This window comes from Gluconobacter potus (assembly GCF_015244705.1).
Classification (GTDB): domain Bacteria; phylum Pseudomonadota; class Alphaproteobacteria; order Acetobacterales; family Acetobacteraceae; genus Gluconobacter; species Gluconobacter potus.
The window spans coordinates 689,646-746,512 of record NZ_JABCQF010000001.1; the positions used below are offsets into that span (position 1 = coordinate 689,646).

55 protein-coding genes (2 of these 55 cut by a window edge) are annotated in these 56,867 nt (G+C 58.9%); 35 read left to right on the top strand and 20 right to left on the bottom strand.

The annotated features are described in order from the left end of the window. Positions 1-1,004, top strand: the 3' portion of a protein-coding gene (locus tag HKD31_RS02975) for a branched-chain amino acid aminotransferase (protein WP_194263655.1). The gene continues 76 nt to the left of window position 1, outside the view; only the last 1,004 of its 1,080 coding nucleotides appear in the window; the start codon falls outside the window, past its left edge; it ends in the stop codon at positions 1,002-1,004. Positions 1,005-1,038: 34 nt separating this feature from the next. On the opposite strand, the gene HKD31_RS02980 is transcribed toward HKD31_RS02975, so the two are convergent. Then, on the bottom strand, positions 1,039-1,635 hold the full coding sequence (locus tag HKD31_RS02980; RefSeq protein WP_194263654.1) for a nucleotidyltransferase family protein: 597 nt from the start codon (positions 1,633-1,635) through the stop codon (positions 1,039-1,041). Further along, positions 1,632-2,603, bottom strand: a complete 972-nt coding sequence (locus HKD31_RS02985; RefSeq protein ID WP_194263653.1) for an XdhC family protein — start codon at positions 2,601-2,603, stop codon at positions 1,632-1,634. Before HKD31_RS02985 ends, HKD31_RS02980 begins: the two co-directional genes overlap by 4 nt. Positions 2,604-2,771: 168 nt before the next feature. On the opposite strand from HKD31_RS02985, the gene HKD31_RS02990 reads away from it, so the two are divergent. The 7 genes from HKD31_RS02990 to HKD31_RS03020 all read left to right on the top strand — a co-directional run bounded on the left by HKD31_RS02990 (position 2,772) and on the right by HKD31_RS03020 (position 7,783). Continuing rightward, positions 2,772-3,968 (top strand): molybdopterin molybdotransferase MoeA, encoded by a 1,197-nt coding sequence (locus HKD31_RS02990; RefSeq protein ID WP_194263652.1) that lies wholly within the window; start codon positions 2,772-2,774, stop codon positions 3,966-3,968. Continuing rightward, entirely contained in the window at positions 3,958-4,992 is a 1,035-nt protein-coding gene (moaA, locus tag HKD31_RS02995) for a GTP 3',8-cyclase MoaA (RefSeq protein ID WP_194263651.1), read from the top strand. The genes HKD31_RS02990 and moaA overlap by 11 nt, the downstream gene beginning before the upstream one ends. A gap of 45 nt (positions 4,993-5,037) precedes the next feature. Beyond that, entirely contained in the window at positions 5,038-5,520 is a 483-nt protein-coding gene (moaC, locus tag HKD31_RS03000; protein WP_194263650.1) for a cyclic pyranopterin monophosphate synthase MoaC, read from the top strand. Next, a complete protein-coding gene (locus tag HKD31_RS03005) occupies positions 5,517-6,356 on the top strand; it encodes an NTP transferase domain-containing protein (RefSeq protein ID WP_194263649.1) in 840 nt (279 codons plus the stop codon). Before moaC ends, HKD31_RS03005 begins: the two co-directional genes overlap by 4 nt. Further along, the gene (locus HKD31_RS03010; protein WP_194263648.1) at positions 6,353-6,865 is read left to right on the top strand and encodes a molybdenum cofactor biosynthesis protein MoaE; all 513 of its coding nucleotides are present in this window, start codon (positions 6,353-6,355) and stop codon (positions 6,863-6,865) included. Before HKD31_RS03005 ends, HKD31_RS03010 begins: the two co-directional genes overlap by 4 nt. A 112-nt stretch (positions 6,866-6,977) precedes the next feature. After that, the gene (locus HKD31_RS03015; RefSeq protein ID WP_196757777.1) at positions 6,978-7,568 is read left to right on the top strand and encodes a hypothetical protein; all 591 of its coding nucleotides are present in this window, start codon (positions 6,978-6,980) and stop codon (positions 7,566-7,568) included. Continuing rightward, positions 7,568-7,783, top strand: coding sequence for a hypothetical protein (locus HKD31_RS03020; protein ID WP_062496023.1), 216 nt, complete (start codon positions 7,568-7,570; stop codon positions 7,781-7,783). The genes HKD31_RS03015 and HKD31_RS03020 overlap by 1 nt, the downstream gene beginning before the upstream one ends. 26 nt (positions 7,784-7,809) lie before the next feature. On the opposite strand, the gene HKD31_RS03025 is transcribed toward HKD31_RS03020, so the two are convergent. Then, on the bottom strand, positions 7,810-8,016 hold the full coding sequence (locus HKD31_RS03025) for a TOBE domain-containing protein (protein WP_041112564.1): 207 nt from the start codon (positions 8,014-8,016) through the stop codon (positions 7,810-7,812). A 131-nt stretch (positions 8,017-8,147) separates the two neighbouring features. Next, a complete protein-coding gene (locus HKD31_RS03030; RefSeq protein ID WP_194263646.1) occupies positions 8,148-9,287 on the bottom strand; it encodes a type III PLP-dependent enzyme in 1,140 nt (379 codons plus the stop codon). Positions 9,288-9,746: 459 nt separating this feature from the next. Between HKD31_RS03030 and HKD31_RS03035 the strand changes: the two genes are divergently transcribed. Further along, positions 9,747-10,748 carry a YihY/virulence factor BrkB family protein gene (locus tag HKD31_RS03035; RefSeq protein ID WP_338085529.1) on the top strand — a complete coding sequence of 334 codons (1,002 nt, stop codon included), beginning with the start codon at positions 9,747-9,749 and terminating at the stop codon, positions 10,746-10,748. 25 nt (positions 10,749-10,773) lie between these two features. Here the strand turns inward: HKD31_RS03035 and HKD31_RS03040 are convergent, their stop codons facing one another. After that, positions 10,774-11,424 carry a septal ring lytic transglycosylase RlpA family protein gene (locus HKD31_RS03040; RefSeq protein WP_194263644.1) on the bottom strand — a complete coding sequence of 217 codons (651 nt, stop codon included), beginning with the start codon at positions 11,422-11,424 and terminating at the stop codon, positions 10,774-10,776. Between the two features lie 153 nt (positions 11,425-11,577). On the opposite strand from HKD31_RS03040, the gene aroQ reads away from it, so the two are divergent. Genes aroQ through HKD31_RS03060 form a run of 4 tightly spaced genes read left to right on the top strand, consistent with a single transcriptional unit; the run spans position 11,578 to position 14,415 of the window. Next, positions 11,578-12,027, top strand: coding sequence for a type II 3-dehydroquinate dehydratase (gene aroQ / locus HKD31_RS03045; protein ID WP_041112562.1), 450 nt, complete (start codon positions 11,578-11,580; stop codon positions 12,025-12,027). Next, positions 12,024-12,479, top strand: a complete 456-nt coding sequence (locus HKD31_RS03050; protein ID WP_194263643.1) for an acetyl-CoA carboxylase biotin carboxyl carrier protein — start codon at positions 12,024-12,026, stop codon at positions 12,477-12,479. Before aroQ ends, HKD31_RS03050 begins: the two co-directional genes overlap by 4 nt. Next, the gene (accC, locus tag HKD31_RS03055; protein ID WP_062509723.1) at positions 12,479-13,831 is read left to right on the top strand and encodes an acetyl-CoA carboxylase biotin carboxylase subunit; all 1,353 of its coding nucleotides are present in this window, start codon (positions 12,479-12,481) and stop codon (positions 13,829-13,831) included. The genes HKD31_RS03050 and accC overlap by 1 nt, the downstream gene beginning before the upstream one ends. 14 nt (positions 13,832-13,845) lie before the next feature. Then, entirely contained in the window at positions 13,846-14,415 is a 570-nt protein-coding gene (locus HKD31_RS03060) for an NIPSNAP family protein (RefSeq protein ID WP_062457514.1), read from the top strand. Between the two features lie 85 nt (positions 14,416-14,500). Here the strand turns inward: HKD31_RS03060 and HKD31_RS03065 are convergent, their stop codons facing one another. Beyond that, a complete protein-coding gene (locus tag HKD31_RS03065) occupies positions 14,501-15,190 on the bottom strand; it encodes a YfdX family protein (RefSeq protein WP_062496035.1) in 690 nt (229 codons plus the stop codon). Between the two features lie 413 nt (positions 15,191-15,603). On the opposite strand from HKD31_RS03065, the gene edd reads away from it, so the two are divergent. The 13 genes from edd (at position 15,604) to HKD31_RS03130 (ending at position 30,121) form a co-directional block, all read left to right on the top strand. After that, positions 15,604-17,451, top strand: coding sequence for a phosphogluconate dehydratase (gene edd / locus HKD31_RS03070; RefSeq protein WP_194263642.1), 1,848 nt, complete (start codon positions 15,604-15,606; stop codon positions 17,449-17,451). 12 nt (positions 17,452-17,463) lie between these two features. Then, a complete protein-coding gene (gene eda, locus HKD31_RS03075) occupies positions 17,464-18,087 on the top strand; it encodes a bifunctional 4-hydroxy-2-oxoglutarate aldolase/2-dehydro-3-deoxy-phosphogluconate aldolase (RefSeq protein ID WP_194263641.1) in 624 nt (207 codons plus the stop codon). Positions 18,088-18,210: 123 nt separating this feature from the next. Continuing rightward, entirely contained in the window at positions 18,211-18,774 is a 564-nt protein-coding gene (locus tag HKD31_RS03080) for a metal-dependent hydrolase (RefSeq protein ID WP_194263640.1), read from the top strand. Beyond that, positions 18,771-20,348 carry a bifunctional phosphoribosylaminoimidazolecarboxamide formyltransferase/IMP cyclohydrolase gene (gene purH / locus HKD31_RS03085; protein ID WP_194263639.1) on the top strand — a complete coding sequence of 526 codons (1,578 nt, stop codon included), beginning with the start codon at positions 18,771-18,773 and terminating at the stop codon, positions 20,346-20,348. The genes HKD31_RS03080 and purH overlap by 4 nt, the downstream gene beginning before the upstream one ends. Continuing rightward, on the top strand, positions 20,345-20,695 hold the full coding sequence (locus HKD31_RS03090) for a hypothetical protein (RefSeq protein WP_194263638.1): 351 nt from the start codon (positions 20,345-20,347) through the stop codon (positions 20,693-20,695). The genes purH and HKD31_RS03090 overlap by 4 nt, the downstream gene beginning before the upstream one ends. 212 nt (positions 20,696-20,907) lie before the next feature. Continuing rightward, positions 20,908-22,233, top strand: a complete 1,326-nt coding sequence (locus tag HKD31_RS03095) for a flagellar hook-length control protein FliK (RefSeq protein ID WP_194263637.1) — start codon at positions 20,908-20,910, stop codon at positions 22,231-22,233. Between the two features lie 15 nt (positions 22,234-22,248). Then, on the top strand, positions 22,249-22,989 hold the full coding sequence (locus tag HKD31_RS03100; RefSeq protein ID WP_062496045.1) for a flagellar hook assembly protein FlgD: 741 nt from the start codon (positions 22,249-22,251) through the stop codon (positions 22,987-22,989). 174 nt (positions 22,990-23,163) lie between these two features. Further along, the gene (fliF, locus tag HKD31_RS03105) at positions 23,164-24,843 is read left to right on the top strand and encodes a flagellar basal-body MS-ring/collar protein FliF (RefSeq protein WP_194263636.1); all 1,680 of its coding nucleotides are present in this window, start codon (positions 23,164-23,166) and stop codon (positions 24,841-24,843) included. Continuing rightward, complete coding sequence (locus tag HKD31_RS03110) at positions 24,840-25,853, top strand: flagellar motor switch protein FliG (protein WP_194263635.1); 1,014 nt, start codon at positions 24,840-24,842, stop codon at positions 25,851-25,853. Before fliF ends, HKD31_RS03110 begins: the two co-directional genes overlap by 4 nt. Next, positions 25,853-26,503, top strand: a complete 651-nt coding sequence (locus HKD31_RS03115; protein ID WP_194263634.1) for a hypothetical protein — start codon at positions 25,853-25,855, stop codon at positions 26,501-26,503. Before HKD31_RS03110 ends, HKD31_RS03115 begins: the two co-directional genes overlap by 1 nt. Positions 26,504-26,542: 39 nt before the next feature. Then, the gene (gene fliN / locus HKD31_RS03120; RefSeq protein ID WP_228120177.1) at positions 26,543-26,836 is read left to right on the top strand and encodes a flagellar motor switch protein FliN; all 294 of its coding nucleotides are present in this window, start codon (positions 26,543-26,545) and stop codon (positions 26,834-26,836) included. Between the two features lie 53 nt (positions 26,837-26,889). Further along, the gene (gene flhA, locus HKD31_RS03125) at positions 26,890-28,989 is read left to right on the top strand and encodes a flagellar biosynthesis protein FlhA (protein ID WP_194264073.1); all 2,100 of its coding nucleotides are present in this window, start codon (positions 26,890-26,892) and stop codon (positions 28,987-28,989) included. Between the two features lie 373 nt (positions 28,990-29,362). After that, positions 29,363-30,121 (top strand): NAD kinase, encoded by a 759-nt coding sequence (locus tag HKD31_RS03130; protein ID WP_062496143.1) that lies wholly within the window; start codon positions 29,363-29,365, stop codon positions 30,119-30,121. 3 nt (positions 30,122-30,124) lie between these two features. On the opposite strand, the gene HKD31_RS03135 is transcribed toward HKD31_RS03130, so the two are convergent. From HKD31_RS03135 to HKD31_RS03145, 3 genes are read right to left on the bottom strand one after another with little or no spacing between them, the layout of a single operon-like run. Then, the gene (locus HKD31_RS03135; protein WP_062496144.1) at positions 30,125-31,057 is read right to left on the bottom strand and encodes a 2-hydroxyacid dehydrogenase; all 933 of its coding nucleotides are present in this window, start codon (positions 31,055-31,057) and stop codon (positions 30,125-30,127) included. A 37-nt stretch (positions 31,058-31,094) separates the two neighbouring features. Then, positions 31,095-31,562: a low molecular weight protein-tyrosine-phosphatase gene (locus HKD31_RS03140; protein ID WP_194263632.1), complete on the bottom strand. Its 468-nt coding sequence runs from the start codon at positions 31,560-31,562 to the stop codon at positions 31,095-31,097. Beyond that, positions 31,559-32,539 (bottom strand): AEC family transporter, encoded by a 981-nt coding sequence (locus HKD31_RS03145; protein WP_062496058.1) that lies wholly within the window; start codon positions 32,537-32,539, stop codon positions 31,559-31,561. The genes HKD31_RS03140 and HKD31_RS03145 overlap by 4 nt, the downstream gene beginning before the upstream one ends. A 160-nt stretch (positions 32,540-32,699) precedes the next feature. On the opposite strand from HKD31_RS03145, the gene HKD31_RS03150 reads away from it, so the two are divergent. Then, complete coding sequence (locus HKD31_RS03150; protein WP_062496060.1) at positions 32,700-33,011, top strand: hypothetical protein; 312 nt, start codon at positions 32,700-32,702, stop codon at positions 33,009-33,011. A gap of 20 nt (positions 33,012-33,031) precedes the next feature. Here the strand turns inward: HKD31_RS03150 and acs are convergent, their stop codons facing one another. The 7 genes from acs to HKD31_RS03185 form a co-directional block, all read right to left on the bottom strand. Further along, the gene (acs, locus tag HKD31_RS03155; protein WP_194263631.1) at positions 33,032-34,939 is read right to left on the bottom strand and encodes an acetate--CoA ligase; all 1,908 of its coding nucleotides are present in this window, start codon (positions 34,937-34,939) and stop codon (positions 33,032-33,034) included. A gap of 116 nt (positions 34,940-35,055) precedes the next feature. Continuing rightward, positions 35,056-36,057 (bottom strand): DNA polymerase III subunit delta, encoded by a 1,002-nt coding sequence (gene holA / locus HKD31_RS03160; protein WP_194263630.1) that lies wholly within the window; start codon positions 36,055-36,057, stop codon positions 35,056-35,058. A 3-nt stretch (positions 36,058-36,060) separates the two neighbouring features. Then, on the bottom strand, positions 36,061-36,732 hold the full coding sequence (locus HKD31_RS03165) for a hypothetical protein (protein ID WP_062496065.1): 672 nt from the start codon (positions 36,730-36,732) through the stop codon (positions 36,061-36,063). Beyond that, positions 36,732-39,329: a leucine--tRNA ligase gene (gene leuS, locus HKD31_RS03170; RefSeq protein WP_194263629.1), complete on the bottom strand. Its 2,598-nt coding sequence runs from the start codon at positions 39,327-39,329 to the stop codon at positions 36,732-36,734. Before leuS ends, HKD31_RS03165 begins: the two co-directional genes overlap by 1 nt. Before the next feature lie 7 nt (positions 39,330-39,336). Continuing rightward, positions 39,337-39,855 carry a DUF3576 domain-containing protein gene (locus HKD31_RS03175; protein WP_228120134.1) on the bottom strand — a complete coding sequence of 173 codons (519 nt, stop codon included), beginning with the start codon at positions 39,853-39,855 and terminating at the stop codon, positions 39,337-39,339. Positions 39,856-39,990: 135 nt separating this feature from the next. Further along, positions 39,991-42,099: an AfsR/SARP family transcriptional regulator gene (locus HKD31_RS03180; protein ID WP_194263628.1), complete on the bottom strand. Its 2,109-nt coding sequence runs from the start codon at positions 42,097-42,099 to the stop codon at positions 39,991-39,993. Between the two features lie 927 nt (positions 42,100-43,026). After that, entirely contained in the window at positions 43,027-45,450 is a 2,424-nt protein-coding gene (locus HKD31_RS03185) for a TonB-dependent receptor plug domain-containing protein (protein WP_228120135.1), read from the bottom strand. Between the two features lie 259 nt (positions 45,451-45,709). Between HKD31_RS03185 and HKD31_RS03190 the strand changes: the two genes are divergently transcribed. Beyond that, on the top strand, positions 45,710-46,906 hold the full coding sequence (locus HKD31_RS03190) for an SMP-30/gluconolactonase/LRE family protein (RefSeq protein ID WP_194263626.1): 1,197 nt from the start codon (positions 45,710-45,712) through the stop codon (positions 46,904-46,906). Positions 46,907-46,985: 79 nt separating this feature from the next. Here HKD31_RS03190 and HKD31_RS03195 read toward each other — a convergent pair whose 3' ends face one another. From HKD31_RS03195 to minC, 4 genes are all read right to left on the bottom strand, one after another. Beyond that, positions 46,986-47,525, bottom strand: a complete 540-nt coding sequence (locus HKD31_RS03195; RefSeq protein ID WP_408872072.1) for a YidB family protein — start codon at positions 47,523-47,525, stop codon at positions 46,986-46,988. After that, positions 47,410-47,688: a cell division topological specificity factor MinE gene (gene minE / locus HKD31_RS03200; RefSeq protein ID WP_062496080.1), complete on the bottom strand. Its 279-nt coding sequence runs from the start codon at positions 47,686-47,688 to the stop codon at positions 47,410-47,412. The genes HKD31_RS03195 and minE overlap by 116 nt, the downstream gene beginning before the upstream one ends. 4 nt (positions 47,689-47,692) lie before the next feature. Continuing rightward, entirely contained in the window at positions 47,693-48,505 is an 813-nt protein-coding gene (minD, locus tag HKD31_RS03205) for a septum site-determining protein MinD (RefSeq protein WP_041110869.1), read from the bottom strand. A gap of 148 nt (positions 48,506-48,653) precedes the next feature. Next, positions 48,654-49,382, bottom strand: coding sequence for a septum site-determining protein MinC (gene minC, locus HKD31_RS03210; protein ID WP_194263625.1), 729 nt, complete (start codon positions 49,380-49,382; stop codon positions 48,654-48,656). A 77-nt stretch (positions 49,383-49,459) separates the two neighbouring features. Between minC and fzlA the strand changes: the two genes are divergently transcribed. From fzlA to HKD31_RS03245, 7 genes are all read left to right on the top strand, one after another. Further along, complete coding sequence (fzlA, locus tag HKD31_RS03215; protein WP_041110865.1) at positions 49,460-50,128, top strand: FtsZ-binding protein FzlA; 669 nt, start codon at positions 49,460-49,462, stop codon at positions 50,126-50,128. 11 nt (positions 50,129-50,139) lie between these two features. Further along, complete coding sequence (locus HKD31_RS03220; protein ID WP_194264072.1) at positions 50,140-51,315, top strand: BaiN/RdsA family NAD(P)/FAD-dependent oxidoreductase; 1,176 nt, start codon at positions 50,140-50,142, stop codon at positions 51,313-51,315. Positions 51,316-51,461: 146 nt separating this feature from the next. Continuing rightward, positions 51,462-51,707, top strand: coding sequence for a hypothetical protein (locus HKD31_RS03225; protein ID WP_024717246.1), 246 nt, complete (start codon positions 51,462-51,464; stop codon positions 51,705-51,707). Positions 51,708-51,753: 46 nt separating this feature from the next. Then, positions 51,754-52,986, top strand: coding sequence for a DNA recombination protein RmuC (locus HKD31_RS03230; RefSeq protein ID WP_194263624.1), 1,233 nt, complete (start codon positions 51,754-51,756; stop codon positions 52,984-52,986). A gap of 63 nt (positions 52,987-53,049) precedes the next feature. Continuing rightward, positions 53,050-53,781: a response regulator transcription factor gene (locus HKD31_RS03235; RefSeq protein ID WP_370543913.1), complete on the top strand. Its 732-nt coding sequence runs from the start codon at positions 53,050-53,052 to the stop codon at positions 53,779-53,781. Beyond that, entirely contained in the window at positions 53,768-55,198 is a 1,431-nt protein-coding gene (locus HKD31_RS03240; RefSeq protein ID WP_370543914.1) for a sensor histidine kinase, read from the top strand. The genes HKD31_RS03235 and HKD31_RS03240 overlap by 14 nt, the downstream gene beginning before the upstream one ends. Positions 55,199-55,368: 170 nt before the next feature. Beyond that, on the top strand, positions 55,369-56,867 hold the 5' end (the start) of the coding sequence (locus tag HKD31_RS03245; protein WP_194263622.1) for an efflux RND transporter permease subunit. It continues 1,669 nt past the right edge of the window; the window shows 1,499 of its 3,168 coding nt (coding positions 1-1,499); it begins with the start codon at positions 55,369-55,371; its stop codon lies off the right edge, out of view.

The window sequence follows — 56,867 nt, forward strand, 5'->3', positions numbered from 1 at the left end:
CTTTCGGGCGTGTTTTCACCGATCACATGGCTCTCATCAGCTACTCCGCTGACAAGGGCTGGCATGATGCGAAGATTACGCCGCGTCGCCCGCTGAGCATTGATCCGGCATCGACGGTCCTGCATTACGGGCAGGAGATCTTCGAAGGCATGAAGGCCTATCGTGAGAAGGACGGCCATGTCGCCACCTTCCGCCCCGAAGCCAATGCGTCTCGCTTTGCCGCCTCTGCCCGTCGCATGGGCATGGCCGAGCTGCCGGAAGATCTGTTTGTTCAGGCCGTGGATGAACTGGTACGCGTGGATCAGGATTGGGTGCCGTCCGGTGAGGGACAGAGCCTTTATCTGCGTCCGTTCATGATCTCCAACGAAGTGTTCCTGGGCGTGAAGCCGGCGACGGAATACCTGTTCATCGTCATCGCCTGCCCGGTCGGCGCCTATTTCAGCTCTGGCTGTGTATCCGTCTGGGTGTCCGAACACTACACGCGCGCTGCCATCGGTGGCACGGGTGAAGCCAAGTGTGGCGGTAACTATGCCGGCAGCCTGATTGCCCAGGCCGAAGCCAAGGACAAGGGCTGCGACCAGGTTCTGTTCCTTGATGCGCGCGAGCGTCGCTTCGTTGAGGAAATGGGCGGCATGAACGTGATGTTCGTGCGCAAGGACGGCAAGATCGTCACCCCGCCGCTGGGTGGCACCATCCTGCGTGGCATCACCCGCAACAGCCTGATCCAGCTTGCCGCCGATCAGGGGATCGAGGTGCTTGAAGAGCCAGTCGATATCGACGAGCTTTTCTCGGGTGCGGCTTCGGGCAAATACACGGAAGCCTTCGCCTGCGGCACGGCGGCGGTTCTTTCGCCGATCGGAAAATTCGTGCGTCCGACGGGTGAAGCCGTGTTCGGTGACGGCAAGACGCCTGGCCCGGTCTCGCAGCAGCTTAAGAAGGCCCTGACGGATGTGCAGGGCGGCCGGACGAACGACGTCCATGGCTGGATCCACCGTATTTCCTGACGCCTGCCAGCCGGGTTCGTAAGGACCCGGCTTTTCAGTCCCGGTCGATCCAGCCGGCACGAACCGCAGCATCAAGCTGCTCCGGCGTGTCGATATCGAAGCCGAGTTCGGGCGCGCAGACGCAGATCGGCGCAGTTTGCGTGTTCTTCCAGAGTTGCCGCAGGCCGGTATCGCCCTGCAGGCCCTGGATACGCTGCTGTGTTGCCGGGCTCAGCAGCACCGGAATGCCCCGCCCGTCTTCGCCATAAGACGTGATGACATCTTTCCCGTCGGCGTCCTGTTCCAGAAGACCATGAAGATGCCGTTCGGTCAGGCAGGGCTGATCAGTTCCGGCGATCAGGAGCGGGAGGCTGCTCCCGGCGAGCGCCTGATGACCGCATCTGAGCGATGATGCCATGCCGGTCTGCCAGTCTTCATTCCGAACCAGAACGACATCGAGCCCTGCAAGGGCCTGCCGTATCGCGGCTTCAGCACCGCCCGTCACGACAACAAGATGCTCCGGTCGTGTTGCCAGCAGGAGCCGGGCGACATATCGCACCAGAGGGACACCGCCGATGCTCAGAAGCTGTTTGGGGCGGCCGAGACGGGTGCTTCCCCCCGCGGCCAGAAGAAGGGCGGAATGGCGTTTCATCGGGGCCGTGTCGCGATCATCTGGGTCAGGATGGAGAGCGCGATTTCCATCGGGGTCCGGGCGCCGATTTCCAGTCCCGCTGGCAGGTGCAGGCGGCTGAATGCCTCTTCCGGGACCCCGGCTGCCCTGAGGGCTTCAAGCCGGCCCGGAATCTTGCGCCTGCTTCCGAGAATGCTGACGCAGAATGCTTCGGATTTCAGGGCATGGGCTGTGAGAGTCAGGTCGGAAAGAGCGTCGTGCGTCAGGCTGTAGACGGCCGTCCACCGATCGAGTGAGAGCGTGGGAAGGGCGGCGTCCAGACTCCCGCGGATATAGCGTGCTGGCGAGAGGCCGGGCGGCGGTTCGGGGGGGCCGTAGGGCCGGAGCAGGATAGTCTCGAGTCCCATGAGGCCGGACAGGCTCAGGAGCGCAAGCGTAATGGGATCCCCGCCAGAGAGGATCAGGCGCAGGGGCGGCAGATACTGACGAAAGAAGCGACCGGCCTCGTTTCCGGTGGGGTGTGCCTCCTCGCAGAACCGCATGTTGCCCGTGTTGAGATCAGTCAGGAGCGTGACCGGCCTGCGGTTCTCCCGGGCCGCTCTGAGGGCTGCGACATGGGCAGGAAGGTCCGGTACGGGCCGCACGAAAATCCCGATGCGGCCGCCGCAGGTGAGCTGGATGTCCAGAACCGGACTGCCCGCGCCATAATCCAGCATCCGTGGCTGTCCGTCTTTCAGGCACTCCAGGGCCTCTGCGCGCACGGCAGCTTCCACGCAGCCGCCGGACACATAGCCCTGAACTTCACCGTCCTCGCAGATCGCCATTTCGCTCCCCAGCGGACGCGGGGAAGAGCCGGTGATACTGACCAGCGTTGCGAGGGCGGCGCGTTTCCCCTCAGCGGACCAGCGTTCCAGTGTGGGAAACAAATCGTCTGTCAGGCCATAAAGCGGCCACTGGGGAAGGGGAGAAAACTGTGCCGCGGCCGTCATGGAGGGGTCCTGATGCTCTTTGGTGGCATAAGGGTAACGCCAAAGACGATTATGACATACCCTTTCACCCTCAGACTGTTGATCCGTAGGCCATGAGGTCTATATCGGCAGGGAATACAGCGTCGGCATTCAGCCAGCGGAACAGACACGGCAGCGACCGGAGCGGAAATGAGTGAACTCCTGAGCGTTACACGGGCCATGGAGCTTGTGCTGGATTATGCCGGCAGCTTCGGGACCGAGACGGTTGATCTGACGATGGCGGCCGGGCGTATCCTCCAGCAGCCAATCCGCGCCGAACGCGCCCAGCCGCCTTATGACCGGGTAATGATGGACGGCATTGCCTTCCGCCACGGGAGCGGTCCAACGCTGGTGTCGCACGGAATCCAGCGTGCCGGGGCGCCGGGGCAGCCGCTTCCGGAAGGACATGTCTGTCTTGAAGTCATGACAGGGGCCGTTCTGCCTGAGGGGGCGGATACGGTTCTTCCGGTGGAGCGTCTCGTCCGGGAAGGTCGGCTGATCCGCTTTGAAGAGGGTTATGAGCCGCGCAAGGGGCAGTTCATTCATCGCCGGGGTTCCGACTGTGCGGCGGGAACGGAGCTTCTCGCGCCAGGTCAGCGTCTTGATGGCCCCGCCCTCGCTGTTCTGGCGGGAAATGGTCATGCCCAGGTTAGCGTATCGCGGATTCCGTCCATCGGGATTGTGGCCACGGGCGATGAACTTGTGGATGTCAGCGCACCGGTACGGGACTGGGAGATCCGGCGTTCCAATGAATACGCCCTGACGGGTGCTCTGCTGTCATGCGGCTTCAACTGCATCGAACGGTCCGTCGTACCCGATGATCTCGCGGAGACGATCGTGGCCCTGCGCGAACAGCTCTCGCGTCATGACGTCCTGATCCTGAGCGGCGGCGTGTCGATGGGAGCGTTCGATCATGTCCCTAAGGCGCTGTCGAAAATCGGGGTGGAGCGGGTCTTCCATAAGGTGGCACAGCGTCCGGGCAAGCCGCTTTGGTTCGGCGTTGGCCCCGAAGGGCAGCGGGTGTTCGGTCTGCCGGGCAATCCGGTGTCTGCCACGACCTGCGGCGTGCGTTACGTCATGCCGATGCTTCTGGCCGGGCAGGGGCTGTGTCGTCCCGAGCCTTACACGGTCATGCTCGATGCAGAGGCCGATCTGATCCCGACGCTGACCCGTTTCCTGCCGGTCAAAGTCCGCCATGACGCTACGGGACAGGCTCTCGCAACACCGTGCCCCATGCCGACCTCTGGCGATTTCAGCTTCCTGGCATCTACGGACGGATTTGTGGAACTGCCGCGCGGTGAAGGTGTGGCCCCCCGTGGAACAGCTGCGATGTTTCATGGCTGGTAACCAGACGCCTGTTCTGACCGATCGCTTCAGCCGTCCGCTCCATGACCTGCGGATTTCCGTCATGGACCGCTGCAATTTCCGCTGCCCCTACTGCATGCCGGAAGCGACCTATCACGAGCATTTCCGCTTTCTGGAACCGAAAGAGCGCCTGAGCTTCGACGAGATCGAGCGTGTGGCGCGTGTGGCGGTTTCGCTCGGCGTCCGCAAGCTGCGGCTGACGGGTGGGGAGCCGCTTCTGCGTCCGAAACTGCCGGAACTCGTGGCGCGTCTGGCCGCCATTGAAGGCGTGGAAGATATTGCCCTGACCACCAATGGCGTCCTGCTGGAACGGCATGTCCGGGATCTGAAAGAGGCCGGGCTGAACCGCGTGACGGTCAGCCTCGACAGTCTGGATCCGGCCGTTTTTGCACGGATGAGTGGTGGCCGGGCGCAGCTTGAGCCGGTTCTGGATGCGATTGACAGCGCCGCGCAGGCCGGATTTTCAGGCGGCGTGAAGCTTAATACCGTCATCCAGCGTGGACTGAACGATGCGGGTGTCGAGGCTCTGGCCGAACGCTTCCGTCATAGCGGCGTCGTGCTGCGCTTCATTGAATATATGGATGTCGGGACGCGCAATCACTGGGAGCGCTCGGAGGTTGTCCCGTCGCGTGAACTGCGCGAACGGATTGACGCCTGTTGGCCGCTCGAACCCGTGGATGCGCATTATCGTGGGGAAGTGGCCCAGCGGTACCGCTATTGCGACGGGGCTGGGGAAGTCGGCTTCATTTCTTCCGTCACGGCACCATTCTGCGGAGACTGCTCCCGTGCGCGTCTGTCGTCGGAAGGGCAGCTTTATACCTGTCTGTTTGCTTCGGAAGGAACGGATCTGCGCACGCTTTTACGCAGCGATGCGGACGACGCAGCCCTGCGCGACCTACTGGCCGGGGTGTGGCGCCGCCGGACGGACAGGTATAGTGAGGAACGGGCTGCCTCTTCGGATGCGCCCGCACGACGCCGCATCGAGATGAACTATATCGGCGGCTAGAATCGGTGGCCAGAATTCGGTGACCAGACCGGGAGATCGAAGACGATGAAGACGCTCACCCATGTCAACGAGCGCGGCGAGGATCCGCGCATGGTCGATATCAGCGGCAAGGATGTGACGGAACGCAGCGCTCATGCCCAGGCGCGTCTGGTTTTCCCGTCCGAGATGGCGCGGACCCTGTCTGAAGCCGGTTTCATGACGGCCAAGGGTGCGGTGCTGACCGTGGCGCAGATTGCGGGCGTGATGGGCGTGAAATCGACGTCGCAACTGATCCCGCTGTGTCATCCGCTCTCGCTCAGTGGTTGTCGGGTGGACATCACGATCGAAGGTGATGAAGCGGTGATCGACTGCCGGGTTTCGTGCAAGGGGCGCACGGGCGTGGAAATGGAAGCGCTGACAGGCGCGTCCGTGGCCGCGCTCACGATCTACGACATGTGCAAGGCCATGTCCCATGACATGGTCATCCGCGAGGTCAGGCTGATGGGCAAGGCCGGCGGTAAGCGCGACTTCCAGCGGATTGAATCATGACACCACTTTACGGCCTGATCCTTGCGGGCGGTGCCAGCAAACGCATGGGAACGGACAAGGCCGCGCTCGACTATCACGGCAAACCGCAGCTTCAGGCGGCGTTCGAGGTTCTGACACCTGTTGTGGACCGGTGTTTTGTTTCAGTGAGGCCGGATCAGGCGTCCGACCCACTGCGGTCCAGCTTTCCACAGATCGTTGATACGGTAGACGTTGACGGACCGGCAGCGGGTCTGCTGTCGGCCCATCGGGCTTATCCGGATGTGGCCTGGCTGGTTCTGGCCTGTGATCTGCCGATGCTGGATCGCGGCACGCTCGACACCCTGATTGCCGCGCGGGATGGAGAGCATGTCGCCGTGTCCTATCGCAGCGAGCATGACGGTCTGCCCGAACCGCTCTGTGCCATCTGGGAGCCGGAAGCGCTTGATCGTCTGGAAAAGCAGGTTGCGGGTGGGCGCATCTGTCCGCGCAAGCTGTTGATCAACAGTCCGACGAAGCTGCTGGAACCGCATAGCCGCGGTGCGCTCGATAACATCAATACGCCGGAGGAACGCGACGATGCGGCCCGGCGCCTGAAGGATCTGCCGGGAGGGCCGATGATTCGCCTGACACTGGAATATTTCGCACAGCTCCGGGAGCTTGCCGGAACGCGGGAGCAGTCGCTCGAGACCGCCTTCGCGACCGTGGGGCCGCTTTACGAGGAACTGCGTGAGAAATACGCTTTTCCGTTCGAAGCCTCGAAGCTTCGTGTAGCGATCAATGGCGATTTTGCGCCCTGGACACAGACTCTGAAGGACGGGGACCATATCGTGTTCATTCCGCCGGTGACGGGCGGATGAGCCGCTTTCGCATGGCGTCCGCGCCCGTGGATCTGAACGTGCTGCGTGAGGATCTTCATCTGGCCGAGGCAGGCGGGTTCTGTACGTTTGAAGGCTGGGTCCGCAACAGGAACGAGGGCCGTCCGGTGGATGGTCTGGAATATGAATCCTATGAGGCGCTGGCCCAGCTCGAAGGCGAGCGGATCGTGGCCGAGGCTCTGGAGCGTTTCGAGATCAGCCAGGCCGTGGCGATGCACCGCACGGGAAGCCTGAAAGTCGGGGATGTCGCGGTCTGGATCGGGGTCTCGGCGCCTCACCGGGATGCGGCGTTCCGGGCCTGTCGCTACATCATCGACGAGATCAAGCACCGGGTGCCTGTCTGGAAGAAGGAACATTATCTGGACGGGGATGCCGAATGGGTGGCCTGCCATCACTGCCAGACTGCTCCGCGTGCCTCGGAGACGGGGACGCATGATCACGATCATGACCACGGCCACGATCATGGAAGCTGCGGCCACCATCATCACTGACTGAGCGTTTCCGCGGGACCATATCTTTATGCCCTGCGGAGCGTTTTTAAGTTGTAATTGCAAATCATTCTCAATTAGGGTGACTCCGGTTCTGCTGATTCGGAGTTTTCCCATGACACGGCTGTCGCTTTCCCTGTCCGACCTCTGCTGCTGTGAACGCCTCGCGCTGTGGAGTATCCGCTGCCTCATCAGCCATTACCGCTTGCCAAGCTGCCCCGAGACAAAAACGACCGACGGTCTGTTTCCCGCCTGTTTCCGCCCGGCCCTTGATGCTGCGGAAGGGGCCTTTGCGGACGCCACCCACCTTCTGAAAGTTGCGGATCAGCCGCGTCTTGCGGTGAACGCACCGGGCATGCAGTCTCTCACGGCACTGGAGGAACGGTTCCTGCGCGGGATCATCGCGGCCCAGAACGAGGGCCAGCGCGAGGTTTTCGTGCTTCTGGCCGAAGTCTTCCCTGACAGGTTCGTCCAGGGCTGCCTGGCCACCGCGCTGACCCTTCTGGCGGACTGTCTGGCAGGGGCCGGGCACTGGCTGCCGAAGAAACTGCTGAAAGACGAGACCACGATTTCGGGGGGAGGGGCGCTGTCCTCGATCAGCCGCTGGCGATCGGTCAGTCCGTCGCGGATGCGGGTTCTCTGGCCGCAGGATAGTGGGCCCTTACATGCTGGCATGTCGCATGACGCCAGCCGGGTGATGCACTGATGATGTCGCTGAGTGGGCGCCCCGTCCGGAACGGGGCAGAACCGCAGCGTCCGGGACTTGAGGAACTGGAACACATGACGGTCTGTCTGCTGCTATTGGCTGTCGGAGCAGTCGGGTTCTGCTGGCTGGCGTGCCTGAACCTTGAGATTTCCGTGGAAGATCTTCTTTCCGCGCTCGGATACCAGTCCGGACTGGAAGCGTCATTCAGGAACTGAGGCTCCCGAAGGCGCTTCCTTGACGATCAGTCCACGCCGACCATGACGCTGGACGCCTTGATGACGGCGTAGGCCTCTTTGCCGACTTCGAGGCCCAGATCCGCGACGGCTTCATTGGTGATGGCGCTGGTAATGACCGTGCCGTTGACGTCGATCGTGATGTGAGACGTCGTCGCACCCTTGAGGATGTTCGTGATCCGGCCCTTGAGCTGGTTACGTGCGCTGAGCTTCATGAAAAAACCTTCCATAAGGATGGCAGACAGGAATGCCTGTCTGTTCCATATCGGAAGACTTTACGCCCGCGTCCAGAGAGACGGATCTGGAAAATGCTTCCGGACCCCGATTGATCCGGAGAGGGCCGTTTTCAAATGTAATATTCGGTCAGCGGCGGGAAGCCGTTGAAGCCCACGGAGGCGTAGGTCGAGACATACGCGCCCGTGGCGAGGATCTCGACCCGGTCCCCACATTCCAGAGAGTCCGGCAGGGGGATGCGGTTCTTCTCGTACATGATATCCACGCCGTCGCAGCTTGGGCCGGCGACCACGCAGGGGGAGCGGGTGGCGTCGTCTGAATCGCGGGATGTGCGGAAAGTGTAGCGGATGGCTTCACCTTCCGTCTCGGCCAGGCCACCGAAGCGCCCGATATCAAGATAGACCCAGCGCGGATCGGTTACGGCACCGCCGCGACGGCTGACGAGAATGACCTCGCTCGACACCACGCCGGACTGCCCGACCATGTAGCGGCCTGGCTCCAGCAGGATTTCAGGCGCACCGTCCGGAAAATGCGTCCTGAGGGACGCATGGATCGTGTCGGCGAAATCCTGAACGGAGGGCACGTTCTCGCGGTAATGCGTCGGGAAGCCGCCACCCAGATTAAGCATCTGAAGGTCCACGCCCTGCGCGCGCAGATCATGATACAGGCCGGCCGCCTTGGCGATCGCATGATCATAAGCGGCAACGCCCGTCTGCTGGCTGCCGACATGGAAGGACAGGCCGTAAGGCTTCAGGCCCAGTTCACGGGCACGCAGCATCAGCGCGTGCGCGTTGCTCAGCGTGGTGCCGAACTTGCGCGACAGGGGCCAGTCCGCGCCTTCGTTCTCGACGGCCAGGCGGCAGAAAACGCGCGCGCCGGGAGCGTGCTTTGCAAGCTTTTCCAGTTCTTCGATGCTGTCGAAAACGAACAGGCTGATGCCCAGATCATGCGCTTCGCGGATCCATTCGGCTTTCTTCAGCGTGTTGCCGTAGGAAATCCGGTCAGGCGTCGCGCCGGCGTCCAGGCACATCCGGATTTCCGCAGGGGATGCGACATCGAAGGACGAGCCCAGGGCCACAAGGCGGTCGAGGATGGCCGGGGCCGGGTTGGCCTTGATGGCGTAATAGATTTTCGCTTCCGGGAGCGCATCGTGCAGGGCACGGTAATGCGCCCCGACGACGTCGAGATCGACGACGAGGCAAGGGGTTGCCGGCTGCTGCTCGGCAAGGAAGCGGGTGATTTTGGGAGTCATGACACTCAATTCCCAGAACCGGACTCGTCAGGGAACGATATCGCCCTGCGAGTATGTTGCGAAACGGTCGAACGGACCGGCGAATAGCGGGAATCCGTAAAGGGTGGATTCCTGAAGGCCAGAACGCTTGACGTCGTTGCGTAACCTCGAGTGGGCCAGTGGCACGTGCGTTGCTGCGTGAGGGCGGGATATGAGACTAAATCCCCCGCCACGCAACCGATAATTTTGCATTGTGATGGTTTTGCCAATATTGGTGAGCTGAATCAGGGCGAATTCGGAACGCTGAAGGCATCTTCCGCGTCTGTACTGGCTCATGTCGTTCAATCCGGACTGTTCGTTACGGATATTCCGGTACGGAACGGCAAAGACGCCAAGACTGCTGCCCCCAACAGGACACTGCCGAGGACACCCTGCGTGAGTTTGACCCCCGAATCTGCGACCCTCTCCGGCTCCCGAACCGTGCCGGGACATGCCGTACCTTCGGACGCCGGACACTCACCTGCTGCGGCAGGCACAACGGATTCGGAACCCGTGTCCTCTCCGGACAGGCTGCACCATGCGGCCTGGCGCGTCATCGCAAAGCATCTGTTTGCCGAAGTCGGCTCAAGCCAGACATCCCTGTCGGCAGCGGGTTGCGCCTTCTACGCCACACTTTCCCTCTTTCCTGCCATTTCCAGCCTGATTTCCCTTTATGGCCTGGCATTTGATTTGCAGACGGTCGAGCCGCAGCTCGAAGTCCTCCGGCATCTCCTACCTCCCTCGGCTTACGATCTGATCGGGGACCGGATTCACGAACTGATTTCCCAGCCTCATTCGTCCCTGACGATCGGGCTGATCTTCTCGCTCGCGGTCGCCCTCTGGTCGGCTTCGGCGAGCACGAAGTCGATCCTGTCTGCGCTCAACATGGCCTATAATGCGCAGGAAACCCGGAGCTTCCTGAAATTTCAGGCCATCGCGCTGTCCACCACGCTGACGGCCATTCTGGGGGCCGCGCTGACCCTGGCCCTGATGGTGGCCGCGCCGGCACTTGTGGATTACCTGCCGCGTCACGTCAGTTTCCTGAGCGATCCGCCGTTTCCGGTTGATCTGCTACTCTCTTACGGCGCGCCGATGGTCGTGCACACGCTCGCGCCGCTTCTGATGCTGCTGTTCGTCTTCATCGCAGTGACGCTGCTCTACCGGTTTGCGCCCTGCCGCGTGCATACGCAGTGGCGCTGGATTTTTCCGGGTTCGGCGCTGGCAACCGTCCTGTGGGTCATCACGTCGCTCGGCTTTTCATGGTATGTCGCGCATTTCGCAAGCTACGGTGCAACCTACGGACCGCTCGGTGCCGTAGCTGCCATCATGATGTGGTTTTTCGTGAGTGCGTATGTGGTGCTGTTCGGGGCGGAACTGAATGCCAGCCTCGAGGCCCGGGCCGGTCAGAGGCAAGAAGTACCCCCTCAGACAGGAGCAGCCTGACAGTCAGGTCAGGCCACCGTAAAGATCAGTGATGGTGGTGCGGCGTACGATGTGTGCCGCTGCCCTGCCGTGAGGCAGGGGCGATGCTGGTTCCCGCTGCCTGAATGGCCTGTGCGCTCGTGTCCGACGGATCGGCCTCGGCCACTTCCGGCTCTGTGGCGGGATGCACGGACGGCGCAATATCCGTCATTTTCGCAATCGTGACATGGGCCGTGCCCGCACCGAGCATGCCGATCTTTGCGGCGGCGGCATGAGACAGATCGATGATGCGGCTGTTGAAAGGCCCACGGTCATTGACCGTTACCACGACGGAGCGTCCCGTATCCTGCGACGTCACGAGAAGCTTCGTGCCGAGGGGCAGGGAAGGATGCGCTGCTGTCAGATCGTTGGTGTTGAATGTCGTCCCGCTGGCCGTGCGGTGTCCATGAAAGTGCCGTCCATACCAGCTTGCCATTCCATGCTGGGACCATGCGTGCGCGGCCTGGTGGGCACGGTTTGCAAGTGCAGCCCGAACGGAGTCTGCCCAGCTCGTCTTCGGCGTCCCATCAGCAGCAGAATCGTCGCTCGCGTGAGCGGCGTGATGACTGGCCAGCCCGGCAAGCGCCACGGCGAACGTCATGTTGCGCAGGGGGATGCAACGGAAGGGATTGCGAAGGACAGACAGATCAAAGCGCACTATATCAGGTTCTTCTCCAGTGGACGGGACGGGCTCAGATCGTACCAGATAGCACAAAAATGCGGCCCTGTCCCCTTTTGGACACCCTGAAGACGGCAGCAATAGGGCAATGACGCTTTCATGACAGCTCCGAAAGTGCTATCGCGCGGCCAGATGAAACGCCCTCTGATCACCGTTCTCAACGGTCCGAATCTCAACATGCTGGGTCTTCGCCAGCCCGGAATCTATGGTCACGCCACGCTCGATGATGTCGAGCAGGTGTGCATTCAGGCTGCCGAACGGCTTGATGTCGCCATTGATTTCCGCCAGACGAACGGAGAGGGTGAACTCGTGTCCTGGGTGCAGGAATGTCGCGGCCGTGCAGACGGAATCGTGATCAATCCTGCCGCTTACGGGCATACCTCGATCGCCCTGCTCGATGCGCTTCTGGCGGTCGAGCTTCCCGTGGTTGAGGTTCATATTTCCAATATCCATCGCAGGGAGCCGTTCCGTCATCACACCTACGTCTCGCAGGCCGCCATCGGCGTGATCTGTGGCCTCGGCGTCAGGGGATACGCGCACGCGCTTCAGGCAATAACCGACATGATCGAAGACGAAGGATGAGCCGTATGCTCGTGGACAAGGATGCCATTCGGGCATTGGCCGATATTCTGACGGAAACCGGCCTGACCGAAATCGAGATCTCCGAAGCTGACAGCCGGATCCGTGTGGCCCGCAATGTCAGCGTGGTCCAGGCTGCTGCTCCGGCCGCCGCGCCTGTGGCACCTGTTGCCCCGGTCGCCGCAGTGCCCGTTACCGCTCCGGCAGATCCGGCCAAGCATCCGGGCATGGTTCCGAGCCCGATGGTCGGCGTGGCCTATCTGACGCCGGATCCGGCATCCCCGCCATTTGCGGTTGAAGGTCAGCTGGTTGCTGCCGGTCAGACGATCATGCTCATCGAAGCCATGAAGACCTTCAACCAGATCAAGGCGCCCCGCGCCGGTACGCTGACGAAGTTCCTGGTCGAGTCCGGTCAGCCGGTCGAGTTCGGCGAAGCCCTGGCGATCATCGAGTAATGATTTCCAAGGTCCTCATTGCCAACCGGGGCGAGATCGCGCTGCGTATCCAGCGCGCCTGCCGCGAGATGGGCATCAAAACCGTTGCCGTGCATTCGACGGCAGACGCCGATGCGATGCATGTGCGTCTTGCCGATGAAGCCGTCTGCATCGGTCCGCCGAGCGCACGCGACTCCTATCTGAACGTGGCTGCTATTCTTTCGGCTGCGACGATCACGGGAGCGGACGCCATTCATCCGGGCTATGGCTTTCTGTCGGAAAATGCCGAATTTGCCGAGACCGTGGAAGAACACGGCCTCGCGTTCATCGGCCCGACAGCCGAGCATATCCGCACGATGGGCGACAAGATCACGGCCAAGACGACCATGCGCGCGCTCGGCGTGCCGCTGGTTCCGGGCTCTGATGGCGCCCTGCCGGATCTTCAGGCCGCTCGTGAAGTGGCTGAGAAGGTCGGTTATCCGGTCCTGATCAAGGCTGCCGCCGGTGGCGGTGGACGCGGGATGAAGGTCGCCCAGACCGCGGATGATATCGAGGAAGCCTGGTCAGTGGCTCGTGCGGAAGCCCGTGCAGCCTTCGGCAATGACGAGGTCTATCTCGAGAAGTACATGAACCGTCCGCGTCATATCGAGCTTCAGGTTCTCGGTGATGCGCATGGCAACGTCGTACATTTCGGTGAGCGTGACTGTTCGCTCCAGCGCCGTCACCAGAAGCTTCTGGAAGAAGCCGGTTCGCCGGCCCTGACGGATGCCGAGCGTGAGGAGATCGGCCGCACCGCGACCGAGGCCCTGTCACGCATGGGCTATCGCAATGCCGGAACGCTTGAGTTCCTGTATCAGGACGGTCAGTTCTGCTTCATCGAGATGAACACGCGTCTTCAGGTCGAGCATCCGGTGACGGAGATGGTCTGCAATGTGGATCTCGTGCGCGAGCAGATCCGCATCGCATCCGGTGAACCGCTCGGTTACACGCAGGCTGACGTCAAGATGTCCGGCCATGCGATCGAGTGCCGCATCAATGCGGAAGATCCGGAAACCTTCATGCCGAGTCCCGGCACGATCAAGGTGTTCCATGCGCCGGGTGGGCTGGGTGTCCGCATGGACAGCGCTATTTACGCTGGCTATCGCATCCCGCCTTACTACGACAGCATGATCGCCAAGCTGATTGTTCACGCCCCGACCCGCGCCGAAGCTATTGCCCGCATGCAGCGTGCCCTGGACGAATGCGTGGTTGACGGTGTGAAGACGGTTATTCCGCTGCATCAGAAGATTCTGGCGGACCCGTCTTTCCAGAAGGGGGATTATACGATCCACTGGCTGGAGAATTTTGTCGCTGCCCAGCAGGCAGGGAAATAAACCGGAGACAGCCCATGAGTTACGCAGAAACCATCGTTCTCGATGTCCGTATCGGACAGATGCCGCAGGTGGTTTCTGCTCTCACAGGGCGTGACGGGCTCGCCGTCTGGGTGAGCGAGATCGGTGTTCTGAACCGGGTTGTCCTCTTCCGGACGGCAGACACCTATGACGCCCTTCTGGAAGGGCGTCCGGATGTGCTTGCAGCCATTCCGGAAGAACCTGTGCAGAATGTCGAGGTGACAAGCTGGCGCGTCATTTCCCCGCTGCTTCCGGCCGGGGAGCACGGCAGCCTCTATGAATGGCGCTGCTACGATCTGAAGCTTGGACAGGTCGGGAACGTGGAAGAGGCTTTTGCCGCTGCGGTTCCGGCACGTCTGGAACTGTCTCCGCTGCTTTGCGGGATGATCTCGATCGAGGGAACGCCCCGGCTGGCGCATATCTGGCCGTATGCGGACATGAATGCCCGTCTGGAGATCCGGGCGCAGGCTGTGGCCAGCGGTGTGTGGCCGCCGAAAATCGGTGGCGGTCTGGTTGCTATGGAAAATGCGATCCTGCTTCCGGCACAGGGCTCCGCCTGGAGCTGAGATATCCTGAAAGACAGGCACAAAAAAAGCGCTGCAGGTCAGACCTGCAGCGCTTTTTTTTATCTGAGGGCAGGGCCTTTGAAGATTACTTCGTGGCAGCTGCCGGAGCCGCGGTGGCCGGGGCCTGTGATTCAACGGCGTTTTCAGACACGAAGATCACCGAATCCAGAGCCTGGTTCAGCGCATCAACGGCGTCCTGCGGGTGATGGCCTTCCGTGAACACGGTCGCACGATAGACTGCGCCCTGAACCGGCGTGATGGGAGCAAGGGCCAGGATGAAGTCTGCATCTTCGCCGACGACCTTCATGGTCTCAGCGGCCTGATCCGTATTGCCGGATTTCAGTTGTGCATTTGCCGAGGCAACAGCCGTCTTCTTTTCGGGAGCAAGCGTTTCGTTCACGATGAACTCACCGCCAACCGGGAGCCAGTCGGTCTGGCCCACGACAGGCTGATGGTTGGCTGCAACGGGATGCTGAGGGGCAGGGTGCAGATCGTTCTCGGCGGCCTGAAACTTCTTGTCTGCCTTTTCAGCGGCGGCGAGACGCTTCTGGGCGTCATAAAGCGCCGGGATGGCGGCTTCGGTCTTGCCGCCCGTCTGGAGGATGTCGCGGGCGTTCATGATGTCCTGGAAAGCGCGCTGTCCATCAGCGGAAAGGTGATGAAAAGCCCGGTGTGCCTTGAACTGCTCCCAGTGTGAGTGAAGTGAAGCGGCACCGGCCAGAGGTGTTGCGCAGAGAAGGGCTGAAATCGCAGCCATGGCGGGAATGAATTTCATGATATCGTCTCCGTGAATATTCGGTTCTGACTCTCATGGATATTTCATGGGGACAGATCGGGCAAATTACCGATCATTTAGTGACTGTGGGCGTGGCTGATTTCTTTTGCAGCCGTGCCCCGCACTGCGCGTCAGCCTTCGTGCGGAGGCATCCGGGATTTATGAAAATCGGTATTAACACATCTTATTCACATTGTTGCTCTGATGGTGTTATTTTTGGAACTAAGAGACCATATGGCGTGATGTCTTGAAATAAAAATGAGAATATCAAGGTTTTCATTTGCGGATGGCTTGCTCTGGGAAGGGGCTTTCCGTATGTACGATGCCTCAATCACGATACCGTGCCTTGCGCCGGAAAGTCGGCCTTTCCGCAAGCGCATTGCAGGTATCAGCCGAGTAGCGAGTATTTCCAGATGTCTCTGAATCCCGTCGTCGAGAGCGTGACTGCCCGTATCATCGAGCGTTCCAAGGTCTCCCGGCGTCGGTACCTCGCCCTGATGGAACGAAACCGGGCCAAGGGTGTGCTCCGGCCCAAGCTAGCCTGCGGCAATCTGGCCCATGCCATCGCGGCATCCAGCCCCGACAAGCCTGATCTGATGCGTCCCACCGGGACCAATATCGGCGTGATCACGACCTATAACGACATGCTCTCGGCGCATCAGCCTTATGGCCGCTATCCCGAGCAGATCAAGCTGTTCGCCCGTGAAGTCGGTGCCACGGCCCAGGTTGCGGGCGGTGCGCCTGCCATGTGTGACGGTGTGACGCAGGGGCAGGAGGGCATGGAGCTTTCCCTGTTCTCCCGTGACGTGATTGCCATGTCCACGGCGGTCGGGCTGAGCCACGGCATGTTCGAGGGCGTGGCGCTGCTGGGCATCTGCGACAAGATCGTACCTGGGCTGCTGATGGGCGCGCTGCGCTTCGGTCATCTCCCGGCCATGCTGATCCCGGCAGGCCCGATGCCGTCCGGTCTTCCCAACAAGGAAAAGCAGCGCATCCGTCAGCTTTATGTGCAGGGCAAGGTCGGTCAGGACGAGCTGATGGAAGCAGAAAACGCCTCCTATCACAGCCCGGGTACCTGCACGTTCTATGGCACGGCCAATACGAACCAGATGATGGTCGAGATCATGGGCCTGATGATGCCGGACTCGGCCTTCATCAATCCCAACACGAAGCTGCGTCAGGCGATGACCCGCTCGGGCATCCATCGTCTGGCCGAAATCGGTCTGAACGGCGAGGATGTGCGTCCGCTTGCCCATTGCGTGGATGAAAAGGCCATCGTGAATGCGGCAGTGGGACTGCTGGCGACGGGTGGTTCGACTAACCATTCGATCCATCTTCCGGCCATTGCCCGGGCCGCCGGTATCCTGATCGACTGGGAAGACATCAGCCGCCTGTCCTCTGCAGTTCCGCTGATCACCCGTGTTTATCCGAGCGGTTCCGAGGACGTGAACGCGTTCAACCGCGTGGGTGGCATGCCGACCGTGATCGCCGAACTGACGCGTGCCGGAATGCTGCACAAGGACATCCTGACGGTGTCACGTGGCGGTTTCTCTGATTATGCCCGTCGCGCTTCGCTGGAAGGCGATGAGATCGTCTACACCCACGCGAAGCCGTCCACCGACACCGATATCCTGCGCGATGTGGCTACGCCTTTCCGCCCCGATGGCGGTATGCGCCTGATGACCGGTAATCTGGGCCGCGCGATCTACAAGAGCAGCGCCATCGCGCCCGAGCATCTGACCGTTGAAGCGCCGGCACGGGTCTTCCAGGACCAGCATGACGTCATCACGGCCTATCAGAATGGCGAGCTGGAGCGTGATGTTGTCGTGGTCGTCCGGTTCCAGGGACCGGAAGCCAACGGCATGCCGGAGCTTCACAAGCTGACGCCGACGCTCGGCGTGCTTCAGGATCGCGGCTTCAAGGTGGCTCTGCTCACGGATGGTCGTATGTCCGGTGCGAGCGGCAAGGTGCCGGCCGCCATTCATGTCGGTCCCGAAGCGCAGGTTGGCGGACCGATCGCCCGCGTGCGGGACGGTGACATGATCCGCGTCTGTGCCGTCACGGGACAGATCGAGGCTCTGGTGGATGCCGCCGAGTGGGAGAGCCGCAAGCCGGTTGCTCCGCCGCTCCCAGCATTGGGAACGGGCCGCGAACTGTTCGCGCTGATGCGTTCGGTGCATGATCCGGCCGAGGCTGGAGGGTCGGCCATGCTGGCCCAGATGGATCGCGTGATCGAAGCCGTTGGCGACGACATTCACTAAGGAAGAGTTCTGATGATCGATACTGCCAAACTCGACGCCGTCATGGGCCGCTGTCCGGTCATGCCGGTGCTGGTGGTCAATGACGTAGCTCTGGCTCGCCCGATGGCTGAGGCTCTGGTGGCTGGTGGACTGTCCACGCTGGAAGTCACGCTGCGCACGCCCTGCGCCCTGGAAGTGATTGAGGAAATGTCGAAAGTGCCGGGCGCGCTGGTCGGTGCGGGAACGGTGCTGAATCCGTCCGACATGGACCGTGCCGTGAAGGCTGGTGCCCGCTTCATCGTCAGCCCCGGCCTGACCGAGGCGCTGGCAAAGGCGTCGGTCGAGCATGACGTTCCGTTCCTGCCGGGCGTCGCCAATGCGGGTGACATCATGCGCGGTCTGGATCTGGGCCTGTCACGCTTCAAGTTCTTTCCGGCCGTGACGAATGGCGGCATTCCTGCGCTCAAGAGCTTGGCCAGTGTTTTCGGCAGCAATGTCCGCTTCTGCCCCACGGGCGGCATTACGGAAGAGAGTGCGCCGGACTGGCTGGCCCTTCCGTCCGTGGCCTGCGTCGGCGGGTCCTGGGTGACGGCCGGCACGTTCGATGCGGATAAGGTCCGGCAGCGCGCCACGGCTGCGGCACTCTTGACGGTCTGACCGAACCGCTTCTGGTCTGATCGTCAAAGCGTTTTTCGGATGCCGTCAGAATGTTGCGGCATCCGTGAACGTTTTGTGAACAAATGGTTTGCGAGACACGTCGAAGCAGACCATATAGGGCGCGTGACCGGACGTTCCCATCTGCTGATTGGCGGCTTTGCCGTGCTGTGCGCGATGCGCTGGCATATCCTGTCGCCTGAACCGCTCTCCGTCTGCACGGGATTGCTGGGTAGTCTTTTGCCAGACATCGATACCGAACGCTCCATGCTCGGCAGCCGGCTGAAATTCCTCTCCCGTTTTCTGGCAAAGACCTTTGGGCATCGTGGCCTCACACATTCCGGGGTGATGCTGCTTCTGGCCGCGGCCGTGCTGAACGGTCTGATGGGGCCCGAGAGCCTGCATGGGCCCTGGGGGGCGCTCCTGCTGGGGGCAGGGACGCATATTGCGGCTGATCTTCCGACAGGGGGATGTCAGCTCTTCGCGCCCCTCAGCCGTTCGCGACTCTCGCTCTGGCCTTATGTCCGGACTGGCGGGATCGGAGAAATCATGCTTCTTGTGCCCATTCTCTGCCTTCTGGGTTGGGCAGGATTTTCCGGTAATGGCCCTGTTCCGGGTCATGTTCCTCCCTCTGCGCATCACTCGCGGTTGCGCGGACATGTTTTGAAGGATATTTCATTCTCATCATGACTGAGACCCGACTCCCCGTCCGTCGCGCCCTCCTCTCCGTTTCTGACAAGACGGGACTGATCGAACTGGGGCGTGCGCTCGCCGCCCACGGTGCGGAACTGCTTTCGACGGGAGGCTCTGCAAAGGCCCTTCGTGAAGCGGGTCTGACAGTCAAGGATGTCTCGGAGCATACCGGTTTTCCTGAAATCCTGGATGGCCGGGTCAAGACCCTCGTCCCGCAGGTGCATGGTGGCATCCTCGGTCGCCGCGACCTTCCGGCCCATGTCGCGCAGATGGCGGAACACGGCATTGCGCCGATCGATCTGGTCTGTGTGAATCTCTATCCTTTTGCCGCGACCGTCGCGTCCGGGGCAGGGGATGAGGACTGCATCGAGAACATCGATATCGGTGGGCCGGCCATGATCCGCGCTGCCGCCAAGAACTTCGATCACGTCACGATCCTGACCGATCCGCGTCAGTATGCGGCTGTCATCGCCTCGCTGGAACAGGGTGGCACGGTTCTGGCGGAACGTCGCGATTACGCTGCCTCCGCCTATGCCCATACGGCTGCCTATGACAGCATGATCTCCCGCTGGTTCGCGAAGCAGGCCGGTGAGATCCTTCCTCCCGTTCTGACGCTGAGCGGCACCCGCGATGATCTGCTGCGCTATGGTGAGAACCCGCACCAGAAGGCCGCCTTCTATCGCGATGGCAGCCAGCGTCCGGGCGTCGCGAGTGCGCGTCAGGTTCAGGGGAAGGCCCTGAGCTACAACAACATCAACGACACGGACGCTGCATTCGAAGCCGTCGCCGAGTTCGACGAGCCGACGGTCGTGATCGTCAAGCATGCCAATCCGTGTGGCGTAGCTTCTGCTCCCACTCTGGAACAGGCCTGGATCGCGGCCCTGCGCTGTGATCCGGTTTCGGCCTTCGGTGGCATCGTTGCAGTCAACCGGACGCTGAATGGCGCCACGGCCCAGAGGATCAGCAAGATCTTCACCGAAGTGATCGTGGCTCCAGATGCCGACGCTGAAGCAGTCGAAGTCCTGTCGCGGAAAAAGAATCTTCGTTTGCTGCTCACCGACGGCGTGCCCGACCCGACAGCTGAAGGACTGGCGTTCCGTTCCGTCGCGGGTGGCTTCCTGGCACAGACCCGTGATGCGGGCCGTGTGACGGAAGCTGACCTCAAGGTCGTGACCAAGCGCGCACCGACGGCCCAGGAAATGAAGGACCTGCTGTTTGCGTTCCGTGTCGCAAAACACGTGAAGTCAAACGCTGTCATCTATGTCCGTAACGGGGCAACGGTCGGCATTGGCGCCGGACAGATGTCCCGGGTGGACAGCGCGCGTATTGCAGCGCGCAAGAGCGAGGACGCTGCGAAGGAAGCCGGAGAACGCGCACCGCTGACGACTGGTTCGGTCGCGGCGTCGGACGCCTTCTTCCCCTTCGCTGACGGTCTTGAGAGCGTCGTTGCGGCGGGCGCTGTGGCTGTCATTCAGCCAGGCGGCTCCATTCGCGATCAGGAGGTGATCGATGCGGCAGATGCTGCCGGGATCGCCATGGTATTCACCGGCATGAGGCATTTCCGACATTGAAAAAGCTCGCTTTCGCCAGCCTGGTCCTGGCGCTTTCCGTCTCCGCAGTCGAGGCTGCTCCCTGCGTCTATGACATGACGCCGCTGCCCGTTACGCAGGGGGTCGTCTCCGGCATCACGCCTACGGGCGTGAAATTGCGTGATGGAACCACGGTCATTCTGCCGGACGAACTTCTGGCCGGTGTTCGGCTGAACCAGAAACTGGCTGTCAGGGGGCTGGTCTCTACGACAACCCATACGGTTCAGGCGCTGGCTCTGGAAGGCAATCCGCCTGTATGCCCCAGCGCGCCCACAATCCCGCGCGGACCTTTTGCGGGGTCCCCGGCTTATGATGCGATCCATCCCTGAGTCCTAAGGTGCTGATTGCTTCATGTTGCTGAAGGGATGAGCCTTTCAGTTCTGTAGCCCCTGCCACTGTGCTCTGGCGTCCCCGAGAAAGCCTGAAAAAAGGTTTTCTCGGGGACGTATGCTTTTGGGACCGCTAAACGCTTTCTTTACTGTTCCTGTGCCAACAGTTTCCCCGGGTTTCCCATTGTCAGCGGATCCGGAGGCACACAGTTTTGTCACATGTCACGACATCCGCAGTTGTAACGACAACGGGGGCAGGACGGCTCGAAACCCTGCCGCAAACCCAGCTGGCGTCGAATGAGCGTTTTCGCGATTTTCTGGAAAGCTATGTGCACCAGAAGTCCCCTGCACATGCCGATGACAGCCAGAAAGCTTCAACAGACAAGCCCCGGGTCCTAAAAGCTGCGACATCCCCATCCCAGGAGAAGGGGCAAACCCAGATTCAGAAAACCAGTTCTGAAATGGCCGCCGCTACGAAGCGCAATGAAGCAGCAAGCTTGCAGCAGCATTCTGCTTCTGCAAAGCAGGTCAGTGCAACGGCTCAGAATACTGTATCGCCCTATGCTGCTCAGAAGGGCAGTATGGCAGCTAATAAGGGACAGCCTCAAAAAGTCGCCGGGGATGGGCAGCAAAAGACGTCTCAAACGAATGCCACAAAGAGCAGTGACAAATATTCGGTTGCTGATGGGCAGAAGGCAGAAAAACCTGCCCTGACGCAGGGTGAGGGGGCTGACGCTGCTGATGACCATTCAACGGAGAACGTATCGCCACAGGCAAATATCCCTGTGGCTGGATCGAACGTCTCTGCTGCGGACGATGCGGTGCAGAAAAACCACCCGTCATTAGCTGACACCACACAGTCAAATTCAGAAACGGGTGGGATCGAAGCATCCACTCAAAAAGAGACCAGCTTTTCGGTAGAGCAGGATAGTGCAGAAGTAAAAGCAAATACTGTCTCGGATATGACGACTGCAGCACAGAGCGTTCCGGCATTTCAACTGGACTCTGTATCCGCGGAGAAAACATCCACTGATTCAGCCACTGAGACGTCTCATGCTGCTCAGTCAGAAAATGCTTCCGAGACGGCGGGCAATAATGAACAGGTCTCCCGACATGACGAGCCGCAGCCTTTGCTCTATCAGAAGAACAGTAACGGAAGCACGACAACTCATATTGAAATGAATGTCGGCCACCACGAAAAAGTCTATGTGGAAATTGGTGAAACGCCTGCCAGGGAGCAGCGGATTCACATCAATACCGACGATCCGGAAGTCTATCAGTCTTTAAAAGACGACCGCGATACATTGCTCGCAAGTCTGGCGCAGAGTTCCGTTTCCGTGACTGCCTCGCAGAGCATCATCCCTCCGAATATCCAGATCAGCCTTTCGCAACCCTCTTTCCTGAGCATGTCATCCCAGGATGAGCGGCAGGGAAGCAATAATCAGTCAGGAGGGGAAGCAAGGGGGACCTCATCTGCGACTGATACTCCAGCCCCTGAACGCCGGTTTCTGCGTGGCGTCGTCGATCTCACCGTCTAACATAGGATTCAAAACATGGTTTCTTCAGTTGGTACAACGACCGCCAGCACGTCGCTTCTAAGTCAGGCTATTGCAGCCGCGAAAAGCAATGCGGCAGCAAATGCAGCCTCTGCTTCTTCCAGTACGTCAACGAGCGCCAGCAGTTCGAGCAGTTCGCTCTCATCTCTGGGGGGGAATTTCAACCAGTTCCTCACGCTGCTTACAACACAGCTGCAGCATCAGGACCCCAGTAATCCAACCAGCACTGATTCCTTTACGGCCGAACTCGCTCAGTTTGCCGGCGTCCAGCAGCAGGTCGAGACCAATACAAATCTGACCACCCTGATTTCCGCGACGCAGGACAACCAGATGGCTTCAGCGGTCAGCCTGATCGGCAAGACGACAACTGCAAGCAGTTCCAGCCTGCCGCTTCAGAGCGGTTCTGCATCCCTGTCGTTTACCGCGCCTCAGGCAGAGGATGTCGCGATTGCCGTAACGGACAGTACGGGTACGGTCGTGAAGTCCGAAACAGTCAATGCGTCCGCGGGAACAAATACCTGGACATGGGACGGCAAGAATAACAGCGGTACGCAGTTGAGCGATGGTGCTTATACGGTTGCTGTAGAGGGAAGCTCTACTGACGGTACCAGCGTTGCTCTTTCGACCACGATAACTGGGACTGTCACTGGTGTTTCAAAGGGAACAACGGGCGTTAATATTGATATGGGCGATGCTACCATTGACATGAGCGATCTGACCGGATTTTCGACCACCTGATTCCAGCGACTGATAATGCCCATTGTTAGGCGTACGTTAACCTTTTTGCTCCACAATCAGCATTATCGACAGTTGGGTTTAGGGGTGAGTGCTCATGTGGGCAATGCAGGAAGGTTTTTCTAAAGAGAGTCGCCAGGATGACGATTCACTGAAAAACCGGAAAGAGAGCAGCCGGTGAAAGCGCTTCTAGCAAACCTCAAGCAGTTGGGGCTGCCGCGTCTGGCGGCTCTTGGCGGCGTTGGCGTTGCGATGCTGGTCCTGCTCGGCGTGCTTGTCCTTCATGGAGTCAACGCCACAAACGGCCTGCTCTACCGTGATCTGGAAGCGCATGAAGCAGGTGAAATCGTAGAGCAGCTTGCAAAGGCCCACATCAAATATCGTCTTCAGGATCAGGGCAGTACGATCATGGTGCCTGATGACGACGTTGCACGTGCCAGATTGCTTCTGGCTCAAAGCGGCCTGCCATCAGGCGGGTCTGTCGGATACGAGATATTCGACAAGGGCAACAGCTTTACCGCCACGCAATTCGAACAGACCATCAATGAAACCCGTGCACTCGAGGGTGAACTGGAACGTTCAATCCGTCTGATCCATGGCGTCCGGAATGCCAGGGTGCATCTTGTGCTGCGTCACAGGGAGCTTTTTTCAACAGATGAGCAGAATGCTCAGGCGAGCGTCCTTCTTTCAATGGACGGTGGACGTCGGCTGGATGAGGAAAGCATTGCAGCAGTCGTGAACCTGGTTTCCGCGGCGGTCCCAGGGCTGGACGCCCACAATATCTCCCTGATCGACAATCGTGGTCATGTTCTTCTCAAGCAGGGAGAAGGAAACTCGAACGGCGGTCAGTCTGCGGAAGAGCAGCGGCAATTGATTGAACAGCGTATCGCGCGTGAAGTCGAGGATCTGCTGGGATCTTCACTGGGGCCGGGGCATGTGCGTGTAGAAGCCAACGTCACCATGAATAACGATCATGTTCGGGAAACCCAGGAAAATTATGATCCCGACCAGCAGGTTCTGAGGTCGCAACAGACCAAGACAGAAAAAAGCATCAATACCCAAGGCTCTACCAACACGACGGTGTCAAATAATCTTCCGAACGCCAATGCGGGACAGCAGCAGAATGGAAGTCAGAGCAACCGGCAGGAACAAACGAATAATTATGAGATAAGCAAGACAGTCCGGACCCTGGTTCAGGATCAGCCACGCATTGCCCGCATCAGTATGGCCGTCATGGTCGATGGTATCAGCCAGTCTGATGGAAAAGGCCACGCGTCATGGCAGCCGCGCAATCAGGAAGAACTTGGGCGGCTGACTGCGTTGACCAAAAGTGCTGTTGGCTTCGATCAGAGTAGGGGTGACGTAGTTACCGTGATGTCCATGAAGTTTACGGATATGGACATGGAAATGAAGCCAGAGATCTCCGGCTGGAGCAAGTTTTTCACCCATTCAAATCAGATGGAGGCGATAAGGTTTGGATTATTCGCAGCCTGCCTGGCGATGGTTCTGTTCTTTGTCGTGCGCCCATTACTCCGGCCGATTGGAGAGTCCAGCTCTGGGAAATTGCTCAATTTTGCCACTTCTGAAGCCCGTACTCCAAATGCCGATCTTTCTTCGCAAGGCGCTGTTTATCTGCCCGACAGTCAATCCGAGAGAGCAAGAACTCCTATGCTCGAGGCGGCTTATGTGAATGCTGAACCGGTTGATGAAGAAACAGTCTCTGTCAGTGGAGTACAGGGACGAATTAGAGCCTCTTCCGTTCAGAAAGTTGTAGATCTCGTGGAAACTCATCCATCTGAAAGTATTGCTTTGGTAAGAGGATGGTTGATTCCTTCTCAGGAAGGAGCGAGAGGATGATGGATATGGAAAAGAATATCTCCGGCGTACAAAAAGCGGCCATCCTGATGATGGCCTTGGGCGAGGAAAACTGTTCTCGTTTGTTCGAGCAGATGCATGAAGAAGAAATTAGAGAAATTTCATCTGCAATGGCTCAGTTGGGTATTGTTTCGTCAAATACCGTCGAAAAAGTATGCCATGAATTTAGCCAGGGCTTAGGGGCTGCTGAAGGTGTAGTCGGAGATCTGGAAAGTACGGAAAAGCTTCTCAAAAATGCTCTTCCCGCCAATCGGGCTGCAGCAATCATGGAGGAAATCCGTGGGCCTGCCGGGCGTACGATGTGGGATAAGCTCGGTAATGTATCAGAGACAGTTCTCGCGAATTATTTGAGAAACGAATACCCACAGACTGTTGCCGTTATATTAAGTCGGATCAAACCTTCTCATGCGGCTAAAGTTCTGGCGCTTTTCCCGGAAGAATTTTCATTAGATATCATGATGAGAATGCTTAAAACGGAAACAATACAGAAAAACGTTCTTCAAAGCGTTGAAAAGACACTGAGATCGGAATTTGTGTCAAATATTCCGCGCGGAATAAACCGGAATAGCCATGAGGTTCTGGCTGACATATTTAACAATTTTGATAGGCGCATTGAAGGTAGATTTATGACTGCTCTGGAAGAGCGGAGTCAGGATGATGCCGAACAGATCAAAAGTCTTATGTTTACATTCGAAGAGCTCGTCAATCTTTCCAGTGAGAGTTTGATAGTATTGCTGAACCAGATACCTCGGGAAAGCCTGCCGCTGGCCCTTAAAGGTGCAAGCGATAAATTGAGACAGGCGTTTCTTGCTTCCATGTCGGAGCGTGCAGGTCGTATTCTTATGGATGAAATTGAAGATTTGGGTCCTGTGCGAGTAAAAGATGTTGATACTGCACAGAACCAAATTCTTATTATTGCGAAAGATCTTGTAGACCGAGGCGAAATTGATCTGATTGATCAAGAACAGCCTGGAAATGAGATGATTGTCTGATGGTCCACAATTTCTCAGGCGGCAATAATGCTTCTGGAATTCTCTACGCGGAGGACTTCGATAGGGTCTTGCCGGGCAATGTAGAGAAAAATGACGATATACCGCCGCCCATCGAGAACGAAAACACTAATACGCTATCCGATGAACTTTTAGAAGAATTTTATCAAAAGGGACTGCAGGCAGGAAAATTATCAGGAAAGGAATTATTTGATAATGAAAGAATAATCCTGGAGAGTTTTTATAAAAATGAAATAAAAAAAGAAATAGATGGAATATGTGAGAGTGTAAAAAACATAGAGAAGGATATGTCTAAGCAGGTTACGTCTTTCTTCCTGAAAATACTGATGAATCTGTTTCCGGAGCTTTTGACGCAGTATGGAGTGGAAGAGGCAAAGCGAACGATCGAAAAAATTAATTCATTCATAAAAGATAAATTCCAGTTGGAATTAATTTGTTCTCAAGAGCTTTCAGAAAAAATAGAAGGGTACTTTGGAGAATCTACGCAAAAAATAATAAATATTATTGTGGATGGAGCGAAAAAAGGTGGGGATTTCAAGGTTTCTTGGGATACAGGTCTGTTTGTTAGGAATGCGGATAAAGTTGTTTCTGAAATAACGTCAGAAATTCTCTCGCTCTCTCATGAAAAATAGGAGGAAAAAATGCTGGATAAAGATGAGGATGGTTTCGGTATGGAAAGAGAACAGGTTTTAAAAGAAGAAATTTCAGGCGATAAAACGCCTAATGATTTGCAGGCTATTTATGACATCCCTGTTACGGTAAGCGCAGTATTGGGCCGAGCCACAATGCCGATAAACCAATTATTGAAGCTGGGGCGGGGGGCTGTGGTGGAGTTGGACCGGAAGATTGGAGATCCAATCGATATTCTTGTCAATAATCGCTTAATTGCAAGGGGTGAGGTGGTTATGGTGGATGAGACGCGTTTAGGCGTCACCATGACTGAAATTGTAAAGTCAGAAAATTAAAAAACCATATCGGAAGAAAAATGAATAATATAAAGAAAAGTTTCTCTTCCGAGATGGGAAGGATTTTTTCATCAAATAATATTCCTCAAAGCGTGCTCGCTTTGAAAAAGTGGGTTCCTGGATCAGATATCGGGCTTGCTCTCTCTGTTTCTGCTCTGTTGTCGATATTGGTTCTGCCTCTTCCGACGTTTGTTTTAGACGTCGGATTATCGTTGTCAGTTACGTTATCCATTTTGGTTCTGATGGTGGCGTTATTTTTAAATAAGCCGCTTGATTTTACGTCTTTTCCAACACTGCTTCTATTAACAACTCTACTGAGGCTTTCGCTCGAGGTAGCAACTACGCGCTTGATTCTGAGTCACGGATACGAAGGCGCCTATGCCGCGGGCCATGTTGTTGCTGCTTTTGGTGGCTTCTTGATGGGCGGAGACGTAGTTATCGGGGCTATTTTGTTCTCGATACTTCTGGTTGTTAACTTTATGGTTATTACCAAAGGCTCGGGACGTATTGCCGAGGTTGCGGCCAGGTTTTCTCTGGATTCCATGCCGGGAAAACAAATGGCAATTGATGCTGAACTATCCTCAGGCGCTATTACTGATTCTGTCGCACGTAAAAAACGTAGAGAACTTGAAGAGGAAAGTGGTTTCTATGGCGCGATGGATGGTGCTGCCAAATTCGTGCGTGGAGACGCGATTGCTAGTCTGATTATAACCGCTATCAACATTGTAGGCGGACTAACTATAGGTGTTGTTCGCCACGGTATGCAGATAGCAGATGCAGCTACCTCGTTTACGACGTTGACGATAGGTGATGGTCTTGTTTCGCAAATTCCTGCCCTGTTGGTTTCTACGGCTTCAGGTATTGTCGTAACAAAGGGTGGGACTGAAGGCGGAACTGACGTTGCTCTTGTCCGTCAATTGGGTGGTAATTCTAAACCGCTTGCCTTGGCTTCCGGCTCGGCAGTGGTTTTGGCATTAATCCCAGGTCTGCCGACATTTCCCTTTTTGTTTCTAGCAGTTTTGGCTGGGGGAGCGGCTTGGATAAGATACCGGACTCCCGTGGTTGGTACGGATAATGATGGAGATTCTGTTGTAGTTCCCGAAAATCCTGTTCCCGCAGAAGTTCCAATTTCGGAAAGCCTGAAGGTTGATCTATTGAGACTGGAATTGGGCTTTAATTTGTTGGCGATCGCAAGCGGTGAGGGGACGCGTTTAACAGAAAAAATAAAAATACTTCGTCGAACAATTGCAAGCGATATGGGTTTCGTCCTTCCACCTGTTCGTATCCAAGATAATCTGCTTTTACCGCCTGATTCTTATTCAGTTTCTATTAAGGAGATAGAGGTCGGTCAGGGTGAAGTCAGGCTGAATAAGCTTTTAGCGATGGATCCACGGGGGGGAGAGCCAAATATCGAGGGAGAAAAAACCAAAGAACCCGCTTTTGGCTTGCCTGCATTGTGGATAGATCAAAATCTGCGGGAAAATGCCATTGTTCAGGGGTACACGGTTGTTGATCCTGCAAGTGTAATCATCACGCATTTAACCGAATTGGTTAAAGATAATATGCCAGACCTTCTTTCTTATTCGGAGACGCAAAAACTGCTGGATGAGATGCCTAGAGAGCAGCAGAAATTGGTCATAGATCTGGTTCCCTCTCAGATTTCAGTTAGTGTAATACAAAGAACTCTGCAGTCCCTTCTTGAAGAACGGGTATCAATCCGTGATCTGGTTAGTATTCTAGAGGCTTTGCAGGAGGGATGTAGCCAAGGATTAAAAACTGTTGCAGCGTTAGTTTCTCATGTTCGGACCAGACTGGCTCGTCAAATCAGTGCATCAGTCATTGGTCCTCAGGGATATATTCCAATTGTGACCCTCAGTCCTGACTGGGAGATGTTTATTTTGGATCATTTGTCTAATTCGGGCGAAGAAAAACAGATTAATTTTTCTCCGTCAAAAATGAATGAGTTCGTGTCTCGCGTTAAATTCTGTCTTGATAGTGCCTCCAAGCAAGGGGAGGTGCCAGTAATATTGGTTTCGAGAAATATCCGACTTCCCATCAGGCGCATAATAGAACGTATACAGCCTTCTATAAGCGTTTTAGCACAAGAGGAAATTTCGCCGCGCGTCAAAATACGTACTATTGGGTCAATATAATAATTTCATTATATTTTTGATAGTCGATTTGAGTTGTTTGACCTCTGGCTGTGGATGCCAGAAGGTGGTGAACGAGGGATTTTCTCGAAATGCGAAATCTTACCGCCCCGGCCTGATGGACGAATGAGTGGCGGCCATTCTTTCAAGTTTCTGATATGGATAATACGGTCGCTTCAACGTGCCAGTACGACACAATATTCCCTTTCTTCAGGCTCCACTGAATGTCTGTTGTCGATCCAATTTTGAGATGGGCAGAGATTTTTGATGCTACCGTTGGCTCTGAAAAATAATGCTCCCTCAAGCCGTTCATCTGCTAAGGAGACCGGCAATAGGGAAAATGATCTCTGCTGATTTCAGGCTGATGCGATTTTTTATGAAAATTCATTTTGTTGCCTCTTCAACGGACAGCGCCCAGGCGGCACTGGCCCGACTTTCACAGAAATACGGAGATGTGCGGCTTCACGAGGCGGATGTTGTTGTCTGTCTGGGGGGGGACGGCTTCATGCTCGAGGCCCTGCACAAGGTTCTGGATAAAAGCATTGCTATTTACGGCATGAATTATGGGACGGTTGGGTTCTTGATGAATGCCGCCGATGAGGGAGACCTTTTACAGCGTCTCGAAAATGCCCAGCCGTCGGTTCTCCACCCGCTGCACATGACTGCCACGACAGTGGCAGGGAAAGTCAAAAGTGCATTGGCATTCAATGACGTGTTTCTTTTCCGTCAGACACGACAGACGTCCCGTATCCGGATAGAAATAGATGGTCGGTTGCGGCTTGAGGAACTGATCTGCGACGGAATAATCGTTTCCACTCCCGCCGGTTCGACAGCTTATAACCTGTCCGCTCATGGACCTATTGTGCCTTTGAGCGCCAATATTCTTCCGCTTACACCGATTTCCGCTTTTCGGCCCCGGCGTTGGCGGGGCGCCCTGCTGCCGTCGAGCGCAGTCGTAAAACTGACACTGCTTGATACTGAGAAGAGGGCAACAGCAGCAGTAGCAGATTTTACGGAAATCCGTGATGTGGCCGAGGTTGTTGTCCGGGAAGACCGTTCCCGGAAAGCCACGATCCTGTTCGATCCCGATCACGGTCTTTCAGAGCGGATCATTGCCGAACAGTTCGTGGCATAGGTCTTAGATTACGGGTGTCAGCAGGGTTTTATCGGTGAAATAGGCAATCAGGTTGTCCACGACCAGATTAGCCATGGCCGTTCTGGTTTCGACTGTGGCCGACGCCTGATGGGCCTGCAGAACGGTGTTTGGCAGGCTTAGAAAAGCCGGATTGATATTGGGCTCGTTCTGGAAAACGTCCAGTCCGGCGCCAGCGATGCGTTTTTCCTGCAAGGCGCTCAGAAGTGCGGCTTCGTCCACCACTGTTCCTCGGGCGATATTGACGAGGAAACCGTCTTTGCCCAGAGCATCCAGGATGTCCCTGTCGATCATGTTGGCGGACCGTGGACCGCCTGAGACCGCCAGGATCAGGACGTCGCACCAGGTTGCCAGCGCCTTCAGATCAGGCTCGAAGTGGCAAGTGCTTTCAGGCCGGGCGTGTGAGTTGAAGTAGGCCACCTCCATACCGAACGCCGAGACGCGTTTGGCAATCGCCTGGCCGATATGTCCAAATCCTGCGATGCCCACTTTTTTCCGGGTCAGGCTTCGTCCGAGGGGAGGCGTGGCGGAAGGCCATTTTCCAGCACGGACGAAGGTATCGTTCGTCACGATGCCCCGCATCACTGCCATCATCAGCGCGACGGCCATGTCGGCCACGTCGTCCGTCAGGGTGTTCTGGGTTGTGGCGACCCCGATGTTGCGGCGTCTTGCTTCATCCAGATTGATGCGGTCCGTGCCCACACCGTTGACGGAAATGACTTCAAGATTGGGCAGGGCGTCCATGATTTCGGAAGGAACCCCGGACCCACCACCTGTCGTGATCCCGCGAATGGCAGGAGCAATGTTCTTCAGGTTTTCCAGCGATGTGTAGGGGTGGAGTGTAAATGATTTCTCCAGCCTTTCCTTCATGACCGGCACGAGGGGATCAATCGTCAGAATGTCAGGTTTGGATGACATGAAACTCTCCATTTCTGTTCCGCTCAAGCTAGAAGCTTCAGGGGCGGGGGCCAAGAGCGGTTCTGGCTAGGGCGGCACAAGCGGCCTCGACGTCCTCCCATGTCGTGACGAAGCCTTCATCCGGCCCGTAATAGGGGTCGATGACGTCCTGTCCGGCACGGGCTGGAATATGGTCCAGCATCAGGGAAAGGCGCGCTTTTGAGTGGTGAGGGCGCATTTGTCTGAGAATGGCGAGATGGGAACGGTCCATCGCAATGATGTGGTCAAACCGGTCGAAATCTTCTTCGGTGACAAGGCGTGCCCGAAGCGGTGACGCATCAAGCCCCTGTCTGGACGCGACGACACGGGCACGGGGGTCAGGAGCCTCGCCGAGATTCCAGCGTCCGGTTGCCGCAGAGTCGATATCGAGGGTCAGTCCGCGAAGGCTGGCTTCGCGGCGCATGGCCAGTTCGGCCAGAGGTGAGCGGCAGATATTGCCCGTACACACGAAAAGAAAACTGGTCATGCACCTGTCAGCCAAATGAAAAATGCCATCGTGAAGATTGAACTTAACGTTCCAAAGAACAGAACGGATGCAATCTCACGTTCCAGCACATGATAGCGCATGGCAAGGATGACGTTGATCGACGCACTGGGGATCGCCATCGTCAGGACGCTCTCCTGAAGGGCAGGCAGGGGAAGGTGCCACAGACGGGCCAGCGCATAGATGATTCCGGGAATAATGACATTCCGGACGCTGACAATCACGCCGACCAGAGGGCTGAATTTCACCTGACGCGTAAAGAGCACCACGCCCGATGCGAACAGCGCCGCGCCACCTGTCGTGCGGCCGAGCAGCTGAAGTGAGCCCTTCAGAAACTGTGGCAGGAAGGCGCCGGCACTGACCAGAACAAGCGCCATCATCGGAACCCAGACGACCGGCTCCCGGCAGGAATGCATCAGATGCCCGAAAAGCTCACGGAGTTCGTTCCGGGTTTCCCCTTCAGTCTCGACCCGATGGCGGGTGCCGCGGTCATGTCCCATCAGGATCAGGGTGGTGGGAAGCTGCACCAGATTCATGGCCAGGGACGCGATCGAAATCGGCACCGAACTGGCCGGCCCGAAAATCTGTCCCAGAACAGGAATACCGATGAAGGGAACGGATGGTCCCGTGATGGTCATCGCAATCAGGGCCGCTTCGCCCAGACGGCGTTTGAGCAGTACGCGCAGAATGGCGAAGATCAGGCCGTAACCGCCGATCATGGCCAGCAGGATCAGAGCTGCCACCGGCCCCGCTGCCAGAACCTGGTTGCGGGGCGTACTGAGGATGGATGCCAGCAGTTCCAGTGGAAGCGCGTAGAGCATGACCAGACGTGTCAGAACACCAGCCTGCTGGGCATCGAAATCTTTTCGGTATGCCGCGAAATATCCAAATCCCAGCGTCACGAGAATCGGGAGAATGGACTGAACGATCGTCAGCAGCAGGGCAGGCGAATTCGTCATAGATGATCCATGTGAGAAAATCCGGTCAGGAAAAGATCATCTTTCGTAACGGTCGCTCCAACATTCGTCTATCCCCATGGCAGATGACAGTTGACCGGAGCCACGGAGAATGGCTTTGTGGAGTGATCTTGTCCTCTTTCAATCGGTGCCAGATCACGTGATGCAATCCATACTCGATACGTTGTGGGGTCTGATCCTCGGACTGCTGGGCGTGGTTGTGGCCGGTGTGGCGATCACCGAGGTCATGGCCCGCACCGTCCTGGCCAGTCTCGGGATACAGGGAAATTCACAGACGGTGCTGCTGTTCCTGCTTCTGGGAGCGCTGATCGTGGCGTCGTTCAGGATTTTCGGACGGCTGTTTGCCGTGCTGTTGGTCGCGGCCTTTTCCGTCTATTTCATGCATGTCGTCTTCGGGTTCCTGAGCGACGCGCTCATCCCGGTTCAGACATCGGGCGGGACGACCGATGTCTGAACCCTGTCAGGGCTGACAGATCAGCTTTCCGGCACCTGGATCAGTGCGATCAGCGTTGCAACGATCTCAGGATCAGCAAGGGTGGACAGGTCGCCAAATCCTTCGGTCTCTCCGCAGGCAATCTTGCGAAGCAGGCGGCGAACGCTTTTCCCCGAGCGGGTCTTGGGAAGGTCCGGCACGACATGGACGCGTTCCGGCGCCGCATAGCGGCCCACTTTTGATGTGATGGCCTGTGCGGCCCGGACGTGAAGATCCGCCGGCGCGTTATCGCGCGGGACGACATAGACGACGATCCCCTGTCCCTTGAGGTCATGCGGAACGCCAATCGCTGCACTCTCCGCAATGGCCAGTTCAGTCGCCAGAGCGTCTTCGATCTCGGCAGAGCCGATCCGGTGACCGGAGACGTTGATCACGTCGTCAACGCGTCCAGTGATCCAGTAATACCCGTCTTCGTCACGCCGCGCGCCGTCACCCGTGAAATAGTAGCCGGGATAGGGCTGAAGATAGGTGCGCTCGAAAAGGGCAGCATCATTCCAGATCGTGAGCGCCCGGCCGGGCCAGGAACCCCTGAGGCAGAGCACACCTTCCGTTGCGCCTTCTTTCGGAGCGCCGCGTTCATCCAGAAGAACCGGATGGACACCGGGTAGGGGGAGCGTGGCGGAAGCGGGCTTCTCCCGGACAGCGCCCGGAACCGGCGAAATCATGATTCCACCGCTTTCGGTCTGCCACCAGGTATCGACGAAAGCGCAGCGCCCGCCACCGACATGATCATTGAACCAGGACCACGCTTCCTGGCTGATAGGCTCGCCGACAGTCCCCAGAACGCGCAGGGAGGAGAGGTCATGACGCTGCACAACCTCATCGCCTTCGCGCATGAGAGCGCGGATCGCGGTCGGAGACGTATAGAACGTCGTGACTTTGTGGTCCTGAATGACGCTCCACCAGCGGCCCGGTCCTGGATAGGACGGCATGCCTTCGAACAGCAGAATCGTTCCGCCGTTCAGCAGGGGGCCGTAAACGCCATAGGTATGCCCGGTGATCCAGCCGATATCGGCGGTGCACCAGAAGATGTCGCCTTCCTGATGATCGAAAACCAGTTCATGGGTGTAGGACGCCCAGACCAGATAGCCGCCCGTGCCATGCACGATCCCCTTGGGCTTTCCGGTGCTGCCCGATGTGTACAGCAGGAACAGCGGGGCTGAGGTCGGCATGTCCTGCGCAGCGCAGTCGGCCGATGCCTCGTCCAGAAGGGGCGTCAGCCACAGGTCCCGTCCCGCCGTCAGATCAACCTCGTCCTGCGTCACGCTCACGACCAGCACATGTCTGACGGCCAGAGCTTCCGGACGGAGATCCAGAGCGGCGTCCAGCGTCGTCTTGAACGGGATTCGCTTGGGACCACGGCGTCCCATATTGGCAGTAATGACCAGCACTGCGCCACTGTCAGCCAGTCGGTCGGCAATCGCTTCCGGAGAGAACCCGCCGAAAAGAACCACGTGGATGGCTCCGATCCGCGCGCAGGCAAGCATGGCGATCAGGCCTTCCGGCACGGACGGTAGGTGAATGGCAACCCGGTCCCCGGTCTGCACGCCCTGTTCACGCAGCACGTTCGCCATGCGGCAGACGCGTTCGTGGAGCGTCCGGTAGGTGAAGGTCACAACCCGGTCGGCCTCTTCGGCTTGCCAGACAAGGGCGTTCTGATCGCCGCGCGTCTCAAGATGTCGGTCCAGACAGTTGACGCTCGCATTGAGCACTCCGCCTGGAAACCAGCTGCGTTCGGTGCAATGAGCCTGACCGGGCGTGGTGCTCCAGTTCAGCCGTCTGCTCTCACGCTCCCAGTAATGTTCAGGCGCGACAGTGGCCTGCTCCACCAGATGGCCATAGCCCGCCGGAGTCAGGCGGAATGTATGAGGTTGGGAGGAAAGAGACATGGACCTGAAACCTTACGCACGAAAGACGAACGCCATATAGCGGGCGCATCGTTATATTTGGCTTGCAGGATCGGAAATAGAGGAAAATTACTCATCCCCATTCCTGCCCGAATGGTTCATGCCTTTCTGACGGTGCACAGAGAGGCGATGTGCCGCCTGCACAGCGCCATGTCGGGAGACGCGCTCTGCTTGCAGGCCAGTTCGAACGCCTGCGTTTCCCGGGCCGCCGCTGCCAGTGCCGCAAGAGGCCACCGGTCAAGCGCCTGATTGAAAGCCGCCGTCCGCTTGAAGAATACGGGGGGCCTGAGCGTCTTCATGGACTCGGCCCGCCCCTGACCATCCTGCACGCCCTGCGCAACCTTCTGAAGCCGCACCAGAACGCCCAGAACGGTCCGCGCAACGGCTACGGGGTTGGCACCATCGGCCAGCGCCCGTTCAAGAGCCTGATCGGCCATCATGCGGTTTCCGCACAGCGCGGAAAAAGCGGCGTCTTCCAAAGAATTGCCGCCCGCATCGCCGACACAGTCCTGAACGGCCTGCAGATCGAGACGGCCATTTTCGCCCGCATACAGAACAAGTTTTTCGATTTCGCCCCGCACGCCACTGCGGTCGGAGCCAAGCACGCCCATCAGCCAGCTCAGGGCATCGCGGTCGATCGTCACACCGGCCTGACCGAGAGCATCCGTCACGGTCTGGGAGAGGGCGCGTCCTTCTTCGGGATAACAGGCGATGGACGCGACCTGCTTGTGGGCTTCGGCGAGCGCACGCAGTTTCGAGCGCGCCGTAATTCCCGGAGCCTCGATAACGATCAGCGTTTCCGTGTCGGTTTCAAGCACCCGCTTGAACAGAGGGGCCAGACTGTCCTGACCCTCACGCACCCAGACCACCCGTCGCCCGCCGATCAGGGAAAGCGCCGTGGCCTCTTCTTCAAGCCGGTCCTGCGTTTCCCGATCCAGCTGAGCCACCTGGAACGGATCATCCGTCGTCCCGGCCACCAGCCTGACCGCCTGCGCGGCACGCTCACGAATAAGACCCGTATCTTCGCCATGAAGCACGATGGCCCGCCAAGACCCGGCATCGGCCAGTGTCCGACTGATGCTTCGTGCGTCGATCTTCACCACTTACTGCGCAGACGTGCTGGTCGTGCTTCTGGATAGACGGCCCGTTGCGGAAGCCGGGAAGCCATCGACACCTGTCCGGTCGGTGGCGGCATTGCCGTTGTCATCCGGCATGCGATCCGTGTTCAGATAGCGCGGCAGTTCATCCGGCGCGGCTTTCTCGGGCATGTTGTGATTGCGGAACCAGATCGCGATCTGCTGCGTCATGGTCTGCGCCAGCGTATCCGAGACGCGTGCCTGAAGCGTTTCATCATTCAGCGTCTGGGCGAAATACTGCTCGAACGTGGTGTTGAAACCATCGAGTGTCGTGGCATCCCCCTGGGCCAGCAGGCGCGGATTCTGCTCGACCGTGATCAGCACCCAGTGCGCCGAGCCCGTGCTCCGGGTGCGGCCGGACGTATTGTCCTGATGGATGTCGACCGCTTCTTCATTCATGCCGGAAGAGACTTTCAGCATGTATTTATGAGGATCTTCCGGCCCGGCGCCGGCCAGGTTTTTCTGCAGGGCCAGACGGAGTTCCTGGCCATAACGCCCCGGAATGTTGTCCACATAAATCTGTGCCAACTCTTCCGACATGTCGGTTTTCGGGGTCAGCTTTCCATAGAGGGGGGAAAAACCACACCCCCCCAGCAGAAGGAAAGCCGTGAGCAGAAAGGCGCCGCGCCGGTCAGACATCAGCCCGCCACCACGAAATTGACGATCCGGTTCGGAACATGGATTTCCTTCACCAGCCGTTTTCCTTCAAGCAGACGGGCCACATTCGGCTCGTTCTTTGCAGCGGCCAGCACGTCTTCTTTCGGCGCATTGGGCGGAACCTCAATGGTCCCGCGCAGCTTACCAAGGATCTGCACACCGATCGTCACACTCTGCACGGCCAGCCATTTTTCTTCGGCTTCCGGCCAGGGACGCTCCACAACAAGTGCACTGCCCGGTTCCAGAACTGCCATCATGTCTTCCGCAAGATGGGGCATCATCGGAGCCGTCAGCAGACACAGCACGCGTGCCGCCTCACGGCGCGCAGCGGCAATGCCGGCGCCTTCGATGCGTTCGGCATCGGCCAGAGCGGAGGTCAGCTCATGCAGACGGGCCACGGCAACATTCGGCGTAAAGGCTTCGAGAGCTTCACCGACGGCGGCAATGGTCCGGTGCGTGACACGACGCAGGTCATCCCCTGCTGCACCATGCGCACTGTCGGCTGCATCCCGTGCGGCCACGGAAGCCACGAGACGATGCAGTCTCTGGCCAAAGCGTGCAGCAGCGGCAACGCCTGCGGCCGTCCATTCCATGTCCCTCTCCGGCGGGCTGTCGGAGAGAACGAACCAGCGGGCCGTATCCGCGCCATAACGCTCGATGATGTCGACCGGAGACACCGTGTTGCGCTTGGACTTGGACATCTTTTCCGAGCGGCCGACCTGAACCGGCGTTCCCGTCTCACGGCGCACCACCTGATCGCCGTGCCGCTCGACCTCTTCGGGATACAGCCAGCCGCTGTCGTCGCGGTAGCTCTCATGCGTCACCATGCCCTGGGTGAAGAGACCGGCAAACGGCTCGTCCACATCCAGATGCCCGGTTTCATGCATCGCGCGGGTGAAGAAACGCGCATAGAGCAGATGCAGGATCGCATGCTCGATGCCGCCGATATACTGGTCCACCGGCAGCCAGCCATTGGCAGCCGCCGGAACTGTCGGGGTTTCGGCATGCGGGCTGGTGAAGCGGGCGAAATACCAGGAACTGTCAACGAACGTGTCGAACGTATCGGTCTCACGAACCGCAGGCTTGCCGCAATGCGGGCAGTTGACGTGCTTCCAGGTCGGGTGGTGATCGAGCGGATTGCCGGGACGATCAAATGTCACGTCTTCCGGTAGGATGACGGGAAGCTGGTCATCCGGCACCGGAACCGGGCCGCAGGTGTCGCAGTGGATGATGGGAATGGGGCAGCCCCAGTAGCGCTGCCGGGAAATGCCCCAGTCGCGCAGGCGCCAGTTCACGACACCCTTGCCAGCCCCCAGACCTTCAAGGCGCTCAATGACTTTCGTCCGCGCAGCAGCAGGATCCAGCCCATCCAGGAAACCCGAATTGAACAGGGTCGCATCCCCCGAAACGGCCTTCTTGCCCAGGACAAAGGTCTCGGCATCCTGCCCCGGAGGCAGCAGAACCTGCGGAACCGGCAGGTCGTACTTGCGGGCAAAGTCGAGATCGCGCTGATCGCCGCACGGGCAGCCGAAAACAGCGCCGGTGCCATAGTCCATCAGGACGAAATTGGCGATCCAGACAGGTGCCGTCTTTTCGGGATCAAGCGGGTTGGCCACGCGCAGACCCGTGTCGAACCCGCGCTTTTCGGCAGCTTCGATCACTTCCTCGGACGTCCCGAGACGGCGGCATTCCTCAATGAAGGCAGCGGCCTGCGGGTTGCTTTCCGCAACCTTGCGGGCCAGCGGATGTTCCGCTGAAATCCCGATGAAGCTCAGGCCAAACAGGGTATCGGGACGCGTCGTGAAGACTTCGACGCTGTCGAGATCCTCGTCATAGCCTGCGGGCGGCTGATGCAGCGCAAAGCGGACCCGGGCCCCTTCCGAACGGCCGATCCAGCGCTCCTGCATCGTCCGGACGCGTTCGGGCCAGCGATCAAGCGTCTTCAGATCATCAAGCAGGGGCTGAGCGAATTTCGTGATTTTCAGGAACCACTGAGAGAGCTTCTTCTTCTCGATCAGCGCTCCCGAGCGCCACCCGCGCCCGTCCACGACCTGCTCGTTCGCAAGAACCGTCTCATCGACCGGATCCCAGTTGACCAGAGAATCCCGCCGCTCGACCAGACCGGCGGCCAGCATGTCGGTGAACAGCTTCTGCTGCTTGCCGTAATATTCCGGCAGGCAGGTTGCGATCTCACGGTCCCAGTCCAGCGAGAAGCCCAGACGCTGCAGTGTGCCCCGCATGGTGGCAATGTTGTCCATCGTCCACTTGCCAGGATGGACATTGCGTTCACGGGCGGCATTTTCTGCCGGCAGACCGAACGCGTCCCACCCCATGGGGTGCATGACAGCGAAACCACGGGCCCGCTTGTAGCGCGCGACCACATCCCCGAGCGTATAGTTTCGGACATGCCCGACATGAAGCTGCCCCGACGGGTACGGGAACATCTCCAGCACATAGTATTTCGGACGATCGGCCGGGGGAACATCCGGAACCGCAAAGGTATTCCGCCGCTTCCATTCGTTCTGCCAGAACGGTTCGCGGTTCTGGAAATCGAATGCGGGGGCTGTGGTATCGCTCATGTCTGACTCAGTTGTCCCGCTCGCCATTTTCGGCACGCAGTTGACGTGCGCGGGTCAGGATACGGGTAGTAATATCGGAAGTGGTGGTGGCGGAAACGGGGGTGTCTTCCCACTGGCCATCCTGCAGAACCTGCCGGAACACGGAGACCCGCAGAGCGTCCGAACGCAGGCGACGGTCCAGCACATAGGCCGCAATCTTGAACCGCTCGTTCTGGCTGGAGGACGGCTGATACCAGTCGGTCAGGATGACACCGCCCACGGCATCGGCAGAGGCCAGCGGCATGAAGGACAGGGTGTCGATCGCTCCGCGCCACAGATAGGCGTTCACACCACCGCGAAGCTCGTCAGCGCCACCTTCGGCACCGCGATCCACACCGAGAAGATGATTGCGAGGCGCGGTCAGGGTGCTGGGGTCACGCCCGCTGCCACAGGCGGCAAGAGCGCTGAGCGCCAGAAATCCCAGGGCAAGCCGGGTTGTCGGTCGGTGAAGGGGGCGAAGAACGGTCAACTGGATGCGAGACATCATGTGTGGTCCTGCGGGCCGCGCCAGGGCCGGTCACAAGCAAGGATGCAGACTGGCGAGGCCTGCAGCCGGCAACTTCTGTTTGAGTGTTCATATCGTGCCGGCGGCAAGAGGCCAAGCACCTGAAGGAAGATGTTCTTATCCTTCGGCCACGCCGGCCTTTCTCAGCGCTTCAGCCAGTCTCGTTTGCAGTGTCTTCCCCCCGAAAGGAAAGCGGTCGATTGCTCTGGAAATGGTCAGATCCGGTACCAGACGAAGAAGGTGACGACAGACCTGATGCGCCTCTTCGGCACAGTCGCCCATTTCAATCAGGGCGATGAGGTAATAAACCAGAGAACTCGGGTAGGATGGATAAAGACCGGATGACAACCGACCCATCGAGATTACTTCCTGATAGTCTTCCCCTAGCAACAGGACCATCATGAAAACCGGGCGCAGCAGTTCAAGCAACTGTGAGCGATACCCGTTTTCCAGCAGTAGCTTCACCTTTCCGGCTGCCGCCTTCGTCTCCCCACCCAGCAGGGCCAGAACAATCTCCGCCATCAGAAGATCAGGAGAATCCTTGTGAAGCCCCTCGATCCGCAAGATTCCCTCAGCCGCGGACTGGGCAACCGAGAGAGCCGTACTGTGCATGGCAGGCTCGTGCATCAGATACGCGGCGAGAAGAACTTCGACTGCATGCAGATCCGGCATCAGCGCAATGGCGGTACGAACGCTGCGAAGACCTCGGGCAAAAACAGCTTTGGCTTCAGGGCTCCATTCATTCAGGAAGCGGATATAGCAGTGCAGGGCATCAATGAGTGCAATCGCACCGTCGTCCCCGTCAAGATCGCCGGCGCGTTCCAGCAGAAATCCAATTCTGTCGAAAAGTGAAGAATCATGCCGCAGGAGCAGCATGAAAGCCCGTAGCGCCATTCCAAGTGCTGAAAGTTCTGCATCCGGTCGGGTCGCAATTCGCCGGGCTTCGGTGACAAAGATGCTCCACTGCATTGCCTGGGCAGGCGCCAGAAGGCTGTTTTTTGCGGTATCCGGACCGGAATGTGGGAAATCGTAATGCGTTCCCCATATGATGACTCCCCCGCGCCGCGCGTCCAGAACGCGGAGGATCAGTCGGTTTTTGGCACCATCAGGACCTGCCCGCAGATTCCCGGCAATGATGTAATCCATGCCCCAGTTCCGATAGACCGCGGCCGCACTCACAGGGTCGGGCGGGGAGGTTTCGGGGAGCGCAAGGATGTCGAAAGTCCCCATGTTGACGAACATGAGTTCCAGTTGATCCCGCAGGCGCTGGCCCTGTTCTGCAAGCGTTTCATTCGCAGAAAACGGGGTCAGGAAAACCAGCGTGATTTTCCGGGGTTCTGCCGCAGCCGGATGTTGTGAGGCGTAATGCAACGGCAGGGCAAGCATCGGATCCGGGCGCATCACCGGAGCTGTGAAAGACGCTTCAGGGACTCGGGTAGCCAGACCTGCCTGGGAGAAGTCCCGGTCCAGATCCTTGCCGAAGCTTTCAGTTGGAATGCTCTTGATCAGCGCCTGTGTTGCCGGAGTAAGGATATGTCCTTCGGCGTCTCCGAAAAGATGTGTCATCTGGTCAGCGAGTGCGGCTGCCCGACCCTTGTCACCACGATGCAGGGCCATCTGAACTCTGGCACGCCAGGCAACTTCATTCAGGCCGTCAAACTTCAGCAGGCGTTCAGCCACGTCCTCGACCTGATCCGGATCTGTCAATTCCCGGACGGCATTTTCATAAACCTGCTGGAGATGTGTTGAGAGGCGCTCCCTCTGCTGGACAAGCCATTCGTCCAGCGCCGGATCCACCCCTGCCAGCTCTCCGAGCAGCGGTTCGTCAGGGAGGGTCACGCTGTCGATCGTCCGGACACTGACTGTGAGCAGCCTCTCGGCATCCACCGAAGTGAGAGCCGGCTTCAGGGCCAGTGAGTGCCGCTGGACATCAATGACGTCCACGCCTAGCGGACTCAGCGCATCCAGAAGACGGTGAATTTCCTGCCGCAGAGATGCGCGCGCCATCTCTTCAGGGCGTTTGCTCCATAGCAGTTCCGCCAGCCGGGAGCGAAGGACAGGTTTCCGGTCAGAAAGAGCCAGAATAGCCAGAAGGGCCCGTGTCTTGCCCCCTACCGGAAGCACGCTCTCGCCTGTGAGAGTTCTTGCTTCCATCTGCCCGATCAGTCGCACGCGCAGAAGGGTGGGGTCGGTCTCGCGGATATGACGGGATGAACTGTCCATCATCTTCGCCGCCTCCACGATCAGCATCTCCTGTCGAAAAGGACAGAAGTTCCAAACCGTTTCAGTATGTCATTATAAGCAACGCGGATCATGGCAATTCTCAACCCAGTCAAACCTGCAAGACCTCTACAAAAAGGTATTGTGTAGGATGCCAGCTGCGAATGCGCTCTATCCTACTCAGGATTTGGTACTACCAGAAAACAGATCACCTTTTTGATGGAAAAGAGGTGTCGTGCAAGGCCGTAGCAGAAGCCTTGCTTAAAAGACTAACCAGAAAAAGTTTAGATAGCATAAACAGGGCGTGTAATCTTCATCCCCGACGATATGCCCTGTCGAGGGTTTCGATTTTCCTGTTTTCCCGGATGTTGCCGGTTTGGATGAAGAATTCCTGACGTCTTCCACTGACTTATATGGCGCAGATACGGTTGCAGCGATACCATAACTGCGATACGAGAGACGTGTTTGTCCGCGTAGCTCAGCAGGATAGAGCACAGGATTCCTAAGGTTTTGAATTGGGCGCCATGATGGGAAACCGCATGGTGGATTCGCTCAAATTCGGGGAACGCTCTGATCGTCTCGATCGTGCCAATCCCGAGCCAAGCTTTCCGGCGTGCCGGTAAGAAGGTGTAGAGACTGTACGGGCGACACCTTGGCGTTCTGGCCATGGTGAAGAGACAGTCCAGACCACGAACATGCTTGCGGGCATGGCGGTGAAAACCGAAGTGGTATGAATCCTGGGGCCGGAGGTTCGAATCCTCTCGCGGACACCAACAAACACAATATTTCCAGAACCACATTTCTTGCCCCCGCAGGTCAGGGGACGCGGGTTCTTCCCGCAGCAGGCCTTGCGGTTGTCCGGGTGGGGAGACCTCCGGGCAGATGGTCACCTAAAGCGAGATGATGTCTCCATCACCTCGCTGTGTTCAGCCCTCAGAAGCGGGCTGAAACATCCAGGTAATAATACCCGCCACTCATGCCGAGCTGGGATGTGCTCATGTAATATTTGGGCACACCGAGATAACGGTTCCCTTCAGGAACGACGGACGGAAATTTGGCGAAGATGTTGTTCCCGCCGATCGTGGCGCTCCATTTGGGCGTGATGTTGTAGGTAACGGAGGCGTTCGTCGTCCATTTCGGCACATTCTGGAACTCCAGGAAGTGGCTCGTGGAATAGGTATATGGCCCTGTATAGTAGGTGAGCTGGGACGTTGTCTCGCCATAGCGGATTTCATGGACGGAGACCGCCCATTTGTTCCGGGCAGAATGCCAGGTCCCACCGAAGATGATCTTGCTGCGGGGATACGCCGTGGTGAGGTAGGCGATATACTGGGCGTTCAGAAGGGCTGCTCCGGTTGTGCTGGTCGCCTGATGGCGCAGGCGCGTGCGATTCAGGTTGATCGCGACATCCCAGTCCGCATGACCATAACGACCGAAATCGGTCGGATAGGTCGCCGTCAGATCGAGACCCTGTGTCCGGGTGTTGGCGACATTGGCAAACCAGTGCGTGGCGAGCTGGCTTCCAGTCCAGTTTTCAGATCCTGCCGGCAGGTTGAAGCCGTCAGCCTGGAGTGCGCTGTAGGCCTGCGATCCGTAGATCGTACCCCCGGGCATGATCCGGTCGCGCAGGTCGATCTGATACACGTCGACGGTAACGTGCAGCTTCTTGATCGGTTCGACGATGATGCCGCCTTCGGCACTCGTGGACGATTCCGGCTTCAGGGTTGAGGCGCCGTTGGCGAGCGCGCCAGCGGAGTTCGCCGCAATGATGCCGCTGGCAGCCGTTGGAGAGACGGAGAGTGCGGAATAATGTTCCTGCGCGAGCGTCGGCGCATGGAAGCCATTGCTGAATGTGCCGCGGATCGCAAAGCGTGGGCTGAAATCGTAACGGGTCGAGATCTTGCCGGTCTTGGTGTTGCCGACATCCGTGTAATGCTCGACGCGGCCAGCCAGATCGATCTGCCAGTGCTTCATCAGGTTCGTTGAGATGTCGAGATAGCCCGCCGCAACGTCACGGGACCATTTGCCCGCATTGGCCGGGTTGGTGCCGGGAAAGCCGTCCGAGCTGGAATAGGTGTAGCTCGCCGGAGAGCCTGTGCCGATGGCATAGGCCTCGTAACGATAGGACGCACCACCAGCGACGTTGATGGCATAAGGCCAGAAGGAGGTGCGGAACTTGCGGCTCAGGTCGACGCTGTTCGTCCACTGCGTGTCGTTATAGGACTGTGCTGCGAAGGATGTCGGGGTCTGCCCCGTGGCGGTGTACAGGCCCACATTTGTTGAGCTCTCGGTATCGAAGGCATCGTAGTCCCGTCCGAAGACCGATGAAACATCCCAGTGCCAGCCCGCCAGTGTCCCCCTGAAGCCGGCCGTCAATTCGTAGTCGTCCTCGTTCAGGGCTTCGATGGGCGTATAGCCGTAAGGGTAGATTGAGGCATAGCCGGGATAGCTGGCGAGCGTGGAGGGCAGGCGGTAGTTCTGATATGATTCCGCATGCCGGTGCGCATAGGTCGCGCTGGCATAGGCCTGCACGTTGTCAGTGATGTTGTAGCCGGCATTGATGGCGACGCTCTCACGGGTCTGCTCGGGCTGCCCGAGAAGCTGATTGACATAGGTGTTGGTCCGGTTGTCCGCCCCGGACCGGACCGTATGGTCCTGATGAACGAAATCGCCGCCGATATGAACGAAACCGCGATTGTTCAGATTCAGGCCGCCGTCGATGAACACACCTTGCTGGAAACCGTCGCCTTCGCTCGTGATTCCCGTGTTCGAGCGCATGGTCAGACCATGGTTCTGCTTCTTCAGGATGATGTTGACCACGCCTGCAATCGCGTCTGAACCGTACTGGGCGGACGCACCGTCACGCAGAACTTCGATATGGTCGATCATGGACATGGGGATCATGTCGATATCGACAGGCGTTGACCCCTGCGCCGGGCCGCCATCCGCATAGATATTCGCCGTGGTATGGCGCCGCTTGCCGTCCACCAGAACGAGCGTTTCGTTGGGGTTGAGCCCGCGGAGCGAAATCGTGTCGGTCAGGGCACCCGCATCAAAACCGCCTGTGGGAACGGTGAGGGATGGCAGCAACAGCGCCAGGGAGTCGCGGAGTGTGGGCTGGCCGGTACCTGTCAGCTGGCGATTCGTCACGATGTCGACAGGAGCGATCGAATCCCGCGCCTTCTTGCCGAACTCACGCGTCCCCGTCACAACGACCGCTTCACTGCCCCCCGCTACTTCCACCGGCGGTTTCGGGACCGGCCGGGAAGTGGCCTTCCGGGACGGAGGGGTTGCATGGGTCTGTTTGTGCTGAACCGGAACGGATTGCGTTGTCGCAGCGCGGCCTTCGTCCATCATCAGGACAAATGCAGAGCCAAGAAGGGAAGTCCCCAGAAGGGTTACATGACGAAGAGAAAGCTGGGTCAGCACTTTTACCACGCAATAAGTTAGTAATTTATACGAAACACAAAATCGTTTCGTATTTGCGGAACGTCAACATAATTTTCCGGTTCAGGAAAAATGTCGATCACATTTTGTAGGGGCTGTGGCGTTCCTTACACGCTTGGGGCGTTATGGAAACGGTGTGTCTTGCAAATGGATTCCGGAGAGTTTGTGCATGAAGCGACGTCATTTCCTGCGGGCAGCATCAGCGGCCCCAGCGTCTCTCGCAGTTTCTGCCGCGCTGCCGGTTGCTCAGGCGTGCGCAGCTGGAAACGAGGATAACGGCACAGGGCCTTACGGGGAGCTTGATATTGTTGCCGAATTCGATGGTCCTGGCCCCTCGGGGATCGTGGTTCTCCCGAATGGCAGAATTTTTGTCGGTTTTCCACGCCATGCCGTGGATCATAAGGGAGCAACTCTCGGCGAACTGGTCGGTGGGAAGGTCGTGCCTTATCCCAGTGCCGAAATGAGTCTCCCGGGGAATGTTCCGGCAGAGTGTCTTGTTTCCGTTCACGGCATGACCATGGATCGGAACGGCAGGCTCTGGGTGATTGATGACGGCAAGCGCGCCGGACATCCCCTGCAGCCGGGGGCAGCGAAGATCGTCTGCATCGATCCGGCAACAAACCGGGTCGCGCACAAGATCATCCTCAAGGCGCCGGTGCTTCTGCCGGACAGTCACATGAACGATCTGCGGGTGTCGCTGTCCCATGGGGCGCAGGGGACGGTCTTCGTGACCGATTCATCCTTCGGAACAAGCCCCGGACTGGTGATCGTTGATGTCGCGACCCAGCAGGCCCGTCGCGTGCTGACGACGCATCCCGCAATCCTTCCGGAAACCGGATTTCTGGCCATCGTGGAGGGTGAGCCCCGCCGCTATATCCCCGGTCATCCGCAGTTGGTCTCGGGCGGCGTGGATGGCATCGCGCTGACTAAGGACGAAAAACGTCTCTATTTCGCACCCCTGACCAGCCGTCGGCTTTACAGCCTGTCGGTGGATCTTCTCGCAGATCCGGCGTCGGATAATGCCGTTCTCGGCCCCGCAATCCGCGATGAAGGCGAAAAGGGCGTGGCAGATGGTCTGGCCCTGGATGACCAGAACCGGCTCTATACGACAAATTACGAGCACGACTGCATTCTGCGGCGCGACCCGGATGGATCGTTCAAAATGATGCTCCGGGATCCGCGTGCCCTCTCACCTGACGGAATTTTCGCAACCGCGGATCATGTCTACTGCACGTTCGGGCAGTGGAACCGGCTGGCATCGTTCAATGGCGGCACCGATCGCAGGGTCACGCCCTATCTTCTGATTCGTTTTCCGATCGAGCAGTCGCAGCCTTATGATGCGTTGCCGCTGGGGCAGAAATCCTGAGCCCCGATACGAAAAAGCCCCAGCGGAACCATCCACCGGGGCTTTCTTTTTTACAGGTATTGAATGCCAGAGGGGGAGCTCAGGCCGTCGTTGACGGAGCCTGGCCCTCAGGCGTGTGCTTGTCGACGGCAGCGGGAAGAAGCTGAGCCAGTGCGGGCAGGATTGTGCCAGCGGGAAGGCCTGTCTTGGCGACGATCGTCTGGATCTGCTGATCCGTCAGGAGGCTGCGCAGTTCATCCGCCGTAATGGGCAGGTTCTCGCCATGGCCGATCCAGGACTGGATTTTGTCGGTCAGGCCAGCGCTCTGGGCCTGGCTGATAAGCATGTTCAGGCCATCTCCCTTGAGGAAATCGCCAATGCTGCCGCCAAACTTTTCGCCCAGCTGTCCGCCGATGGCGCCGACAGCCTGGTTCATGAGGTTTCCGAGAAAGCCGCTCATCCGTGTTCTTCCATTTCTTTCAGACGCGGCACTCCGGCCGTCGTCGGGTATCTGGTGGTCAGGGTTACGAGACCCGTTTGCCGCTGAGCTGCTGCGGAACCTCGACGTCGATTTCGAGCATGGAGCAGCCGCTGCCACGGTCCACCTTGATCTGGACCTTGTCCTGGTCGACGGCGACATGACGCGCGATGACTTCCATGATCTCCTTGTGAAGCTGGCGGATCAGATCGGACTCACCGGCCTCACCCGCACCGCGCTCATGCGCAAGCAGGATCTGCAGACGGTCCTTGGCGACGCTGCTGGACTGCTGGCGCCGGGCGAAGATGTTTGAGAGAAAACTCATGAACTCATGCGTCCCTCTTGAAAAGCCAGTCAAAGAAACCGCGCTTCTCGACTGGAACCGAGACCTCGAGCTTCTCGCCGCTCAGGCGACGGGCTGCTTCGAAATAGGCGCGGGCAGGAAGGCTCGTGGGTGCGGCCAGCGTAACGGGCGCACCGACATTGGAAGACTTCAGCACATCCTCGCTTTCGGGCACGATGCCGAGCAGCGGAATGGACAGGATTTCGAGAACGTCTTCGACGCTCAGCATTTCCTTGCGCGCGGCGCGGGCAGGGTCATAGCGCGTCAGGAGCAGATGCTTCTCGACTTTCTCGCCCTGTTCGGCCTTCTGGGTCTTGCTGTCGAGCAGGCCGATGATCCGGTCGGAGTCACGAACCGAGCTGACTTCCGGATTGGTCACGATCACGGCCATGTCGGCGTGATACATGGCCAGCTGCGCGCCACGCTCGATCCCGGCCGGGCTGTCGCAGATGACCCAGTCGAACTTCTCGCGAAGCTCATCCATCACGCGGGCTACACCCTCGGAGGTCAGCGCGTCCTTGTCACGGGTCTGGGAAGCGGGGAGGATGGACAGGGTTTCGCAGCGCTTGTCCCGGATAAGGGCCTGCGACAGGCGGGCATCGCCCTGCACGACGTTGATGAGATCGAAAACCACCCGGCGTTCGGCGCCCATGACCAGATCGAGGTTCCGAAGGCCGACATCGAAATCAACCACCACGACATTCTGCCCGCTCTGAGCGAGAGCGGCGCCGAGCGCGGCGGTCGATGTCGTCTTGCCGACGCCACCCTTGCCGGAAGTGACAACCAGAACCTTGGCCATGAATACTCCAAAAAAACGTCTTTGCGGTCTGCGGTTGCCTGTGACGGGTTACCGCAACCGGTTTCCCATTCTATGAAAGTTTTATACCCTGCGGCAACCTGCGAATAGGGGCGCTTTCGTGGCAGGCCCCATCAATTCACAGTTCAGTTTACGCCGTCAGGGGGAGAACCCGAACGCGGTCCTCGTTCAGGGTGGCCTGCGCGGCCTGCCCGAGGATCGCGGGATCGATGTCTTCCGTCACGGCATAATACCCGTCGAGAGCCAGCAGTTCGGCCAGCATCCGGCTTGCGAAAATCCGGCTCTGGGACTGTCCGCCCACTCCGGCGATCGCCCGGCCCCGCAACGTTCCGTATACATGAATGGATCCCGCAGCCACGATCTCCGCGCCGGACGAGACCGATCCGAGGATGATCACGTCGCCCTGCATGTGCTGGATGCTCTGCCCCGAGCGGACGGTCTGCTCGACGATGAGTGTTCCGCTACTGGAAACCGGTGCCGCGGCGCTCACGGCCGGATCTTCCGGAATCTCGACTTCACCGGCTGGACGGCCACCATCAAGCGTTTCGGGCCAGTCCCAGTGTGCCACCGCCGGCCAGTGACGGCTCCCGCCCTCGATGCCGATGACCCGGACACCGCGGCTTCGGATATCATCCAGAAGAGTCGTCAGGCCCGGCGTGGTTTCGCTGAGGAGGCCGAGGTCCAGAATGACCGGTTTTCCGGTGAAAAGCCCGCCTGAACGCGCGATCTGGTAGTCGAGACCTTCCAGCCACGCGGGAAGAGGTGCCTCGGGAGACAGGACGAGTGCAAGGAAAGAGCGGCCGCGTGCACGGATGCGCATGGGGGTGTTCGAAGAGGGTGCGGAAACGGGATCGGGCATCGTGAAAATCGTCGGACCTGTGTCGGGCAGTCGGTGAGGCTCTTGTGAGCGGGTATCGGCTGACTTAGAAAGTGGCAATGCGTATCCTGCATCACCTTCCACTTTCTCCGCAATGCCGTCTCGTGAGGCTCGCCCTCAGCGAGAAGCGACTCCCGTTCGAACCCGTCATCGAGCGGGTCTGGGAACAGCGTGAGGAATTCCTGCATCTCAATCCCGCGGGCGAGGTTCCCGTGCTGGTTGAGGAAAATGGTCTGGCCGTGCCGGGCGGGCGTGTCATCTGCGAATATCTCGAAGACGCCTATCCCGATACCCCGCTTCTGGGGCGTACTTTCGCCGACCGCGTCGAGACGCGACGGCTGGTGGACTGGTTCGACACCCGCTTCGCCCAGGAAGTCACCCGCAACCTGCTCGGCGAAAAGGTCGACAAGCGCCAGTTCGGACGCGGCCACCCGGACGGTAATGCGCTGCGGGCCGGCTATGCGAACATGCGCTTTCATCTCGATTATATCGGCTGGCTGGCGGAGACGCGGTCCTGGCTTGCGGGACCTGCGCTGTCGCTCGCGGATTTTGCGGCTGCGGCTCATCTGTCGGCGTTGGATTTCATCGGGGACGTGAACTGGTCCAAGGCGCCTGCCGCGAAGGACTGGTATGCGCGGGTGAAGTCGCGCCCCTGTTTCCGGGGACTGCTGTCTGACAAGGTCAGTGGCATCACGCCGCCGGCGCATTACGCCAATCTGGATTTCTGAGAACCGCCATGATGAACCCCGATGTGATTGTGCTCGGAGCCGGTGCAGCGGGGCTGATGGCTGCGGCGACGGCCGGTCAGAACGGGGCGCGGGTCCTGGTTCTGGATCACGGACCCGAGCCGGGGCGCAAGATCCTGATTTCTGGCGGCGGCCGATGCAATTTCACGCATCTTGAGACCGGGCCCAACTGTTTCATCTCGCAGAACCACCATTTCGCGCGTTCCGCACTGGCGCGATACACGCCGCAGAATTTTCTCAAGCTGGTGAACCGCTACGGCATTGCCTGGCATGAGAAGGCGCGCGGGCAGCTCTTCTGTGACGGCTCGGCCGGGCAGATCGTGGACATGCTGGTCTCGGAATGCCGGACCGCCGGGTGTGAGTTGCGGATGCAAACCCGCATTCTGGATGTGCGGCAGGCGGAGCACGGCTTCATCGTCGTCACGGATGGGGGCGAGATCCGGACCGGGGCGGTGATCCTCGCAACGGGCGGCCTGTCCATTCCCAAGCTCGGAGCGTCGGACCTGTCGCTGCGGCTGGCGCGGAAATTCGGTTTGCGGGTTGTGCCGCCAGCGCCTGCGCTCGTGCCGCTGGTTCTGGCGGACGCCGATCCGGAGCTTGCGGGCGTGTCGCTGCCGATCGTGGCGCGGCTGGGCAAGAAAGGACCGCGGTTTGAAGACGGAATGGTCTTCACCCATCGGGGCGTGTCCGGCCCGGCGATCCTTCAGATCTCGTCCTATCTTGAAGCCGGGGATGCGGCGCAGATCGATCTTCTGCCCGGGCAGAATGCATTGAATGTGCTGCTGAAGGTCAAGAAAGACCGTCCGAAGGCCCTGCCGCCGAGTCTGCTGGAGGCACTGCCCCAGCGGCTGGCCCGCGTTCTGGCTGCCGGGCTGGGGGACACGATGCTGGCGAACCAGCCGGACCGTGCAATCAAGGCACTGGCCGAGCGTGTGTCGAACTGGCAGCTTCGCCCCGCCGGCACGGAAGGATACGCCAAGGCGGAAGTCATGCGCGGCGGGATCGATACGCGGGATATGTCGTCCCAGACGCTGGAGGCCCGGGACATTCCGGGGCTATATGCGATCGGGGAGGCCGTGGATGTGACGGGCTGGCTGGGCGGTCACAACTTCCAGTGGGCCTGGGCGAGTGGTGTTGCGGCAGGGCGGGCGGCGGCCGGACATCGCTAGTCGCTCACCAGTCCGGGGTGTCAGCGTGTCTTTGCCACAGGATTGCCATCCTGACGTCCGATCACGCGGCAACCGATGAGGTGGCGATCCGTTTCCGCTTTTCCAATTCCGGTTTTCTGAAACTGGCCGATCAAGGACACATCGAAATGTCTCGTTCCGTTTTCCGTCATGTTTTGCGTGCTGCTGCCGGTCTGTCCTTTCTGGGGCTTGGCGCCTGTGTCGGTACGGCAGCGTCCGGTCCCGTCGCGCCGGGCACGCCGATCGCGGGGTATGGTTATACCTGCAAGGCGGGGATCTACACCTGCAAGATGCCGACGCAGGTTCCGCTTGGCGCGCCGTGCTCGTGCCCGGGTCTTGGTGCCGCGTCTTACGGGAATATTCATCAGCCGTAAGACGTCGGCCATTGGCCCCGTTGTGCTGAGGGGGTAGGACTGCGCCATGCAGGAGGGTTTTTCTGGAATGGCGCAGTTTCTTCCCTGGATTGTGGCGGCGGTGGGGCTGCTGGTTGCGCTTGTTGCCGTCCTGCGGGGCGGTAATGGTGGCGGCCGTTTCGAGCGTCTGCTTGAGCGTGAGGCTCAGGAGCGGGGGCAGGATGTGGAATATCACCGGGCGCATCTGTCGGAAGTGGAACGGGTGCTGTCCGGGCGGCTGGACCAGTTCCGGCTGGAGACCAGCGAGCGGCTGAGTACGCTTGCCCGAAATCTCGGGCAGGATCAGGCCGAAGGACGCCTCCTGCTGTCGGATGCGCTGCGGGAGATGGCGCAGAGCCAGAACGAGCAGATCGAACGGATCCGTGCGACCGTGAACGAACAGCTTCATGGTGCGGTCGAAAAGCAGATGCAGACCAGTTTCCAGCGTGTGGTGGAGCAGTTCAGCGCCATGCAGAAGGCGCTGGGCGAAGTCACGAGTGTGACGGCGCAGATCGGGGATCTGAAGCGGCTGTTCTCCAATGTGAAAACGCGCGGTGGCTGGGGCGAGGCGCAGTGCCGGGCCATTCTGGACGATATTCTCCCCGAGGGGAGCTATGACATGAACTTCCGCCTCGGGACGGCCGGGGAGAATGTCGAATTCGCGGTGAAGATGCCGGTGCGCGGAACGGAAACGCCGCCGCGCCTCGCGATCGACAGCAAGTTCCCGACCGAAGCCTATGAACGGCTGCTGAATGCCGCGGAAGCAGGAGACGCGCTGGCCGAACGGCAGGCCCGGCGGGAGTTGGAAAATGTCATCCGCTTCGAAGCGAAGAAAATCGCGTCCAAATATATCCTGCTGCCGGTGACGGTCGAATTTGCGGTTCTGTATCTGCCGACGGACGGGCTTTATGCCGAAATTGCCCGGATGCCGGGTGTGATTGATGAAATTGGTCGGCTGTATCGGGTGATGGTGATGGGGCCGTCGCTTCTGCCGGCGATGCTGCGGACGGTGCATCTGGGATATGTCACGCTGACGCTTGAGGAGCGGACGGAGGCGATTGCAGGGCTTCTGGGGGCGACGCGGCAGGAAATGCTGCGGATGGATCAGGTTCTGGAAAAGCTGCATCGCAATGCGGGGACGATGGGAAATACCATCGAGGAAGCCCGGCGCCGGACCCGGGTGCTCGGACGGCGTCTGCGGGCACTGGACGGTACGGCCGATGAAATGGAAGAAGCCCTGGACGAACCGGCCGGCCCCTGAACATTTTCCCCTTTAAGACCGATTTTAATTGGATGACATGGGGGAGTGCCTCATGTGAGGATCATGACCATGACGTCCGTACAAGAACATGGGGTGCCCGAGCGCACTGTCGGATCCTCTCCCCGGCTCCTGCTGATCGAGGATGACGACAGCATTGCGGCCGAGGTCGCCGAGGAACTCACGACCCGTGGCTATGAGGTCACGCGCGCCGCGACAGGTGTCGAGGGGCTGGATCACGCCTGCATGGGGCAGTTCGATCTGATGATCGTGGACCGCATGCTGCCGGAGCTGGACGGGCTGACCGTCATTGAAAGCGTGCGCGCCCAGCGGATCAACATTCCCGTTCTGGTGCTCTCCGCGCTTTCGGCGGTGGATGACCGGGTGAGCGGTCTCAAGGCAGGCGGAGACGACTACCTCACCAAACCCTTCGCCATGGAAGAACTGGCGGCACGTCTGGAAGCGCTGCTGCGCCGTCCGACGGACAGCCGCGTGACGATGCTCCGGGTCGGCCCGCTTGAAATGGATCTGATCGAGCGCCGGGTATTCCGCAACGGGCAGGAAATCGATCTCCTGCCGCGGGAGTTCCGGCTGCTGGAATACATGATGCGCCGTCCCGACACCGTGCTGACGCGTACCATGCTGCTGGAGGACGTCTGGAACTACCGGTTCGTTCCGCAGACGAACCTGGTGGATGTTCATATCGGGAAGCTGCGTCGCAAGATTGATCTGGCGGGTGAACCGCCGCTCATTCACAGCATCCGCGGTGCCGGGTTCAGTCTGCGTGTCCCGGGCTAACCTGCGCGTTTCCGAAATCTTTCAGGCTGATCTTTTCCGCACGGCCACGTTCCGGCTGACACTGGCCTTTGTTGTGGCGATCATTGCCGGAATGGCGCTGCAGTTCGGACTCGTCTATGGCCAGATGAGCGGATACGAGCAGCAACGCTCGACGGATCTTCTCCAGCGTGAGGCCGATCAGCTGGTTCATGAATCTCCGGCCCAGCTTGAGTATGAAGTCCGCGAACGCAGCAAGACCGACCTGCGCGTGATCCTCAACGGGGCGGCCCTGTTCGACATGAGCCGTAACCGGATCGCAGGTGACATCAAGAAATGGCCGGTCGGGCTTGAAGTTTCTCCAAAGACGCAGCGTCTGTGGGATGCGCCGCCGGGGGATGCGCCCTACGAAATGCGATATCTGGCCGTTGAAGTCGAAGGGACGAACGGCAACCGCGACCGTATTCTGGTTCTGGCCCGTTCGCTGCACATGGCCAATGAACTGCGCTATATCACCAAGCGTGCGGCGCTGATGTCCGTGGTGCCGGTCGTGGTGTTCGCCCTGATGGCGGGGATTTTCCTGAGCCACCGGGCGCTGGGGCGGATCAAGGACATGCATGAGGCGATCGACCGCATCATGGATGGCGATCTGCACGAGCGCCTGCCGACCGGCCGCGAGCGCGACGACATCGAGCGGCTTGCGGTTTCGGTCAACCGGATGCTGGACCGGCTGGAACATCTGCTCGACGAGATCCGGGATGTGGGCAACGATATTGCCCATGATCTGCGGACGCCTCTCGCACGGGTGAAGGCGCGGCTGGAGCGTGTTTCGGCCATCACGAATGACCCGGCCGCGCTTCAGGGGGCGATCGAGCGGGCGACGCTGGATCTCGAACAGTGTTTTTCCGTTATCACGGCCCTGCTGCGGATCGGCGAGATCGAGAATGGCCGCCGCCGGGCGGGGTTTGCCATGCTGGATCTGCGCGAACTGCTGGCCGGCGTGGTGGATCTGTATGAGCCCATCGCCGAGACCGAAGGCGTTACGCTGGAAGTGCTGGATTCGGATGAACCGGTGCCGCTTTTCGGAGACAAGGATCTGCTAAACGAGGTTCTGGCCAATCTCGTGGACAATGCGATCAAGTTTACGCCTGCGCCGGGAACGGTCCGGCTGAGTGCGGGGCAGGGGCCTGACGGGGCGACCTGGCTTCAGGTTGCCGATACGGGGATCGGCATTGCCGAGGACGAGCGCAAGGCCGTCATGGGCCGGTTCTATCGTTCGGATAAAAGCCGTCATGTCCCGGGAAGCGGGCTGGGGCTGAGCCTGGTGTCGGCGATTCTGCGGCTGCACGGAGCCTCAGTGGATATCGTGTCTGCCCATCCCGGCCATGCGCTGCCCGGAGCGGTTTTCACCATTCATTTCGCTCCGCCGGCCTCGCCCTGAAAAGCGCTTCAATGTGTCGTACTGTGTCAATGTTTGCCGTGTGTCTTGATATTTAAACAGAATTTTCCTTGTCGTCTGGGTCTCGATGGATATGACTCGGATCAATTTGCAAGGGGACACCCGTTGAGAATGACCGGACCAGGAAGAGCCCCAAGGGGTTGTCTGACCGCATGAATGCCATTGTCGTTACCGCGCTGAAGCGGCCTTATACCTTCGTTGTTCTGTCGATCATGATCCTGATCTTCGGGGTCAGGGCCATCGTTTCCACGCCGACGGATGTCTTTCCTTCGATCAAGATCCCGATTGTGGCCGTCATCTGGTCCTATACGGGTCTGATGCCCGACGACATGTCCGGACGTATCGTCTATTATTACGAGCGTGCCCTGACAGCGACCGTCAGCAACATCGAACATATCGAAAGCTCGTCCTATTACGGGCGCGGTATCGTGAAGGTGTTTTTCCAGCCAGGTACCAATACGGCGGTGGCGCAGACGCAGATCACGTCGGTCTCCCAGACGGTCATCAAGCAGTTGCCGAACGGTGCCACTCCACCGCTGATCCTGGCGATGGATGCGTCTTCCGTTCCGGTCCTGACACTGCAGGTCAACAATCCGACCATGTCCGGGTCGGAAATCTACAACATGGCGTCCAACCTGATCCGGCCGGAGCTGATTTCCGTGCCCGGGGCGGCCATTCCCAATCCCTATGGTGGTCTGGCTCCGGACATCATGGTGGATATCGATCCGATCAAGTTGCTGGCCCACAGGCTTTCGCCTGAGGACGTGGCCGCGGCGCTGAACCTGCAGAACATTGTTCTGCCGGCCGGTGACCAGAGGATTGGCCAGCTCGACTGGATGGTGAAGACGAACTCGACGCCCCTTGATCTGGCGGTGTTCAACAAGATGCCGGTCAAGCAGGTCGGCAATTCCGTGATCTATCTGCGCGATGTCGCGTGGGTGCATCGAGGAGGGCCCCCACAGATCAATGCGGTCCTTGTGAAGGGGCAGCAGGCGGTGCTGATCGTCATCCTCAAAAGCGGTGATGCGTCCACGCTGTCTGTCGTGAGCGGGATCAAGAAGCTTCTGCCACAGGTCGAGGCAACGCTGCCGGCCGGAACGACAATGAATGTCCTGACCGATGCGTCGAGCTTCGTGAAGGAATCGGTCGTGGACGTGGTGCGTGAAATGATCACCGCGGCTATCCTGACCAGTCTGACGGTTATGCTGTTCCTGGGCTCGTGGCGCTCCACCGTGATTGTGGCGACGTCCATTCCGCTGGCGATGCTGTGCTCGATCATCGGGCTGAGCATTGCCGGGCAGTCCATCAACGTGATGACGCTGGGCGGTCTGGCGCTGGCGGTCGGTATTCTCGTGGATGACGCGACCGTCATGATCGAGAACATCGATGCGCATCTCGAGACTGGTAAGGAACTCGAAGACGCCATCATCGATGCCGCGAACCAGATCGTTATTCCGACTTTCGTCTCTACGACCTGTATCTGTATCGTGTGGCTGCCGCTGTTCGAACTGACGGGTATTTCCGGCTGGCTGTTCATGCCGATGGCCGAAGCCATCATCTTTGCGATGATCGCATCCTTTATCCTGTCGCGGACACTGGTTCCGACCATGGCGAACTGGATGCTGGCGGCTCAGGTGCGGATGCATCGTGA

What these genes read in the sequence shown, in the direction of transcription:
- purH (WP_194263639.1), top strand. Translation starts at nt 18,771, where the DNA reads ATGACTGAGACCCGACTCCCCGTCCGTCGCGCCCTCCTCTCCGTTTCT.
- minC (WP_194263625.1), bottom strand. Translation starts at nt 49,382, where the DNA reads ATGCCCGATCCCGTTTCCGCACCCTCTTCGAACACCCCCATGCGCATC.
- HKD31_RS02990 (WP_194263652.1), top strand. Translation starts at nt 2,772, where the DNA reads ATGAGTGAACTCCTGAGCGTTACACGGGCCATGGAGCTTGTGCTGGAT.
- HKD31_RS03150 (WP_062496060.1), top strand. Translation starts at nt 32,700, where the DNA reads ATGCAATCCATACTCGATACGTTGTGGGGTCTGATCCTCGGACTGCTG.
- HKD31_RS03005 (WP_194263649.1), top strand. Translation starts at nt 5,517, where the DNA reads ATGACACCACTTTACGGCCTGATCCTTGCGGGCGGTGCCAGCAAACGC.
- HKD31_RS03130 (WP_062496143.1), top strand. Translation starts at nt 29,363, where the DNA reads ATGAAAATTCATTTTGTTGCCTCTTCAACGGACAGCGCCCAGGCGGCA.
- HKD31_RS03135 (WP_062496144.1), bottom strand. Translation starts at nt 31,057, where the DNA reads ATGTCATCCAAACCTGACATTCTGACGATTGATCCCCTCGTGCCGGTC.
- HKD31_RS02980 (WP_194263654.1), bottom strand. Translation starts at nt 1,635, where the DNA reads ATGAAACGCCATTCCGCCCTTCTTCTGGCCGCGGGGGGAAGCACCCGT.
- HKD31_RS03050 (WP_194263643.1), top strand. Translation starts at nt 12,024, where the DNA reads ATGAGCCGTATGCTCGTGGACAAGGATGCCATTCGGGCATTGGCCGAT.
- acs (WP_194263631.1), bottom strand. Translation starts at nt 34,939, where the DNA reads ATGTCTCTTTCCTCCCAACCTCATACATTCCGCCTGACTCCGGCGGGC.
- HKD31_RS03100 (WP_062496045.1), top strand. Translation starts at nt 22,249, where the DNA reads ATGGTTTCTTCAGTTGGTACAACGACCGCCAGCACGTCGCTTCTAAGT.
- HKD31_RS03235 (WP_370543913.1), top strand. Translation starts at nt 53,050, where the DNA reads ATGACCATGACGTCCGTACAAGAACATGGGGTGCCCGAGCGCACTGTC.
- HKD31_RS03220 (WP_194264072.1), top strand. Translation starts at nt 50,140, where the DNA reads ATGAACCCCGATGTGATTGTGCTCGGAGCCGGTGCAGCGGGGCTGATG.
- HKD31_RS03190 (WP_194263626.1), top strand. Translation starts at nt 45,710, where the DNA reads ATGAAGCGACGTCATTTCCTGCGGGCAGCATCAGCGGCCCCAGCGTCT.
- leuS (WP_194263629.1), bottom strand. Translation starts at nt 39,329, where the DNA reads ATGAGCGATACCACAGCCCCCGCATTCGATTTCCAGAACCGCGAACCG.
- flhA (WP_194264073.1), top strand. Translation starts at nt 26,890, where the DNA reads ATGGGAAGGATTTTTTCATCAAATAATATTCCTCAAAGCGTGCTCGCT.
- HKD31_RS03140 (WP_194263632.1), bottom strand. Translation starts at nt 31,562, where the DNA reads ATGACCAGTTTTCTTTTCGTGTGTACGGGCAATATCTGCCGCTCACCT.
- HKD31_RS03175 (WP_228120134.1), bottom strand. Translation starts at nt 39,855, where the DNA reads ATGATGTCTCGCATCCAGTTGACCGTTCTTCGCCCCCTTCACCGACCG.
- HKD31_RS03060 (WP_062457514.1), top strand. Translation starts at nt 13,846, where the DNA reads ATGAGTTACGCAGAAACCATCGTTCTCGATGTCCGTATCGGACAGATG.
- fzlA (WP_041110865.1), top strand. Translation starts at nt 49,460, where the DNA reads ATGCGTATCCTGCATCACCTTCCACTTTCTCCGCAATGCCGTCTCGTG.
- HKD31_RS03230 (WP_194263624.1), top strand. Translation starts at nt 51,754, where the DNA reads ATGCAGGAGGGTTTTTCTGGAATGGCGCAGTTTCTTCCCTGGATTGTG.
- HKD31_RS03020 (WP_062496023.1), top strand. Translation starts at nt 7,568, where the DNA reads ATGATGTCGCTGAGTGGGCGCCCCGTCCGGAACGGGGCAGAACCGCAG.
- HKD31_RS03115 (WP_194263634.1), top strand. Translation starts at nt 25,853, where the DNA reads ATGGTCCACAATTTCTCAGGCGGCAATAATGCTTCTGGAATTCTCTAC.
- accC (WP_062509723.1), top strand. Translation starts at nt 12,479, where the DNA reads ATGATTTCCAAGGTCCTCATTGCCAACCGGGGCGAGATCGCGCTGCGT.
- HKD31_RS03195 (WP_408872072.1), bottom strand. Translation starts at nt 47,525, where the DNA reads ATGTCGCCGTCGACCAGGACAAGGTCCAGATCAAGGTGGACCGTGGCA.
- moaA (WP_194263651.1), top strand. Translation starts at nt 3,958, where the DNA reads ATGGCTGGTAACCAGACGCCTGTTCTGACCGATCGCTTCAGCCGTCCG.
- aroQ (WP_041112562.1), top strand. Translation starts at nt 11,578, where the DNA reads ATGAAACGCCCTCTGATCACCGTTCTCAACGGTCCGAATCTCAACATG.
- HKD31_RS03180 (WP_194263628.1), bottom strand. Translation starts at nt 42,099, where the DNA reads ATGATGGACAGTTCATCCCGTCATATCCGCGAGACCGACCCCACCCTT.
- HKD31_RS03010 (WP_194263648.1), top strand. Translation starts at nt 6,353, where the DNA reads ATGAGCCGCTTTCGCATGGCGTCCGCGCCCGTGGATCTGAACGTGCTG.
- HKD31_RS03225 (WP_024717246.1), top strand. Translation starts at nt 51,462, where the DNA reads ATGTCTCGTTCCGTTTTCCGTCATGTTTTGCGTGCTGCTGCCGGTCTG.
- HKD31_RS03185 (WP_228120135.1), bottom strand. Translation starts at nt 45,450, where the DNA reads ATGATGGACGAAGGCCGCGCTGCGACAACGCAATCCGTTCCGGTTCAG.
- HKD31_RS03110 (WP_194263635.1), top strand. Translation starts at nt 24,840, where the DNA reads ATGATGGATATGGAAAAGAATATCTCCGGCGTACAAAAAGCGGCCATC.
- HKD31_RS03030 (WP_194263646.1), bottom strand. Translation starts at nt 9,287, where the DNA reads ATGACTCCCAAAATCACCCGCTTCCTTGCCGAGCAGCAGCCGGCAACC.
- HKD31_RS03065 (WP_062496035.1), bottom strand. Translation starts at nt 15,190, where the DNA reads ATGAAATTCATTCCCGCCATGGCTGCGATTTCAGCCCTTCTCTGCGCA.
- minD (WP_041110869.1), bottom strand. Translation starts at nt 48,505, where the DNA reads ATGGCCAAGGTTCTGGTTGTCACTTCCGGCAAGGGTGGCGTCGGCAAG.
- HKD31_RS03025 (WP_041112564.1), bottom strand. Translation starts at nt 8,016, where the DNA reads ATGAAGCTCAGCGCACGTAACCAGCTCAAGGGCCGGATCACGAACATC.
- HKD31_RS03165 (WP_062496065.1), bottom strand. Translation starts at nt 36,732, where the DNA reads ATGTCTGACCGGCGCGGCGCCTTTCTGCTCACGGCTTTCCTTCTGCTG.
- HKD31_RS02985 (WP_194263653.1), bottom strand. Translation starts at nt 2,603, where the DNA reads ATGACGGCCGCGGCACAGTTTTCTCCCCTTCCCCAGTGGCCGCTTTAT.
- moaC (WP_194263650.1), top strand. Translation starts at nt 5,038, where the DNA reads ATGAAGACGCTCACCCATGTCAACGAGCGCGGCGAGGATCCGCGCATG.
- edd (WP_194263642.1), top strand. Translation starts at nt 15,604, where the DNA reads ATGTCTCTGAATCCCGTCGTCGAGAGCGTGACTGCCCGTATCATCGAG.
- HKD31_RS03145 (WP_062496058.1), bottom strand. Translation starts at nt 32,539, where the DNA reads ATGACGAATTCGCCTGCCCTGCTGCTGACGATCGTTCAGTCCATTCTC.
- fliN (WP_228120177.1), top strand. Translation starts at nt 26,543, where the DNA reads ATGGAAAGAGAACAGGTTTTAAAAGAAGAAATTTCAGGCGATAAAACG.
- minE (WP_062496080.1), bottom strand. Translation starts at nt 47,688, where the DNA reads ATGAGTTTTCTCTCAAACATCTTCGCCCGGCGCCAGCAGTCCAGCAGC.
- HKD31_RS03015 (WP_196757777.1), top strand. Translation starts at nt 6,978, where the DNA reads ATGACACGGCTGTCGCTTTCCCTGTCCGACCTCTGCTGCTGTGAACGC.
- eda (WP_194263641.1), top strand. Translation starts at nt 17,464, where the DNA reads ATGATCGATACTGCCAAACTCGACGCCGTCATGGGCCGCTGTCCGGTC.